At 70.9% G+C, this 56,223-nt stretch carries 49 protein-coding genes and 6 pseudogenes (2 of these 55 cut by a window edge); 27 read left to right on the forward strand and 28 right to left on the reverse strand.

Annotation, left to right across the window (positions count from 1 at the left end; genetic code table 11):
- The 3 genes from pcaC to ABZ192_RS17930 form a co-directional block, all read right to left on the reverse strand.
- Window positions 1-589 carry the start of a 4-carboxymuconolactone decarboxylase gene (gene pcaC, locus ABZ192_RS17920; RefSeq protein WP_356925429.1) on the reverse strand. 716 nt of this gene lie to the left of the window's left edge, so only the first 589 of its 1,305 coding nucleotides appear in the window; the start codon lies at window positions 587-589; the stop codon falls past the left edge of the window.
- Window positions 590-621: 32 nt separating this feature from the next.
- The gene (locus tag ABZ192_RS17925) at window positions 622-1,719 is read right to left on the reverse strand and encodes an IS110 family transposase (protein ID WP_356925430.1); all 1,098 of its coding nucleotides are present in this window, start codon (window positions 1,717-1,719) and stop codon (window positions 622-624) included.
- Between the two features lie 632 nt (window positions 1,720-2,351).
- Complete coding sequence (locus tag ABZ192_RS17930) at window positions 2,352-3,086, reverse strand: DUF3883 domain-containing protein (RefSeq protein ID WP_356925431.1); 735 nt, start codon at window positions 3,084-3,086, stop codon at window positions 2,352-2,354.
- 490 nt (window positions 3,087-3,576) lie between these two features.
- Here ABZ192_RS17930 and ABZ192_RS17935 point away from each other — a divergent pair, with 490 nt between their 5' ends.
- Window positions 3,577-3,756 carry a hypothetical protein gene (locus ABZ192_RS17935; RefSeq protein ID WP_356925432.1) on the forward strand — a complete coding sequence of 60 codons (180 nt, stop codon included), beginning with the start codon at window positions 3,577-3,579 and terminating at the stop codon, window positions 3,754-3,756.
- Window positions 3,757-3,820: 64 nt separating this feature from the next.
- On the opposite strand, the gene ABZ192_RS17940 is transcribed toward ABZ192_RS17935, so the two are convergent.
- Window positions 3,821-4,024, reverse strand: a complete 204-nt coding sequence (locus ABZ192_RS17940; protein WP_007379522.1) for a cold-shock protein — start codon at window positions 4,022-4,024, stop codon at window positions 3,821-3,823.
- Between the two features lie 500 nt (window positions 4,025-4,524).
- Here ABZ192_RS17940 and ABZ192_RS17945 point away from each other — a divergent pair, with 500 nt between their 5' ends.
- On the forward strand, window positions 4,525-5,700 hold the full coding sequence (locus ABZ192_RS17945; RefSeq protein ID WP_356925433.1) for a N(5)-(carboxyethyl)ornithine synthase: 1,176 nt from the start codon (window positions 4,525-4,527) through the stop codon (window positions 5,698-5,700).
- A gap of 318 nt (window positions 5,701-6,018) precedes the next feature.
- Here the strand turns inward: ABZ192_RS17945 and ABZ192_RS17950 are convergent, their stop codons facing one another.
- The 4 genes from ABZ192_RS17950 to ABZ192_RS17965 all read right to left on the reverse strand — a co-directional run bounded on the left by ABZ192_RS17950 (window position 6,019) and on the right by ABZ192_RS17965 (window position 9,804).
- Window positions 6,019-6,426, reverse strand: a complete 408-nt coding sequence (locus ABZ192_RS17950) for a four-helix bundle copper-binding protein (RefSeq protein ID WP_356925434.1) — start codon at window positions 6,424-6,426, stop codon at window positions 6,019-6,021.
- Between the two features lie 165 nt (window positions 6,427-6,591).
- The gene (locus tag ABZ192_RS17955; RefSeq protein WP_356925435.1) at window positions 6,592-7,125 is read right to left on the reverse strand and encodes a DUF4396 domain-containing protein; all 534 of its coding nucleotides are present in this window, start codon (window positions 7,123-7,125) and stop codon (window positions 6,592-6,594) included.
- Between the two features lie 259 nt (window positions 7,126-7,384).
- A complete protein-coding gene (locus ABZ192_RS17960) occupies window positions 7,385-8,683 on the reverse strand; it encodes an MFS transporter (RefSeq protein WP_356925436.1) in 1,299 nt (432 codons plus the stop codon).
- Window positions 8,680-9,804, reverse strand: a complete 1,125-nt coding sequence (locus ABZ192_RS17965) for a PLP-dependent cysteine synthase family protein (protein WP_356925437.1) — start codon at window positions 9,802-9,804, stop codon at window positions 8,680-8,682. The genes ABZ192_RS17960 and ABZ192_RS17965 overlap by 4 nt, the downstream gene beginning before the upstream one ends.
- A gap of 1,833 nt (window positions 9,805-11,637) precedes the next feature.
- On the opposite strand from ABZ192_RS17965, the gene ABZ192_RS17970 reads away from it, so the two are divergent.
- From ABZ192_RS17970 to ABZ192_RS18020, 11 genes and pseudogenes are all read left to right on the forward strand, one after another.
- Window positions 11,638-12,552, forward strand: coding sequence for a DUF5134 domain-containing protein (locus ABZ192_RS17970; RefSeq protein WP_356925438.1), 915 nt, complete (start codon window positions 11,638-11,640; stop codon window positions 12,550-12,552).
- Window positions 12,553-12,939: 387 nt separating this feature from the next.
- Window positions 12,940-13,236, forward strand: coding sequence for a heavy-metal-associated domain-containing protein (locus tag ABZ192_RS17975; protein ID WP_356925439.1), 297 nt, complete (start codon window positions 12,940-12,942; stop codon window positions 13,234-13,236).
- A gap of 107 nt (window positions 13,237-13,343) precedes the next feature.
- Complete coding sequence (locus tag ABZ192_RS17980) at window positions 13,344-15,650, forward strand: heavy metal translocating P-type ATPase (RefSeq protein WP_356925440.1); 2,307 nt, start codon at window positions 13,344-13,346, stop codon at window positions 15,648-15,650.
- Between the two features lie 117 nt (window positions 15,651-15,767).
- Complete coding sequence (locus tag ABZ192_RS17985; protein WP_356925441.1) at window positions 15,768-16,913, forward strand: serine hydrolase domain-containing protein; 1,146 nt, start codon at window positions 15,768-15,770, stop codon at window positions 16,911-16,913.
- A 303-nt stretch (window positions 16,914-17,216) separates the two neighbouring features.
- On the forward strand, window positions 17,217-17,666 hold the full coding sequence (locus ABZ192_RS17990; RefSeq protein ID WP_356925442.1) for a MarR family transcriptional regulator: 450 nt from the start codon (window positions 17,217-17,219) through the stop codon (window positions 17,664-17,666).
- Window positions 17,653-18,180, forward strand: coding sequence for an aspartate carbamoyltransferase (locus ABZ192_RS17995; protein ID WP_356925443.1), 528 nt, complete (start codon window positions 17,653-17,655; stop codon window positions 18,178-18,180). The genes ABZ192_RS17990 and ABZ192_RS17995 overlap by 14 nt, the downstream gene beginning before the upstream one ends.
- Before the next feature lie 450 nt (window positions 18,181-18,630).
- A pseudogene (locus ABZ192_RS18000) lies at window positions 18,631-20,075 on the forward strand (MFS transporter).
- Between the two features lie 449 nt (window positions 20,076-20,524).
- A complete protein-coding gene (locus ABZ192_RS18005) occupies window positions 20,525-20,986 on the forward strand; it encodes a DUF6153 family protein (protein ID WP_356925444.1) in 462 nt (153 codons plus the stop codon).
- Between the two features lie 106 nt (window positions 20,987-21,092).
- Window positions 21,093-21,758, forward strand: a complete 666-nt coding sequence (locus tag ABZ192_RS18010; RefSeq protein WP_356925445.1) for a DUF305 domain-containing protein — start codon at window positions 21,093-21,095, stop codon at window positions 21,756-21,758.
- 142 nt (window positions 21,759-21,900) lie between these two features.
- Window positions 21,901-22,770 carry a F510_1955 family glycosylhydrolase gene (locus ABZ192_RS18015; RefSeq protein ID WP_356925446.1) on the forward strand — a complete coding sequence of 290 codons (870 nt, stop codon included), beginning with the start codon at window positions 21,901-21,903 and terminating at the stop codon, window positions 22,768-22,770.
- A gap of 12 nt (window positions 22,771-22,782) precedes the next feature.
- Window positions 22,783-23,047 (forward strand): annotated as a pseudogene (locus tag ABZ192_RS18020) (IS5/IS1182 family transposase); the annotation flags it as partial.
- Here ABZ192_RS18020 and ABZ192_RS18025 read toward each other — a convergent pair.
- The 3 genes from ABZ192_RS18025 to ABZ192_RS18035 all read right to left on the reverse strand — a co-directional run bounded on the left by ABZ192_RS18025 (window position 23,037) and on the right by ABZ192_RS18035 (window position 24,959).
- On the reverse strand, window positions 23,037-23,849 hold the full coding sequence (locus ABZ192_RS18025; protein WP_356925447.1) for an amidohydrolase family protein: 813 nt from the start codon (window positions 23,847-23,849) through the stop codon (window positions 23,037-23,039). The pseudogene ABZ192_RS18020 and the gene ABZ192_RS18025 sit on opposite strands and share 11 nt — an antisense overlap.
- Window positions 23,850-23,973: 124 nt before the next feature.
- Window positions 23,974-24,546: a DUF1772 domain-containing protein gene (locus tag ABZ192_RS18030; RefSeq protein WP_356925448.1), complete on the reverse strand. Its 573-nt coding sequence runs from the start codon at window positions 24,544-24,546 to the stop codon at window positions 23,974-23,976.
- A complete protein-coding gene (locus ABZ192_RS18035; protein WP_356925449.1) occupies window positions 24,546-24,959 on the reverse strand; it encodes a nuclear transport factor 2 family protein in 414 nt (137 codons plus the stop codon). The genes ABZ192_RS18030 and ABZ192_RS18035 overlap by 1 nt, the downstream gene beginning before the upstream one ends.
- 124 nt (window positions 24,960-25,083) lie before the next feature.
- On the opposite strand from ABZ192_RS18035, the gene ABZ192_RS18040 reads away from it, so the two are divergent.
- Window positions 25,084-25,686, forward strand: a complete 603-nt coding sequence (locus ABZ192_RS18040) for a TetR family transcriptional regulator (protein ID WP_356925450.1) — start codon at window positions 25,084-25,086, stop codon at window positions 25,684-25,686.
- 277 nt (window positions 25,687-25,963) lie between these two features.
- On the opposite strand, the gene ABZ192_RS18045 is transcribed toward ABZ192_RS18040, so the two are convergent.
- Together ABZ192_RS18045 and ABZ192_RS18050 are read right to left on the reverse strand one after the other, a co-directional pair.
- Complete coding sequence (locus tag ABZ192_RS18045; RefSeq protein ID WP_356925451.1) at window positions 25,964-26,599, reverse strand: DUF2218 domain-containing protein; 636 nt, start codon at window positions 26,597-26,599, stop codon at window positions 25,964-25,966.
- Between the two features lie 9 nt (window positions 26,600-26,608).
- Window positions 26,609-27,220, reverse strand: a complete 612-nt coding sequence (locus ABZ192_RS18050) for a class I SAM-dependent methyltransferase (protein ID WP_356925452.1) — start codon at window positions 27,218-27,220, stop codon at window positions 26,609-26,611.
- A gap of 118 nt (window positions 27,221-27,338) precedes the next feature.
- On the opposite strand from ABZ192_RS18050, the gene ABZ192_RS18055 reads away from it, so the two are divergent.
- Window positions 27,339-28,001, forward strand: coding sequence for a TetR/AcrR family transcriptional regulator (locus ABZ192_RS18055; RefSeq protein WP_356925453.1), 663 nt, complete (start codon window positions 27,339-27,341; stop codon window positions 27,999-28,001).
- Between the two features lie 56 nt (window positions 28,002-28,057).
- Here the strand turns inward: ABZ192_RS18055 and ABZ192_RS18060 are convergent, their stop codons facing one another.
- Both ABZ192_RS18060 and ABZ192_RS18065 read right to left on the reverse strand, forming a co-directional pair.
- A complete protein-coding gene (locus ABZ192_RS18060) occupies window positions 28,058-28,870 on the reverse strand; it encodes a hypothetical protein (protein ID WP_356925454.1) in 813 nt (270 codons plus the stop codon).
- 149 nt (window positions 28,871-29,019) lie between these two features.
- On the reverse strand, window positions 29,020-29,442 hold the full coding sequence (locus ABZ192_RS18065; RefSeq protein WP_356925455.1) for a hypothetical protein: 423 nt from the start codon (window positions 29,440-29,442) through the stop codon (window positions 29,020-29,022).
- Between the two features lie 214 nt (window positions 29,443-29,656).
- Between ABZ192_RS18065 and ABZ192_RS18070 the strand changes: the two genes are divergently transcribed.
- Both ABZ192_RS18070 and ABZ192_RS18075 read left to right on the forward strand, forming a co-directional pair.
- Window positions 29,657-29,839 (forward strand): hypothetical protein, encoded by a 183-nt coding sequence (locus ABZ192_RS18070; RefSeq protein ID WP_356925456.1) that lies wholly within the window; start codon window positions 29,657-29,659, stop codon window positions 29,837-29,839.
- Window positions 29,839-30,408, forward strand: a complete 570-nt coding sequence (locus tag ABZ192_RS18075; protein ID WP_356925457.1) for a hypothetical protein — start codon at window positions 29,839-29,841, stop codon at window positions 30,406-30,408. The genes ABZ192_RS18070 and ABZ192_RS18075 overlap by 1 nt, the downstream gene beginning before the upstream one ends.
- 9 nt (window positions 30,409-30,417) lie before the next feature.
- On the opposite strand, the gene ABZ192_RS18080 is transcribed toward ABZ192_RS18075, so the two are convergent.
- A complete protein-coding gene (locus tag ABZ192_RS18080) occupies window positions 30,418-31,080 on the reverse strand; it encodes a TetR/AcrR family transcriptional regulator (protein ID WP_356925458.1) in 663 nt (220 codons plus the stop codon).
- A gap of 115 nt (window positions 31,081-31,195) precedes the next feature.
- Here ABZ192_RS18080 and ABZ192_RS18085 point away from each other — a divergent pair, with 115 nt between their 5' ends.
- Together ABZ192_RS18085 and ABZ192_RS18090 are read left to right on the forward strand one after the other, a co-directional pair.
- The gene (locus ABZ192_RS18085) at window positions 31,196-32,773 is read left to right on the forward strand and encodes a DHA2 family efflux MFS transporter permease subunit (protein WP_356925459.1); all 1,578 of its coding nucleotides are present in this window, start codon (window positions 31,196-31,198) and stop codon (window positions 32,771-32,773) included.
- Complete coding sequence (locus ABZ192_RS18090) at window positions 32,770-34,203, forward strand: MFS transporter (RefSeq protein ID WP_356925460.1); 1,434 nt, start codon at window positions 32,770-32,772, stop codon at window positions 34,201-34,203. Before ABZ192_RS18085 ends, ABZ192_RS18090 begins: the two co-directional genes overlap by 4 nt.
- A 61-nt stretch (window positions 34,204-34,264) precedes the next feature.
- Here ABZ192_RS18090 and ABZ192_RS18095 read toward each other — a convergent pair whose 3' ends face one another.
- Window positions 34,265-36,169, reverse strand: coding sequence for a copper resistance protein CopC (locus ABZ192_RS18095; RefSeq protein WP_356925461.1), 1,905 nt, complete (start codon window positions 36,167-36,169; stop codon window positions 34,265-34,267).
- Window positions 36,170-36,334: 165 nt separating this feature from the next.
- Here ABZ192_RS18095 and ABZ192_RS18100 point away from each other — a divergent pair, with 165 nt between their 5' ends.
- Both ABZ192_RS18100 and ABZ192_RS18105 read left to right on the forward strand, forming a co-directional pair.
- The gene (locus tag ABZ192_RS18100; RefSeq protein WP_356925462.1) at window positions 36,335-36,802 is read left to right on the forward strand and encodes a hypothetical protein; all 468 of its coding nucleotides are present in this window, start codon (window positions 36,335-36,337) and stop codon (window positions 36,800-36,802) included.
- 90 nt (window positions 36,803-36,892) lie between these two features.
- On the forward strand, window positions 36,893-38,500 hold the full coding sequence (locus ABZ192_RS18105; RefSeq protein ID WP_356925463.1) for a multicopper oxidase family protein: 1,608 nt from the start codon (window positions 36,893-36,895) through the stop codon (window positions 38,498-38,500).
- A 311-nt stretch (window positions 38,501-38,811) separates the two neighbouring features.
- Here ABZ192_RS18105 and ABZ192_RS18110 read toward each other — a convergent pair whose 3' ends face one another.
- The 3 genes and pseudogenes from ABZ192_RS18110 to ABZ192_RS18120 form a co-directional block, all read right to left on the reverse strand.
- Window positions 38,812-39,771, reverse strand: coding sequence for a hypothetical protein (locus ABZ192_RS18110; protein ID WP_356925464.1), 960 nt, complete (start codon window positions 39,769-39,771; stop codon window positions 38,812-38,814).
- A gap of 394 nt (window positions 39,772-40,165) precedes the next feature.
- On the reverse strand, window positions 40,166-40,900 hold the full coding sequence (locus tag ABZ192_RS18115) for a hypothetical protein (protein ID WP_356925465.1): 735 nt from the start codon (window positions 40,898-40,900) through the stop codon (window positions 40,166-40,168).
- 586 nt (window positions 40,901-41,486) lie between these two features.
- A pseudogene (locus ABZ192_RS18120) lies at window positions 41,487-41,594 on the reverse strand (3-oxoadipate enol-lactone hydrolase); the annotation flags it as partial.
- A gap of 291 nt (window positions 41,595-41,885) precedes the next feature.
- Here ABZ192_RS18120 and ABZ192_RS18125 point away from each other — a divergent pair.
- Both ABZ192_RS18125 and ABZ192_RS18130 read left to right on the forward strand, forming a co-directional pair.
- Window positions 41,886-42,905, forward strand: coding sequence for a DNA-directed RNA polymerase subunit alpha (locus ABZ192_RS18125; RefSeq protein ID WP_356925466.1), 1,020 nt, complete (start codon window positions 41,886-41,888; stop codon window positions 42,903-42,905).
- Window positions 42,906-42,998: 93 nt separating this feature from the next.
- Window positions 42,999-43,760: a ZIP family zinc transporter gene (locus ABZ192_RS18130; RefSeq protein WP_356925467.1), complete on the forward strand. Its 762-nt coding sequence runs from the start codon at window positions 42,999-43,001 to the stop codon at window positions 43,758-43,760.
- Between the two features lie 25 nt (window positions 43,761-43,785).
- On the opposite strand, the gene ABZ192_RS18135 is transcribed toward ABZ192_RS18130, so the two are convergent.
- The gene (locus ABZ192_RS18135; protein WP_356925468.1) at window positions 43,786-44,331 is read right to left on the reverse strand and encodes a phosphatase PAP2 family protein; all 546 of its coding nucleotides are present in this window, start codon (window positions 44,329-44,331) and stop codon (window positions 43,786-43,788) included.
- A gap of 193 nt (window positions 44,332-44,524) precedes the next feature.
- Between ABZ192_RS18135 and ABZ192_RS18140 the strand changes: the two genes are divergently transcribed.
- On the forward strand, window positions 44,525-45,859 hold the full coding sequence (locus ABZ192_RS18140; RefSeq protein WP_356925469.1) for a cytochrome P450: 1,335 nt from the start codon (window positions 44,525-44,527) through the stop codon (window positions 45,857-45,859).
- A gap of 10 nt (window positions 45,860-45,869) precedes the next feature.
- Here the strand turns inward: ABZ192_RS18140 and ABZ192_RS18145 are convergent, their stop codons facing one another.
- The 3 genes and pseudogenes from ABZ192_RS18145 to ABZ192_RS18155 all read right to left on the reverse strand — a co-directional run bounded on the left by ABZ192_RS18145 (window position 45,870) and on the right by ABZ192_RS18155 (window position 47,899).
- Window positions 45,870-46,904: a DNA topoisomerase IB gene (locus ABZ192_RS18145; protein WP_356925470.1), complete on the reverse strand. Its 1,035-nt coding sequence runs from the start codon at window positions 46,902-46,904 to the stop codon at window positions 45,870-45,872.
- Between the two features lie 84 nt (window positions 46,905-46,988).
- Window positions 46,989-47,198: pseudogene (locus tag ABZ192_RS18150) on the reverse strand (DUF6766 family protein); the annotation flags it as partial.
- Between the two features lie 137 nt (window positions 47,199-47,335).
- Window positions 47,336-47,899 (reverse strand): hemerythrin domain-containing protein, encoded by a 564-nt coding sequence (locus ABZ192_RS18155; protein ID WP_356925471.1) that lies wholly within the window; start codon window positions 47,897-47,899, stop codon window positions 47,336-47,338.
- 297 nt (window positions 47,900-48,196) lie between these two features.
- Here ABZ192_RS18155 and ABZ192_RS18160 point away from each other — a divergent pair, with 297 nt between their 5' ends.
- From ABZ192_RS18160 to ABZ192_RS18170, 3 genes and pseudogenes are all read left to right on the forward strand, one after another.
- A complete protein-coding gene (locus tag ABZ192_RS18160; protein WP_356925472.1) occupies window positions 48,197-48,457 on the forward strand; it encodes a GlsB/YeaQ/YmgE family stress response membrane protein in 261 nt (86 codons plus the stop codon).
- A 173-nt stretch (window positions 48,458-48,630) separates the two neighbouring features.
- A pseudogene (locus ABZ192_RS18165) lies at window positions 48,631-49,026 on the forward strand (DEAD/DEAH box helicase); the annotation flags it as partial.
- Window positions 49,027-49,028: 2 nt separating this feature from the next.
- Window positions 49,029-49,265, forward strand: a pseudogene (locus tag ABZ192_RS18170) (hemerythrin domain-containing protein); the annotation flags it as partial.
- A 207-nt stretch (window positions 49,266-49,472) separates the two neighbouring features.
- Here the strand turns inward: ABZ192_RS18170 and ABZ192_RS18175 are convergent.
- The 4 genes from ABZ192_RS18175 to ABZ192_RS18190 form a co-directional block, all read right to left on the reverse strand.
- Complete coding sequence (locus tag ABZ192_RS18175; RefSeq protein ID WP_356925473.1) at window positions 49,473-51,590, reverse strand: SWIM zinc finger family protein; 2,118 nt, start codon at window positions 51,588-51,590, stop codon at window positions 49,473-49,475.
- Entirely contained in the window at window positions 51,587-54,424 is a 2,838-nt protein-coding gene (locus ABZ192_RS18180; protein WP_356925474.1) for a DEAD/DEAH box helicase, read from the reverse strand. Before ABZ192_RS18180 ends, ABZ192_RS18175 begins: the two co-directional genes overlap by 4 nt.
- 105 nt (window positions 54,425-54,529) lie before the next feature.
- The gene (locus ABZ192_RS18185) at window positions 54,530-55,111 is read right to left on the reverse strand and encodes a sugar kinase (protein WP_356925475.1); all 582 of its coding nucleotides are present in this window, start codon (window positions 55,109-55,111) and stop codon (window positions 54,530-54,532) included.
- Window positions 55,108-56,223 carry the 3' portion of an ROK family glucokinase gene (locus tag ABZ192_RS18190; RefSeq protein WP_356925476.1) on the reverse strand. Its footprint extends 33 nt past the window's final position, so the window shows 1,116 of its 1,149 coding nt (coding positions 34-1,149); its start codon lies beyond the right edge, outside the window — the gene reads right to left on this strand; its stop codon occupies window positions 55,108-55,110. Before ABZ192_RS18190 ends, ABZ192_RS18185 begins: the two co-directional genes overlap by 4 nt.

The following is a 56,223-nucleotide window of genomic DNA, read 5'->3' on the forward strand; positions in this document are numbered from 1 at the left end:
CCCGCCCGAGCTCCGGGCGGACGTCGAACGAGGCGAGGGCCTCACAGGCGGCGATGTAGCAGCCGGGGTCGGTGGTGCGCACCATCTGCACGGCCCACTCGGTGATCGCGGGCTGCGCGGCGGCGAACCCGCCGGTGAACCAGCGCTCGGGCGCGGTACGGGCGATCGGGTCCAGGCCGTTCGTACGGACGATCACGCCTCTCTGCCGGAACTCGTCGGCCGTGCCGAAGCGCGGTGAGGCGGCGATCAGCGCGAGGGAGGCGAGCCGCTCGGGGTGGCGCAGGGCCAGCTCGATGCCGACCGCGCCGCCGAGCGCGCAGCCCGCGTAGCCGAAGCGCTGCACGCCGAGCCCTTCGAGGGTGGCCAGCAGCCGGGTGGTGAGATCGGTGACCGAGCCCGCCGGGTACGCGGGAGCGCCGCCGTGCCCGGGCAGATCGAACCGGAAGACGCGCCACTGCTTGATCAGCTCGGGGATCTGGCGGTCCCACATGTGCCAGGTGGTACCCAGAGAGGGACCCAGGATCAGGACCGGAGCCTCTTCTGGCCCGTCAAAGCGGTATTGCAGGGTGTTCGACGGTGTCTCACTCACGCCCCAGACCCTCTCACGTCTCACGGACGCCCCTATAACGCGGGGGTGCTGGACACTGGTCTGACCAGGTTGAAGACCTCGCGGGCGGCATATCGCTTGAGGCATCGGATGATCTCACGGCGGGTCTTGCCCTCCTGGGTGCGGCGTTCGTAGTACGCCTGGGTGCGCGGGTCGTGGCGCAGCCGGGTGAACACGATCCGGTGCAGGGCGGCGTTCGCCTGGCGGTCGCCGCCGTAGCTGAGCCGACGCGTGCGCCGCCGCCCCGACGAGTACTCGACGGGGCTGACTCCGCAAAGGGCAGCAAAGGACGCCTCGGTGTTCAGCCGCTCGGGGTTGTCTCCCACGGCGATCAGGAGAGTGACGGCGCTGTCCGGACCGATGCCCACCGGTTCGAGCAGCTGCGGGACGTGGTGTTCGACGAGCCGGGTCAGGCGTTGGGTGAGCTCATTGATCTGAGCCGTGAGCTGCTCGATGCGCTCGGCGAGCATACGTAACGTCATGTGGGTGGCCTGGGCCACCGCGTCCTCGTCTCCCCCACCGTCGAGTGGGCCGAGGCGCGCGCAGGTGCGGAACAGCTCGGCGTTGCCGAGGCTCGACATTCGTTCCCGCAGGGCGGGGTCGGCGATGACCAGGACGGCCTTGAGCTGGTTGATCGCCTGGGTGCGGGCCTTGACCGCGGAGTCCTTGGCGACCTTGTAGATCCGGGCGCTGTGCACCGGACCGTCGCCGGACTTGGCCCGGGCCCGGGCGCGGCCGCTGAGCACAGCTCGTGCTGCGGCCTGCGCGTCGAGCGGGTCCGACTTGCCGAGCAGACGGCGGGCCGATCGGTCGGGACGGTTCACTTCAAACACCTGGACGTGCTGAGCCAGCAGGTAGCGGGACAGGCCCGCGCCGAAGGTGCCGGTGCCCTCCACGCCGGCCCGGCGCACCGCCCCCCGCTTGTGGGCCCAGACAAGCAGCTGTCGGTAGCCTGCCGCCGTGGCCGGAAAGGACTCGGTGCCCAGGATTTTCCCGAGCGGGGAGATCACGGCGGCGACATGAACCTCGCCGTGCGTGTCCACACCCAGAACGTCCTCGCGCCGAACGGGAGGATCCGTGCTGGAGGAGGTGCTGCTCTGTCGGGTCGTCATAATGGTTCGCCTCCCACGTGGTGACGTGCTGGCTGGGTGGATGGCACCGGCCTGCTGGGGCGGTCTGAACTGTGAGGGCGCCTGATCGTCGGCAAGGCCCCTATGGGGACACGCCCTGTGGCTCGGTGGCAGGCAGCATCCCGCGACGACAGTCGACAAGCCCGTGACTGGACACTTCGGTCATAGATCTCATGAGTCAGACCCCGTCCGGGATGGCGCTGCACAACCGTCCCATCGAACCCGGTGCAGCGGCATGACTCGATCATTGCCGGATGGCTTCGCCCGAACCGATGCTCAATCTGATTAGGCGGATTGACAAGGCGTTGCCTTTCATCCACTCCTGACCGGTGTTGACGGGGAGGCGTCACGCAAGGAGGTGGTGACCTCACCGGCTACGGCAGCGGCCCCACCCCGTGATCAGCACCCCGATGGGGCCCATTCACCGCAAGAGGGCTCCTGGTTCTGGATCGACGGCGGACCGACCCGCAAAGGCGTCTGTACCTTCTGCGATCGGGCCGCCGCCCTCGTCTCGAATATGGGCATGTGCAGCGACTGCTACCAGATCCGCCTCGCAAAGTTTTGACCTTGACGTACAGCCCCGACTCATCTCGCGCTGGCGTCGGACGTCAGGGTCACAGCGGGTACGAGAAACGCAGTGCCCCGCCCTCCTCACGGTAGCGGCCCTGGCCGCGCTTTCCGTAGGGGTTGGGGAGCATCTGGATGGCAACCCTGTGCGAGGTGAGGGCGTGGGTGACCACCAGGAGGCGCCAGCGGTCGTTGCCCGCGTGCTGGCGGGCCGCGCGGACCTCGCTCTCTCCCAGCTCGAAGCGGCCGCCTTCGCCCGCGGTCGCCTTCACCTCGTACAGGTAGGGCTGGCTGCCGGAGCCGACCCGGAAGTCGAAGCCGAGACCGTCATCGCCGGATGGTCCGGGGAAGGCTTTCCGACGGTTGCCCGACACCCAGCAAGTCTCGTCCATGCGGTCCGGGTAGCGAGCACACAGCCACTGGTACGCGTACCACTCGCCCACGTACCCGATGGCCTCCCGCTGGGCTGTGGTCAGCCCGCTGTCCGTGCCGCCCCCGTACCGCCATCCACGCGTGCGACCGGTGGTCTGGGTGCGCCCGGTCCATTCGCCCTCCGCCTCGTCCAGCAGGACGTGGACCCGTCCGTCGCGGCGATCCCTCGGATGCGCGTCATAACCGCTCTGCAGCAACTCGAAGAGCGAGCGGCCGGCGTACTCCCGCGCGCTCGTGTACGACATGGCGTTCACCTGCCGTGCCATGCGCAGGACTTGGTCTGACCGGGCCCCCTCCAGCACGGACCGGCCGTACTTCCGCAGCTGCTCCGCCCGGGCGCTCCTCGCCATGGTTCTCCCCCCACCTCAGCGTGCAGAGGACGGTATCCGCCGCACCGACATCGCGGGGCGCGAGGGGCCACTGCGTGTAGCGCGCCTCGAAGCTCACGAGCTGGTGCAAGGTTGGCGGTGAGACGTTGAGCCCTTGATGGTCGATCATGATCGTGTGGTGGGGAACTCGACTCGCACAGTGGTCATCAGCAACCGGCGGATCACGGGTCTGACGGCGGGAGCGATTGCCGAACTCATCGGCGAAGCCGATTCGTTGTGGAGTGCGCGTCACCGGGCCAAGCGCGGAAGCGGGCCGTAGGCGCCAGCACGCAGCACAGGCTGGTGTTCGTCGACCGGTTCCTGGCCACGCTGGTCCCCCTTCGGCATGGGGTCACGGCCACTACGGTCCCCGTCGCAGGGCCTGCTCGGACTCGGCCAGTTCGGCCAGGCGCGTCTGCCAGAAGCTGTCCAGGGTGCGGGCGACCAGGCGTTTTTCTGGCTCATAGACATCATGAGCCTGCTCGGCGCGCTCGGCCTGAGAGCGGGGGCGCCCGACGGCCAGTTCGGCGGCGCGCAGGGAACCTGGGTGAGGCGGGCGACTTCGTCGGCCGCGGCCAGGGGGCGCGTGGTCTCGACGACGGGGCACACCACGCTGCTTGCGCGCAATCCGCGCATCATTCACAGCCTGTAGGTGAGCCTCGACTGATGCCCGGCGTTCCGCAGTCGGGACGCCGGGCATCATCAGGACGGCGCGATCAGGCGGGGCGAATGTTCTCCGCCTGCGGGCCCTTCTGGCCCTGGGTGACGTCGAACTCGACCTTCTGGCCCTCCTGCAGCTCGCGGAAACCCTGGGCAGCGATGTTGGAGTAGTGGGCGAAGACGTCGGGGCCGCCGCCCTCCTGCTCGATGAAGCCGAAGCCCTTCTCGCTGTTGAACCACTTGACAGTGCCCTTGGCCATGACCGTCTCCTTCGAGGGAAAACCGGACCCGCACCCTGCGCGCCCGGAGGTGATCGCCCTGGTCCGGAGAAACGCTGAAACGCAAGAACGCCCGTGATGGCGATCACGGGCGAACGGGACTTCGGAACCACGACTGCTGATCACAACGCTATATCGCCCTGACGGCAGCCGCTAGCGAAAACGCGCCAGGGCCAGCGTCCCGCATGTCGCCTCGCGAAGGATGCGGCCGGATACGCGACGCCGTGGGAGCCCGCGCTGTGCGGGGTACCAGCAGGCCCCCCAGCGGCATCCGCACAGGTGACAGCGTGCCCGGCACACCCGATGCCGGCACCGGACCTGCCGTACGGGAAGCCGGGGCAGCTTGCAGAATCGACCTCGGCAGGCACCGCCCGCGCGCCATGGCAGCCCAGGCCGCCGGAAACCCGCCCCTGGCCCCGCCCATCGCGACCGGCTGCCGTATTGCCCCGGTGTGCTAAACAGCAAGCAACCAAAGGGGCATTTTGCAGCAGCTCACGCTCGGAATCATGTCGCAGACCCGCAAGGAAAACGAGCATCGTCTGCCCGTTCACCCCGCTCATTTCGACCGCATCGACGTCGGTCTCCGCGAGCGCATCTATCTCCAGGAAAATTACGGAGAGCATTTCGGCGTCCCGGACAGCCGGCTCGCCCCGCTCGTCGCGGGCTTCCGCACGCGCGAGGAACTCATCGCCGACTGCGATGTCATCCTGCTGGCCAAACCGCTCCACGAAGACCTGGCGGAACTGCGCGAGGGTCAGGTCTTGTGGGGCTGGCCGCACTGCGTCCAGGACGAGAGGCTCACCCAGACCGCCATCGACCGGCGGCTTACCCTGATCGCCTTCGAAGCGATGAACCACTGGACCCGCAGCGGCGCCTTCAACCTGCACGTCTTCCACAAGAACAACGAGCTGGCCGGGTATTCCTCGGTCCTGCACGCCATGCAACTGACCGGCGTGACAGGCGACTACGGGCGGCGGCAGCGCGCCGTCGTCATCGGCTTCGGCGCGACCGCCCGCGGCGCAGTAACCGCGCTCAGCGCCCTGGGCGTGCACGATGTCGACGTGCTCACCGCGCGTGGCGTCACCGCCGTCAGCTCCCCCATCCACTCCGCGCGGATCGTCCACTTCGACCACGACAAAGCCGATACCCTCGACCCCCGACGCAGTGTCGCCCTCACCGAAAACGGCCCGCTGCCGCTGGCCGAGTTCCTCGCCGGGCACGACATCATCGTCAACTGCGTGCTGCAGGACACCGACGCGCCTCTGATGTTCCTCATAGAAGAGGACCTGCCGAAGCTGGCCCCCGGCACCCTGGTCATCGACGTCTCCTGCGACGAGGGCATGGGCTTCGACTGGGCCCGACCCACCACCTTCACCGACCCGATGTTCACCGTCGGCGACCACGTCAGGTACTACGCGGTGGACCACAGCCCCTCCTACCTGTGGAACTCCGCGACCTGGGAGAACAGCGAGGCCCTCCTGCCGTATCTGGACGTCGTGCTTCAAGGCCCCGACGGCTGGGACACCGACGACACGATCCGGCGCGCCATCGAGATCCGCCGTGGCGTCGTCCAAAACCCCAAGGTGCTCGCCTTCCAGCACCGCACCGCAAAATACCCGCACGCCCACGAGAAGACCCGGACGGCGTCGCGGCCGTAGCGGCGGGCATCCGGCATTCAGTCGTCCTCCGACCGCCGTCCCAAGCCGCCGCGCGGCGCCGCCGGGCACGGCGGCGACTTTTTCACCAGCCGCCACAACGCCGGCAGGTGGGCCGAGCAGCATGCCGACTACACCGGCACCGACATCGGTCCAGTCCGCGCCGAAGCGCTGGGCAGATCCGTCTTCGGCTCACTGCTGGCTGAACCGGGACCCGACTGAGCACCAAGAACTGCTCTGCAGGGCCTCACCTCCACGGCGGCCGATTTCCTGGGACGAGCGTCTGGCACCGGTACAGGGGCATGAGCCCGTCTGATGGGGTTAGCCGAGCGCCTGGAGGAGGTCGTTGCACGCCTGCTCGCACGAGCGGCAGGCTTCGGCGCACAGGCGGCAGTGCTCGTGCTGGTCGGCGTGTGCGGAGCATTCGTCGGCGCAGGCTGTGCATGCGGTGGCGCACGCCGTGAGTATCGCGCGGGTGATGTTGGCGTCGTAGCCGGTGTGGCGGGACAGGACGGACGCCGTGGCGTTGCAGATGTCGGCGCAGTCCATGTCGGTGCGGATGCATTTGGTGAGATCGCCGACCATGCCCTCGGACAGGCAGGCGTCCGCGCATGCCGTACACGCCTGGGCGCAGGCGATGCATTCCTCGATGCACCTGGTGAGCTTCTCGCGGTCGACGTCGCCGAGATCGGCCGGGTACGTGGCGAGCATGTCCTTGACCGTGGCCATCACAGATCGCCTCCTCTGGCTGCCGCAGGCCGACGAGCCGGGCGGCCTGACTTCTTCGACGTGCGGCGCTGCACTTCCCGGATAGCCACCAGGAGGCGTGACAAACGAGCCTGGGGCGCCCCCTGATCAAGCGGGGCGCCCCGCGTACGTGCCGGTTCGGGCAGGTCAGTGGTACGCGTGGACGACGGCGTGGCCCTTGCCGCGGCCGATCATCCACTTGTTGACCGGGGTGGTGATCAGGAAGGCGACACCGAAACCGCCCAGCAGGGCGGACCAGAACAGCCCGTCCGACAGATGGGCGTCCATCGCACCCGAGAGAGCGATGATCGCGTTGTCGACGAACTCCATCACCGCGATGGAGACGGTGTCGGCGGCCAGCGCGACCTTGATCGCGGACTTGAGGTCCAGGCCGACCCGGAGGACCGCGAACAGGGTGAAGGAGTAGCCGAAGAGGAACGCGAGTGTGATCGCCAGGACCATGGTGGGCACATTGCCCCACAGCAGGGCGGTGCCGATCACCATGCCGAGGATCTCGCCGATGGCGCAGCCGGTCAGGCAGTGCAGCGTCGCCTTTGCCGCTGTCCCCCAGGACGCCCCTGCGGGCCCGCCGTGGTGCGCCGCCTGATCGACGGGAGCGTGGTGGGCCCCGTGGGCGGCGTGGTCGTGCTCCGTGCCGGCGTGATGAGCACTGTGGTCCATGACCTTTCATCCCCAATCCCGTCCAGTGTGGCTCGTTTCCCGGGCTCCACACCACACACAATATACCCCCTGGGGGTATGCCTCAAGTGTTGCGCGGAACATCGGTCTGCGGGATCCGGGACTCTCACACCCCAGGACCGGGAGGCCGCGTAGCCGGTCCGCGGGCGCCGCCGGCTTGGCCGGTCGGAGCGGAGCGTGCTGCCCCGCGGGGGCGGGCGCTGTTCGGCGCCCGCCCCTGCTTCCCAGGACCGGTGATGGGTCAGGCCGCGACGGGCCGCGGCTCGGGTGTCGGGGTCGCCAGACGGCCGGTGCGGTGCAGGCCGTACAGGGCGGCCGCGCAGGCGAGGCCGAGCGCGACAAGGGAGATCCACGGCAGCGCGGGCATGCCCGCCTCGCGGGCGGCGTCGAGCGCGGCGCCGGTGAGCAGGTTGCCGAGCGTGATACCAACCCCGCAGATGGTGTTGTACAGCCCGTAGTGGGTGGCCACCAGGCGGTCACCGGCGAGGCGGACGATGGTGTCCATCTCGAAGGGGTAGGCGATCATTGTGCCGATCGCCAGCAGCAGCGCGGCGAGGGTCGGCGGGACCGCCGCGAGCAGCCACAGACCGACTCCGGCTCGCGGTACGGGTACGGCGGTGGCCAGCAGCAGGGGTACGAACGCCAGGCCCATGGCCGCGAGCCCTCGGGTCAGTGCCTGGCCGGGCTCGTAGCGGGCCTTGCACCAGGCGGTCACCTTGGTCTGGCCGAGGATCGTGCTGAGTCCGGAGACCGCGAAGAGCGTCGCGACCGCCGCCGTGCCGAACTCGCCGTCGCCGCCGAGCCGGCGCACCTCCAGCGGCAGGGATAGGTAGACCTGGAAAGTGAGGACGTACGAGCCGATCATGGCTCCGGAGTAGAGCAGGAACGGCCGGTTGGCGAGGATACCGCGCCACTGGGCGAGCACGCTCTCCCGGCCCTGATCGTCCTTCTTCCGGGTCTCCTCAGCCCGCCGTGCGGGCAGGGCGCGGATCTGCACGATGCTGAGCAGTGCGAAGATCGCGGCGGCGACCAGGCAGGTGATGCGGAAGTCCACCCCGGTCAGCACCATGCCCACCAGCGGGCCCAGCAGGATCCCTGCCTGGTAGAAGACGTTGAACAGCGCGAACGCCTCGACCCTGCGCTCCCCCGCGTCCGCGGCGAGATACGCCCTCACCGCCGGATTGAACAGCGCCCCGGCCAGCCCGGTCGCCGCGGAAGCGGCGATCAGCGCAGCGAGCGAGTCGACCAGCCCGAGCGTCGCGAAACCGACCGTGCGCAGCACACACCCGGCCACGATCATCGGCTTATAGCCGAACCGGTCGGCGAGCGTGCCGCCGACGAGGAACATGCCCTGCTGGCTGAAGTTCCGTACCCCCAGGACGAGCCCGACCAGCCAGCCGGCCAGTCCGAGCGTTCCGGACAGGTGGGCGGCCAGGTACGGCATCAGCATGTAGAAGCCGAGGTTGATGGTGAACTGGTTCACCATCAACAACTGGACACTGCGTTCGTACGTGCGTACCTGCCCAAGGGTGCCCTTCACCGGCCCTCCCCCTCCGCCGCGTCGGCCTCGGCGTCGTCCGACGGGTCGGTCAGGGCGAGCGGATCGACCACGGTGGTGCACCTTGTCCAGCGGGTGACCTCCTTCTCGTCCACGCGGCCGATCACCTCCGGTTCGGGCGCGGGCGGGGAGTCGAGCAGGCCGTGGGCAGCACAGTAGTCGTCGTCGAAGACCGTCCCGAGGTAGCGCTGCGGGCCATCGGGGAAGATCGCCGCGATCCGGGTGTTTGCGGGCATGGCGCGGGCCAGCCACCCGGCGACCAGGGCGACCGCGCCCACGCTCCACCCGCCGGTGGCGTAGTGCGAGGCGGCCAGCTGCCGGCAGATCCACACCGCCTCCGCCGGGGCCACCCAGTGCACCTCGGAGAAGTTCTCGTAGGCGACGTTGCGGGGGTAGATGCTCGAGCCGAGGCCCCGCATCAGCCGCGGCCGGGCCGGCTGGCCGAAGATCGTGGATCCGATGGTGTCGACCCCGACTACCTTCAGCTCGGGATACAGCTGCTTCAGCACCCGGGAGACACCGGCGGAGTGACCGCCGGTGCCCACGCTGCACACCAGGACGTCGATGTGGCCCAGCTCGGTCGCCAGTTCCAGGGCGAGCGGAGTGTAAGCGCTGGTGTTGTCCGGGTTGTTGTACTGGTCCGGGCACCACGAGCCGGGGTGCCGCTCCATCAGTAGCTGGACGCGTTCGCGGCGGGCCTGCTGCCAGCCCCCGGTGGGGTGCGGCTCGGAGACCACGTTGACCTGGGCGCCGTACGCGGTCAGCAGCCGGGTCATCGACATCTCCAGCCCCGGGTCGGTGACCAGGGTGACCGGGTGGCCGTAGACCATCCCGGCCAGGGCCAGGCCCAGGCCCAGGGTGCCGCTGGTGGACTCGATGATTCGGGCGCCGGGCAGCAGGTCGCCGCGGGCGCGGGCCCGCTCCACCATGTGCAGGCCGGGCCGGTCCTTGATCCCGCCGGGGTTGAAGCCCTCCAGCTTCGCCCAGAAGCCGCGGTCCGCGGGTGTCAGCGGCTCGGACACCCGCAGCAGCGGCGTGTTGCCCACCAGGCCCGACAGGGCGGATCGGTCCGGGGTGACGGTCGTGTTCGTCGGTGACTGCATCTTTTTCGCTCTCGCTCGATGAATGCGCGGTGCGTGCTCATCTCGCGCCACGGCTCCAAGGCGGACAGTCGGTCCGGGGCCTGTGGAGGACGTCGCGCGGCAGCCGGTTGGTGCAGACGGCTGCGGGCGGGAGGTCTAGATGCGCCACCGGGAGGTGCGGGCGAGGGCTATCCGTCCCGTGCGTGTCCTTCGCCGCTGGTACGGCTGAGGAGGCACGGACCGCAACCCGAGAACCGCCAAGGAGCCGGCGAGTGCCAGAGCCCCTGCATCGGCAGGCGGTTGCTCCGCCGCTGGCTGGGTCGTCGTTCGGACGACTCCGTCCGGCGCGCACTCCTCGCTCTCGTGGTGTCGATGAGGTCCGTGCGGCGCCGCATCGCCCACCGCTGACGCCGCCGATGCGGTGGCGGCGGAAACCGGCCGGTGATTCTCTTCGCTCGGCCCGTGCGCGAAGGCGCACAGGCCGACCACCAGGAGCAGGCCGCAACGGATCAGAAAGATGAGCTGTCGGAGCCGATATGAGGATCGGGCCCGCTGGGCATACGTGGGCGTACAGGAGTGTGTCAGCACAGGTCCTCCGTGCGTCCACCGCCTCTTTGCTCCACGGAGGCAGCCATGGCAAAGAAGGAGAACGGCAGGCATGGGTGGGGGTAGGACGGCGTCGACGAGCAGACCGGGGATCCACGTCGGCGGGGCACGGGATCCGGTCCATATCGCGCCGGGACTCCGGCGAACGCTCCCCTGACCCGTGGCGAACGGGCGGGGTGGAGCGACCGGACGGGAGGGAGGAGCCGAGTCCTAGACCTGCTGAACCACGGATGATCTGACGGCTGCTGACGGCGAGACAGTAACCACCGAGTCGCTGAGACCCCGCTGTACCGCGGCCCGCCCGGAAGCAGCCGATTCGCTAACCGATGCAGCAAAGCATGGCGGTGTGAGGATTTGACCCAGATACGGTTGAGCGGACTGGCAGTGCTCGCCCGGATGCGACGAGCCGTGGTCATCATGTCCGCCGCCCGCTGCGACAAGACGGGACGGCGCCTGTGCGTCTGTGTCGTCGTGGGCATCTTCGGGCGACATGGTGGCAGGCGCCACTGCGCTGGTCACCAGATGTCCTTGGACACTCTCGACGTTCACTGCGTGCGTGAACACGACGCCGAACAGCAGCACGGCCAAGCCCAGTACGCGCAGCGGACCCGCAGACGCACGGGCCCGCACGATGCGCGGGAGCGACCAAGCCGTAATCATGCCGTGATACTAGCGGCCTGGCGGGCTTGATCCACCAACTCCCCTGAAACGGCGTGTTAACGCGCCAGGCAAATGACCTGTTTGCTTCGGGGAGGGGGTGATGGCGGCCGACCGCGGCAGGCCGCTGATCCGCCCAAACCGGCAAGAACATCGAGATCACCCCCCTCAGTTACATGCCGTACTTCGCGGCCACGCGCCCTGAGCCCTCACGCCGGGGAGGGCAGCCAGCCTCACGGGGCCCCTGCGCACGGCCCTCTTGGAGCCAACGTGCGCAGCGGACCGGGCTGTTGGTCAGGATTGCACCTGCCCTTGCCGCCCCAACGGCGGGCGACTACGCACACCCTCCGCCGGCCTCCCCCAGGACAACGACGGCTTACTCCCCGGCGCGCCCGCCATCAGGCTCGGCGGGCGGCCTTGGCGCTCACAAACCAGGGGTCGTGAGAAGCGGCCGTAAGGGTCGCGCGAGCGAGAACGTCCCGCGCGAAACTCCGCGGAACCCGTGAGCACTCTCCCGCCCCGATACGTACTAAGGGTCCTAGCAGTTGAAGACCTTGAAGTGACGCGGCGGGGCGAACGGGAAGGGTGGAGATGGGAACTCTGGCTCTGAGCTGGTCCATTGCGACGGTCGCCGCCCTCGTCGCCGCCGTCAGCGCGGTCCGTGTGATGACCACCAGCGGCGAGGCCCAGTTCGCGGCGGGCGGTGACCTGCTGATGGGCCTGTCCATGGCCGCGATGGCCCTGCCCGCGACGATGGCCTGGTACGCGGAGTACGGCATGTGGTGGTCGGCGGCGTTCGCCCTCCTGGGGCTCGGCGCCGTCGTGCTGGCCACCATGCACACGCGCGAGCGCGGCTGGACATACGGCCGCCACTGGGTGCACCTCATTGTCGGCAGCGTGGGCATGGTGATCATGACGCTGGCGATGACGAGCACCTCCTCCGGTCCGGTACTCGCCCTCGGCCACGGTCACGGTCACGCCATGGCCGGAATGCCGGGGATGGACCACACAGAAGGCATGGAACACGCGGCAGACACGCAGCACACCGCCGGAACGGGGCACACCGCCGACATGGGGCACACGGGCGGCATGGAGTCCATGCCCGGGAAGAACATGCCGGGCAGTGCCCATGCCGCCACCGCCGGGGCCGACACCTCGTCCGCGATCTGGCGCTGGGTGATCGCCGCGCTCGCCGTCTACTTCCTGCTGTCGATCGCCGCGTCCGTGTGGCAGCGCGTCCGCGGCGCGAAGAGGAACAGCCTCGCCGATGGCCGCGAGAGCGGCCGGCGCCGCAGCTGGGCCCGCTGGCTGCTCACCATGCCGGACACGGTCGTCGTGCACCTGGCGTCACTGACGCTCTCCGCGTGGGACAGGACCCGCGCCGCGGAGGGGGGTCGCCACGGTGGCCGACGCCGCCGGATCGGCGCCGCGCCGGAGGCGGCCCTCGCCGCCCACATCGGCATGGGCGGAACCATGTCCGCCATGCTGCTGATGATGACCGTCTGACGGCAGGACACCCAGGACATCTGTGGCCCGTCCGCAGCACCCCCTGACCGCGCTCACCAGTTCACCAGGGCAGGGCCGCCCGCTTCACGGACCGCCACCAGCCCCTCCCCCATCCGCGCCCCCTCTCCCCAGCGGCAGACGGCAGCACGGCGACCTCATCGTCGTGCGCGAAACCCAGGGATTCCCGCCGGTCCGCATGACCGCCTCCCTCAGTTTGCACTCCTGAACCGCGCGGATCACAGCGAGATCCACGCCTGCATGCCCACCCGTGCGGGCAGCACCACACGACAGGAATACCCCCGGGGGGTATATTATTGACTCGCATGGGAGGGGCGGGCATCGAGCCTCTCCCTGAACGCCCACGCATCGACACCTGAGGAAGAAGTCATGACCGACCAGAAGACCTCCGGCTCCTGCTGCTCTACCGACGGTTCCTGCCACTCCGGTGCGGCATCCGACGTCCAGGGCGTCGGCGTCACCACCGTTTACAAGGTGTCCGGCATGACCTGCGGCCACTGCGAGGGCGCGGTCTCGCAGGAGATATCCGCGCTGGACGGCGTCACCGCGGTCACGGCCGTCGCCAAGACCGGTGAGGTGACCGTCGCCTCCTCGGCCCCGCTCGACGAGGAGGCCGTGCGCGCCGCCGTCGACGAGGCGGGCTACGAGCTCGTCGGCACCGCCTGAGCCCACCCCGGGGCCCAGCCCCAGGCACGCGATGTCCTCTCCGCCGGGACGTATCGCTCCGCTGATACGGACGCCGTACGTCCCGGCCCTGCCCAGGAGAATCCCCAATGACCAGCACGGCTCCCGAGACAACCGGCAGGGATCGGCAGAAGACCGTTCCCGGCCAGGCTTCCGCGCCCGCCGCCGAGGTCGAGCTCTCCATCGGCGGCATGACCTGCGCCTCGTGCGCGGCCCGCATCGAGAAGAAGCTCAACCGCATGGACGGCGTCACGGCGACCGTCAACTTCGCCACGGAGAAGGCGAAGATCTCCTATCCGGGCGGGATCGGGGTCGCCGACCTCATCGCCACCGTGGAGAAGATTGGCTACACGGCCGAACAGCCGCCTCCTCCCGTTCCCGCGGCCGGTGACGAAGGTGGAGCTCAGGCGGCTTCACCCGCCGCGGACGGGGAGTTGGTGTCCCTGCGGCAGCGTCTGTTCGTGTCGCTGGCGCTCTCGGTTCCGGTCGTGTTGATGGCGATGGTCCCGGCCCTGCAGTTCGACAACTGGCAGTGGCTGTCGCTGACGCTGGCCGCTCCGGTCGTGGTCTGGGGCGCCTTCCCGTTCCACAGGGCCGCCTGGACCAACGCCCGGCACGGTGCCGCGACCATGGACACGCTGGTGTCCCTCGGCACGCTTGCCGCGCTCGGCTGGTCGCTGTGGGCGCTGTTCTTCGGGCACGCCGGGATGCCGGGCATGCGACACGGCTTCGAATTCACCATCTCCCGCTCGGACGGCTCCTCCGCCATCTACCTGGAGGCCGCAGCCGGCGTGACCACGTTCATCCTCGCCGGGCGCTACCTGGAGGCACGCGCCAAGCGGAAGTCGGGCGCAGCTCTGCGGGCACTGCTGGAGCTCGGCGCCAAGGACGTCTCGGTACTGCGGGGCGGCAAAGAAGTCCGCATCCGGGTGGGCCAGTTGGCGGTCGGTGACCGCTTCGTCGTACGGCCCGGGGAGAAGGTCGCCACCGACGGGACCGTCGTCGAGGGCTCCTCCGCGGTCGACGCGTCCATGCTGACCGGTGAGTCCGTGCCGGTCGACGTCGCGGTCGGCGACGCCGTCACCGGCGCCACCGTGAACGCCGGCGGCCGGCTCGTCGTCGAGGCGACCCGGGTCGGCTCGGACACCCAGCTCGCCCGCATGGCGAAGCTGGTGGAGGACGCACAGAACGGCAAGGCCGAGGTGCAGCGCCTCGCCGACCGGATCTCCGGCGTCTTCGTCCCCGTGGTCCTGCTGATCGCCGCGGCCACCCTCGGCGGCTGGCTCGGCGTCACCGGGGATGCGACCGCCGCCTTCACCGCCGCCGTGGCCGTCCTGATCATCGCCTGCCCGTGCGCGCTGGGCCTGGCCACCCCGACCGCGCTGATGGTCGGCACCGGCCGCGGCGCCCAGCTCGGCATCCTCATCAAGGGCCCGGAGGTCCTGGAGTCCACCCGCCGGGTCGACACCGTCGTCCTCGACAAGACCGGCACCGTGACCACGGGGCGTATGCAGCTGCAGGACGTCTTCACCGCGCCGGGGGTCGACGAGGCGGAACTGCTGCGTCTGGCGGGCGCGTTGGAGAACGCCTCCGAGCATCCGATCGCCCAGGCCATCGCAGCTGGTGCGATTGAGCGGGTGGAGACCCTCCCCGTCCCGGAGAACTTCGAGAACGTCGCCGGACTCGGCGTGCAGGGCGTGGTCGATGGCCACGCGGTGCTCGTCGGCCGCGAGAAGCTCCTCGGTGAGTGGGTGATCGAGTTGCCCCGCGAGCTGGCCGAGGCCAAGGCCGCTGCGGAGGCCGAGGGACGTACGGCGGTCGCCGTCGCCTGGGACGGCGAGGCACGCGGTGTCCTCACCGTCGCCGACGCGGTCAAGGACACCAGCGCCGAAGCGGTCGCCGAACTGCGCCGGCTGGGCCTGAAGCCGGTCCTGCTGACCGGCGACAACCAGCTCGTCGCCGAGTCCGTGGCGCGGACGGTCGGCATCGACGAGGTGATCGCCGAAGTCCTGCCCCAGGACAAGGTGGACGTGGTCAAGCGGCTCCAGGCGGAAGGCCGTACGGTCGCGATGGTCGGTGACGGCGTCAACGACGCGGCCGCCCTCGCCACCGCCGACCTGGGCCTTGCCATGGGCACCGGCACGGACGCGGCGATCGAGGCGGGCGACCTGACCCTCGTACGCGGTGACCTGCGGGTGGCCGCCGACGCGATCCGCCTCTCCCGCAAGACGCTGGCCACCATCAAGGGCAACCTCTTCTGGGCCTTCGGCTACAACGTCGCCGCACTGCCGCTCGCCGCCGCCGGCATGCTCAACCCGATGATCGCCGGAGCCGCGATGGCGTTCTCCTCGGTCTTCGTCGTGACCAACAGCCTGCGCCTGCGGTCCTTCAAGTAGCCGGGACCCCGGGTGAGGATCCTCAAGCAGATGACCGCGCAAAACCGTTGACGAGAGGTGCCCGGCCGGCAGACCGGGCACCTCGCGTACCCGAGGGAGGTACGAAAGGTGAGCGAGATGTCCGAGTTACCCAGCGGGACGGAGCACGTCACCCACGAGGTGGACGGGGAGAACATCGAAGGTTTCGCCGCGGACGGGTACGACGCCGTACGTGAGGTCTTCCAGCAGCTGGTGGACGACGGACGGGAGACGGGGGCGGGCCTGTCGGTATGGCGCGACGGCCGCGAGGTCGTCCGGCTGAACGCGGGGTGGGCCGATGCCGCACGGAGCCGTCCGTGGCGCGGCGACACCCTGGTCATGCCGTACTCCCTGTCGAAGGCGTTCGTCACGATCGCCGCCCTTGTGGCGGTGCGTGAGGGCGCGCTGACGCTGGACGAGCCGATCGCCACGCATTGGAAGGAGTACGGGAGTCGGGGCAAAGAGCGGACCACCCTGCGTCAGGTGCTCACCAACCGGGCGGGCCAGCCGCGCTTCCCGGCAGAGGCCGCGGGTCTCGACCTGCTGGACGACGCCGGACTGCGGGACAGCCTGGCGCAGGTGGCACCGGAGTACGTTCCCGGAACGTCCCTCGGAGAGCACGCGCTGACCTACGGACACCTGGTCGACGGCATCCTGCGCGCAGCGGCCGGAACCACCTTGGGGGCGATGTTCAACGACGTCGTACGGCCCGCACTCGATCTCGAAGCCTTCTTCGGCGTGCCGGAGGACGCACTCGACCGCGTCGCCGACCTCGAGTACGCGAACCCCGACTGGCCGCAGCAGTTGCACGCCGCGCCCTGGCTGCGGATACCCGACGGCGCCCTCGACACGGCGCGGACGAACTCCCGGGCCTTTCGGCAGTCGGTGTTCGGCGCAGTCAACCTGCACACGACGGCCGCCGCGATGGCCCAGTTCTTCTCCTGCCTCCCCAGCGAGGACGGTCCGGTACGCCGCCTGCTGGGACCGCAGCTGCACACCGAACTCCTCGCCTCCCAGGTCACCGACTACGACGAGGTCTTCGGCACGCGGATCACCTGGACGCTGGGCTTCGTCCGCGACAGGGGAAAGATCGCCAAGGGCGGCATCGGTGGCTCCGCGGCTTGGTGGTCGCTGCGCCACCGCCACGCCTGCGCCTACCTGACGCGCCGCCTGGACGATCACTCCCGGGCCGCGCAGATGGCCGCCGCCCTGGGTGACGACCTGACCGTGGTCGGCGAGGACTGAGCAGAAGCCCGCGGCGCTGCCCGTCGGGGCAGCGCCGCCGTCCAGGGGCATGACCCAGCCGAGCCTCTTCCGGTCGCGCGGTGGGTGTCATCCACAGGTCATCACCTCGTGGCGAGAACGATGCGTGCGTCGCCGGCGACCAGCACCGCACGATCGACGGGCTCTCCTCACGCGGTCCGCGCGGCCACCAACGACTGAAACTGCCGATCAGCACGGCCCATCGGCTCGTCAACACGTTGCGGTGCTCGCTGCCCCATGGGCAAGTGGTTGTACGCTCGAACCTCTTGGTTGTATGGTCGAACCATGTCGAGGGATCGCAGGGCTGATGACCCGATCGTTCTCCAGAAGGCCCTGGGCAGTTTCATCCGCGCCTTCGGGCTGCACCAGCCGGAAACCACGCCCTGCGGCCAGCCGATCTCCGTCTCCGAGGCGCACGCCCTGGGCGAGCTGGCGGAGGAAGGCGAACTGCGGCAGGTCGAACTGACCCGTCGACTGCGGCTGGAGAAGAGCACCGTGAGCCGACTGGTCAGGCAGCTGTCCACTCGCGGCTGGGTCGAACGCGTCCCCGCCCCGGACGACGGACGGGGTGTCGTGCTGCGGCTCACCCCCTCGGGTCGGCGAGCCGCCGAGAACCTGGCCGAAGCACGACGGGAGCGCTTCTCCCGGCTCCTTGAATCGATACCGGCCCACGAACGGGAGGGCGTTCTGCACGCCCTCGACGTCATGAAGGAGGCACTGGATGAGGAACGTTAAACGCCGGGTCCTGGGGGCGGGTGCGGCCGTGGCCGTCACCGGCGCGGCGGTGGCTGCGGCCCTGGCGTTCGGCGGATCGCAGCAGGATCCGGGCGACCGGCAGACAGATCGGCAGAAGGTGGTGGCCCAGCGAGGACAGAGCGTGATGCCCTTCGATCTCGAACAGACCACACACCGCTTCACCCCCACAGCGACGGGCGGAACCCAGGACGTCGTGGCCGACCAGCGCGGCGACGCCGAGCAGGTGGACCTGATACGCGCGCACCTGCGAAAGGAAGCCCAGGCGTTCAGCCGGGGGGACTTCTCAGACCCGGCCCGGATCCACGGCGCGGACATGCCCGGCCTTGCCGAACTCCAGGACGACTACGACCGTTTCGACGTGCGGTACGGGGAGCGGGCGAACGGGGCCACCTTGACGTACACCACGGAAGACTCCGCGCTGGTCGACGCCCTGCACAGCTGGTTCGAGGCCCAGCTCGGCGACCACGGCGCACACGCCGAGCCCGGCCACTGAACTGGACACCACCCGAAGACGCTTGCACCACCCCGGAGGGCAGCCCCGCGACGCCTTCCCCTCTCGCAGTGCCTACACCGCCGCACGCCCGCCGTCACGGCCACAGCCACCACCCCTGCAGTCCTGGCCGCCTGCGACTTGAACGACCGCATCTCCGCCAATCGGGGCGGCCGCAGTAGCGGCGCGCCGCCGGCACACTCGCCAGCGCCCCCGCCAGGGAACCCCCACCCCGATCACCAGGGGCACCGCCGGTCACACCGACAGAACCGATACCCCGCCGCCTGGTCGCTGCCCTCTGGAGACAGCGACCAGGCGGCGTCCATTTTCCGGGCCGGAATGCGGCCCAGACCCGGCACTCTTCCATACCCCCCAGGGGTATGTTATCTTCCATCACAATGTACCCCCGTGGGGTATATAGAAGCTCTATTGGGACCCGGAAAGGGGAAGGTCATGTCAACCGTCAACCCGCGGCGTTGGTGGGCGCTCACCGTGCTCGCCACCGCCCAGTTCATGGTGATCATGGACACGTCGATCATCGGGGTAGCGCTCCCCGAGATGCAGAAAGACCTCGGCTTCTCGCAGGGCGAGCTGCAGTGGGTCTTCAACGCCTACGTCATCGCCTTCGGCGGCCTCCTGCTCCTCGGCGGGCGCCTGTCCGACCTGCTCGGCGCCCGCCGCGTCTTCACCGCGGGATGGACCGTGCTGATCGCCGGCTCGGTCGTCGCGGCGGCCGCGCAAACCGCGTGGGTGGAAGTCGCCGGCCGCGCGGTCCAGGGCGTCGGCGGCGCTCTGATCGCCCCGGCCGCGATGACCCTGCTGATGACGCTCTTCGCGCACGACCCGAGGGAGCTCGGCAAGGCCATGGCCCTCTACGGCGCCGCCGCCCCGGCGGGCGGAACCGCCGGCGTCTTCCTCGGCGGTGTCTTCACCGAGTGGCTGAGCTGGCCGTGGGTGTTCATCATCTCATCCCGATCGGCGTCGCCACCCTCGCCGCCACCAAGCTGCTCCCGGCCGTCGCGCCCCGACGCGGCGCGGTCGACGTGCTCGGCGCGGTGGCCGTCACCGCCGGTCTCGCGCTCGCCGTCTTCGCGGTCGTGCGGGCCCCGGAGGTCGGCTGGGGTGCGACGCAGACCGTGCTCGAACTCGTCGGCGCCGCTGTCCTGCTGGCGGTCTTCTTCGTGATCCAGCGGACCGTGCGCGAGCCGCTGATGCCGCTCGGCATCTGGCGCGTGCCGCGGCTGGGCTCGGCGAACCTGGCGATGACGCTGCTGGGTGCCGCGTGGATCCCGATGTGGTACTTCCTCAACCTCTACCTGCAGCAGGTCCTCGGCTACGGGGCGTTCGCCTCGGGTGCCGCGCTGCTGCCGATGACCGTGCTGCTGATGGTCTTCATGACCGCGATCAGCGCCCGGCTGCTGGCCCGGTTCGGCGCCAAGCCGCTGATCGGCGGCGGACTGCTGGTCCTGGCGCTCGGCCTGGCGTGGTTGTCGGCGGTGGAGCCGACCGGGTCCTTCGTCGTCGATGTGCTGCCCGCCTCGCTGGTGGCCGCGCTCGGCATGTCGCTGGCGTACATTCCGGCGATGATGGCGGCCATGTCCGGCGCCCCGGCGGAGCAGGCGGGCCTGGCCTCCGGCATCGTCAACACCACCTACCAGGTCGGCTCCGCGCTCGGCCTGGCCGCGCTCACCGCCCTGGCCACCTCGCAGGGCGCGGGCCGGCTCGGTGACCTGCCCGCCCTCACCGACGGCTTCAGCGCCGCCTTCACCGCGGCCGCGGTCATCGCCGCGCTCGGCGGACTGATCACACTGCTGGTGATGCGCACCGAGAGGTCCGCGGCGTCCGCCCCGGCGGAGCAGCCAGAGCGGACGAAGCCGGGCAAGCAGGCCGGCGTCTGAGCCATGGACTGCCGCACAGCACAGGATCGATGTCACGGCCGATGGTCCGCCAGATCCCGGAGGAGTCTGACGGACCATCGGCGTCTTTCCGGCGGATCAGCGAATCGAGCAGACCGACAGGACGAGAGAGGTCCACTGGTGGACAAGCCGTCACAGACAGGCGCTTTCCGACGGGCAGCCGGGCATCCGGTGGTGAGGATGACGGCCGCCACGCTGCTTCAGGCCCTGGCAGCCCATCTCATACAGAAGGGCGAAGGCGCTTCGTCATGTCCAGGAGCGTGTGCACACCCCAGCAGTCGGCCCGCCGACCACCGGGCGCCGTGATCGCCGCTTTGGGACGAGCCCGACCGAAGCGGATGAGCGGATGGCTGTGCCACGACGGCAGTGTCCGCGCGCGTTGGGTACTGTCGGAGGGACAGATCAGCAAGGGCCAGGGACGGGACTTCAAAATGCAGGCGAGCCGGTACGTACGCGCGGGAGGCGCCCTCGGGCACCTGCTGCTCGTCGTCGTGCTCGCGTTCGGCGTCTTCGCCATGCACACCCTGGGGCATCCCGACCACTCCTCCGGCTCCGCCATGAGCGCCGATTCCCACTCGGCGCCGATGGATGCGGCCGCCGCGGTCCACGACCCGATGAACGCTCCAGCCGTCACGGGCGCGGGGGCGGCCAGCCATGCGGCAGATCCGACGGACTCGTCGTCGACGCACGAGTCCGGCATGGCGATGGACATGCTCTCGCTGTGCCTGGCGGTCCTGTTCGGCGCGTGGGTGCTCGCCACGCTCTTGAAGTCGGCATTCGCCCGGCACCAGGAGTGGCTTGCGCGACTCCTCGCCCAGGTCGCCGCCGTACTGCGGCCCAATCCCCCGCCACGCGGGCCCGATCTCACCCAGTTGTCGGTGCTGCGGCTGTAGGCCGAACCGCACTCGCGGGCGCGCACACGCGCGATCCCGCGACTTCGCGTACGCCCAAGCAGCCAGCAGAACAGCAACAGAACCGACATACGAGGTGACATCCACCATGACTGCCTTCACGCGCGCCCTGCGCCGCAAGCCCGCCCGCCGCCTCGCCGCCGTGGGCCTCGTCAGCGCCGGCGCCCTGTTCCTCGCCGCCTGCGGTGGCGACGACATGAGCGGCATGGACCACGGCAGCGACAGCAGCTCGGCATCCGCGACGGCGACCGACCAGGCCGGGGAGGCCGGCAAGTCCGGGGACTTCAACGACGCGGACGTCGCCTTCGCGCAGATGATGACTCCCCACCACGAGCAGGCCCTGGAGATGGCGAAGCTGGCCGACGGCCGCGCCTCCGACGCGGAGATCAAGGATCTCGCCACCAAGATCGAGAAGGCCCAGGCCCCTGAGATCAAGACCATGAAGGGCTGGCTGGAGTCCTGGAAGCAGCCGACCGCCGCGGAGTCCATGCCCGGGATGGACCACGGGGGCCACGGCAGCGGCGACGGCATGATGTCCGAGGAGGACATGAACGAGCTCAAGGCCATGAAGGGCACCGAGTTCGACAAGGCGTTCGCCGAGATGATGATCGAGCACCACAACGGCGCGATCACCATGGCCAAGGACGAGCAGAAGAACGGCAAGAACGCCGACGCCAAGAAGATGGCCGGCGACATCATCAAGGGCCAGTCCGCCGAGGTGAAGCAGCTCCAGAGCATCCTCGACCGGCTCTGAGCCCCATCGACGCGCCGCACCGTCCATCCGCGTCGCACACCGACCGCCCGGGCCCGAGGGCCCGGGCGGTCGCCCCACCTTCCCTCACCCACGCGCCGGGTGCTCTCCCTGAGGCGCCCGCACGACTTCCCTCCGAGGACCCATGAAGCCGCGCCCTACCACCGCAGCAGCCACCATCACTGCCGCACTCACCCTCGCCCTGACCGCCTGCTCCAGCAGCGACACCGACACAGACACCTCAGCATCCGGTCCCGGATCCGGCGTCACCGTCAGCCACATCCACGGACTCGCCCTGGACCCTGCCGACCAGCGCCTGTACATCGCGACACACGAGGGCATCTACACCCCCGACGCCCAGCGCAAGCCCACCCTGGTCGGCGACAGCAAGGACGACTTCATGGGCTTCACCGTGGCCGGCGCCAAGACGTTCTACGCCAGCGGCCACCCCACCACCGGCGGCAACAAGGGACTGATCAAGAGCACGGACGCGGGCACGACCTGGACGTCGCTCTCGCTGTCCGGAGAGTCCGACTTCCACGCCCTGGACCACGCCCACGGCACCGTCTACGGATACGACTCCACCAGCGGCCTGCTCCGCACCAGCAAGGACGGCAGGACCTGGAAGGACGGGGCGAAGCTCCAAGCACTCGACATCGCGGTCAGCCCCGAGAACCCCGACCTCCTCCTGGCTACCACCAGCGAGGGCATCGCCCGCAGCACCGACGGCGGCAAGACCTTCGCGAGCGGCAAGCAGCCTGTGATGGCCTTCCTCTCCTGGCCGGCGAAGGACGCGCTCTACGGCATCGACACCGATGGCGCGCTGCACCGCAGCACGGACGGCGGGACCACGTGGAAGCGCGCGGGCACCGTCCCGGGCGGTCAGCCCCAGGCGCTCACGGCCGTAGGGGCCGACCACGTCCTGGCCGCCACACAAACCGGCGTGTACGAGTCGAAGGACGGCGGCAAGACCTTCACCAAGCGCCTCGACGTCAGGGCGAGCGCCGGGCACTGATCTGTGTCGGGCATGGACAGGATCCGGGTTCCGCCAAGCGGACTGGGGAGGCCGAGAAACCGACCGGCGGTCATCCCGTCGCCCGCCGACCGGATCAGAGACCGGCTCCGGCGCGGCCGCGCAGGAGGCCGCCCGCCCAGCTTCGACGCCGAGGTCTACCAGCGGCGCGCCCTGGCCATGCGCACCGACAAACTCGCGCCTCGGCGACCAGGCCGCACTCCGTCTTGCGGCGATCCTCATCTGGGCCCGGCGCCGGCCCGGCGCGATCAAAGACTGAAGACCCGTCGGGCGTTGCCGGACAAGAACAGCTCGGTGGCCTCCTCGTCCAGGCCCAGTTCACCGAGGTGTTCCAGCGCCTGGACAGGGGTGATCATGGGGTAGTTCGTGCCGAACAGCACCTTCCTGCGACCCCGGCCGCGCAGGTAGTCGACCAGTTCGCGCGGGTAGCGGCGGGCGGTGTAGGCGCTGGTATCGATGTACACATTGGCGTGCTTGTCGGCCACCGCGATCATCTCCGTGGTCCACGGATAACCGATGTGCCCACACACGATGGTCAACTCGGGGAAGTCCAGCGCGACCTGATCGATGTAGGGGATGGGACGGCCGGTCTCGGACGGGTGCAGCGGGCCGGTGTGCCCAACCTGGGTGCAAAACGGGATGCCGAGGTCGACACAGGCGGCATACAGCGGGTAGTACAGCCGGTCGGTGGGCGGGAGCTGCCACAGCCAGGGCACGATCCGCAGAGCCACAAAACCTAGTTCCTCCACAGCACGGCGCAGTTCACGCACAGCCTGGACCGGCCGGGTGAGGTCCGCACCAGCCACCCCGCGCAGCCGTCCACCTGACTGGGCAACGAACCCTGCCACCTCATCGTTGCTGATCAGCGGCCCCTGAGGTCCATACCATGCCGCCGACAATCCGATCTCGACATCGGCCGCGGCCATCGCAGCCACCGTGGCCTTGACCGGCAACGGCTCCTGGAGCAGTTCCCGCCCCGTCCACCGGCGCAACGACTCGAACATCTCGTGGTTGGAGTGACGGAGTGTGGGGTGCTGCATCCACGCATCGATGACCGGCACGGGCTCCCTACCTCTCTCCCGGCGCTGCCGGCCGTGCTGCACCGGAAGCGGCTAAGCGATCGCTTACCGCGACCCTAGCCGGTACGTGTCGTCCTACCACCCTCGATCGGCGCCACTCCATCCATCAAGGAGACCAGCCCCAGACGCGTACGCCCTGGCTCTGCGGCAGTGAGACCGGGGCGGTCCGGCGCAGGGCGAGGAACGTGAGGAGGGCGAAGGCGGCCAGGGCAGTGAGGGTGCGGGCGTAGTTGAACAGCTCCCAGCGGCGCAGGATCTCCGCGTGGTCGGGCGGCGGCGCGGTGGCGGCCCACTGCTTGATGCGGCCGTTGATCGGGACGTTCCCGAATCGGGTGATCAGGAAGGACGCCAAGGTCAGGATCCCCGCCACGCTCGCGAGGAGACGGTCCCGGCCGCGGGTCAGTGCGGCGAGGGCGAGGGAGCTGAGGGTCGAGACCGCCATCGCGCCCTGCACGGTAATCCCGTTCGCCTTCATCAACTCGGTGTGGAAGTCGAGCCGTAGACCGACCGGCACGGCGTTGAAGGTGGGGACGAGATTGGCGGCGCCGTAGGCGAAGGCTCCGGCGAGCAGGCCGGTGGACAGCAGGGAGAGTCCCTGGAGGAGCCGGACCCGCGTGGTCCGTGCCGCAGCCGTGGACGGGTTCGTGCGGGGGCGGGCCCCGGGCGGGCGGGTGCGCATCAGGTCTGCTCGGTGGCGTCGGCCCGCTCGGGGGGAAGGGGCCGGGTGAGCAGGTGCGCCCGGTGCATACGTCCGCTGTCGGTGAACGCACCGAAGAGGTGCACCTCGGTCGCGGTCGCGCCGCCTTTGCGGGTGCGGGCGTGGATGGTGAGCCGGGCGGCGATCCGGCCGCCGTCCGCGACGGCCTCGTGTACGTCGAATCGCCAGTCGACCACGTTCTTGCGCACCGGGCGCAGATGAGCGAGGAGCCGGTCGCGGTCGAGCCGGATCCCGTCGCTGATCTGGACGATGTCCGGCGTGTAGTGGCGGTCCATCACCGATTCCGGTGGGTCGCCCCGGACCGTGGACTCGGTGAGGGAGGTGAAGAAGCGGGCGATGAATCGCTCGGGCGTGGTGTCGTTGAGTGGCTTCATGACGCTCAGCTCCGATCCGGCGTGGGCCGGGCAGCGGGCATGACGGAGAGGCCGCAGCACAGCTACGATCTCTTACATCTCTGTAAGATATGCACCCTCGACAACTTAGACAAGGCTGTAAGAGATGACTTCCTCCGGAGGGCCGCGCCGTCGGCGCCGCGCCGACGCCGAGCGCAGTCGGACCGCCATCCTCGACGCGGCGGTCCGACTGCTGCGACAGCGCCCGGATGCGGGCATGGAGGCCATCGCCATGGCGGCGGGAGTGACCCGGCAGACGGTCTACGCCCATTTCTCGTCGCGTGACGAACTCCTCGCGGCCACCGTCGACCGGATCACCGCCGATGCCGTCGCCGCCATGGACGCCGCCGCGCTCGACGATGGGCCGGCCACGGCCGCACTGCTGAGGTTCCTCGACGCCTCCTGGCAAGCGTTTGAGGACAACGCTCCACTACTCCTGGCCGCCGCGGACGCCACCCCCACAGAGAGCGACCGGACGCGCCACGAACCGGTTGCCGACCGGCTGGCCCGTCTTATCGAACGGGGTCAGCGGACCGGCGAGTTCGCCCCCGGACTGTCTCCGCATTGGCTGGTGACCGTGACGGTCGCCCTCGGCCACGCCGCCGGTGACGAGGTCGGCGCCGGCCGCATGACGAGCACCGAGGCCCAGGCCGCGCTCCGCATCACAACCCTCCAGGCGCTCGGCGCCACAGAACGACCGTCCGCCTAGGAACCGATACGAGGCCGGGCGGACCCGGCTCCACGCTCACGGCAGCCGATGCCCGACACCTCCCGTCCACCACCCAGACCGGGAGGTACGAGCCGAAGGACGGCGGCAAGGCACTTCACTGAATCCTCTCCGCCGTGGCGCACAGCGGGCAGGAATCTGGCCGGCGGACGTGGACGCCACCAGGCCGTTCGAACTGTCCGTCACAGCGCCGCTTCGAGAAGCGGACCGAGGTGGGGGCAGGCCCTTCCTCGGCTTGCATCCGTTTCGGTTCGGCTTTTCAGCGGTTCTTCGAGGTGCGGTTGCGGTGGAAGGCGAACCCGCCCAGGACGGTGGCCTTCACCAGGACGACCGTCAGGAGGCCGCCGACAGCCCAGCCCGTCCACCGCCAGTTCGCCAGAAGCATCCCGCCGAGCCCCAGGTGCACGATGAGTACGAGCGCGATGACGGCCACCAGCGCTGCCAGCCTGAGGTACCTGCGGCGCGGCACGCCTCCTCCGCCGGACACCTCGGCCATATGCGCGACTTCAGCGGAATCGGCAGCGGTCTCCGATCGCTGCCAGCTCACCCGCAGCCCCTCGCGTCGGCCGAACCTCTCGACATGCCCGGCAACAAGGCCCTGAAGGCGCCTCAGGTCCTCTTCGTCGGCGGCTTCGGCACGCAGCGTCAGGGCGCCCGGGACGGTTCCCAGAGTGATCCGGCCCCAGGGCAGGCCGACTTCCCCGGCCGTGTCGGACCATTCGACCTGCGCCTGCTCCGCCACGGACCGCATGTCGCGCAGCGCCTGCGCGTCACCGCCCTGGTGAGCGTGTGGGCGGTGGCCGAGGTGGCGGCCCTTGTTGGAGAAGTGCTTGCAGAGCTGGACGAGGTAGCGGCTGGGGCGCTCGGTCTCGACACGGGCTTCGGCGATCGGCATGGCGTTCCTTCAGATGCGGGTGAGAGCCACCAGCCACGCCCGGATGCCGTCAGGGTCGGCGGTGATGTCGATGGTGGAGGGTTCGATGGAGTCGACGCGCCATCCGTCGGCGAAGGCGGCTTCGATCTCGGCCCGGGTCAGTTTGTGCACGCGCCCCCATTCACCCGGCTGCCGGTCGCTGAAGCCGAGCATGAAGTAACGGCCGCCCGGCGGCACGACGGACCTCAGGGCATCGGCGTAGGCGACGCGGTCGGCGCCGTTGAAGAGGTGGAAGAGCCCACAGTCGAGCACGGTGTCGAACACCTCGCCGAGCTCGGCCAGTTGCCGGGCGTCTTGCCGGAGGAAGCGCACCGTACGACCTCGGGTGCGCGCCTTGTCCTCGGCCGTGCGCAGGGCGTTCGCGGCCAGGTCCACCCCGGTGGCGTCGAGACCGAACCCGGCCGCCATGATCGCGTGCTCGCCGGTTCCGCAGCCGGCGTCCAGGACCCGGCCCCGCAGGGCACCGGCCTCGGCGAGGGCCAGGAACGCCGGCTGGGGGCGGCCGATGTCCCATGGCGGCCGGGTGGCATACAGGTCTTCGGGGTCTGCCCCGGCACGGGGGTGACGAGTTGGGTCAGCCATGGTCGCCCCTCCCGTCGAGCGCGATCGTCCTGGCCTCTGCGAGACTCCAGCTTTATCGAGACACATTGTCGCTGTCAATCCATGATGTCGAAGCATGGCCGGACCGTATGCTTGGGCCGTGCCCAAGCTGTGGACCGAGACGATCGACGCGCACCGCGCCGCCGTACGCGACGCGGTCCTGAAGACCACCGCGGCGTTGGTCGCCGAACACGGGCTGACGTCGGTGACGATGTCGCGCATCGCCAAGGACTCCGGGATCGGCCGCGCGACGCTGTACAAGTACTTTCCGGACGTGGAGTCGATCCTGCTCGCCTGGCACGAGCGCCAGATCGGCCATCACCTCGACCACCTGGTCGAGGTCCGGGACCGGACGGAGGGCGCCGGTGAGCGGCTCGAGGCCGTCCTGCGGGCGTTCGCCCTCATCTCCCACGAGTCCCGCAGGCACCACGACGGCGGCCTCGCGGCGTTCCTGCACCGCGACCAGCAGGTCACCGAGGCCCAGCGGCGACTCCACGGCATGATCAAGGACCTGCTGGCCGAGGCCGTACCAACCGGCGACGTCCGGGACGACATCGCACCCGACGAGCTCGCCGGCTACTGCCTTCACGCCCTGACCGCGGCCGGCGGCCTGCCGGCAACGGCCGCCGTCCACCGACTCGTCACAGTCACCCTGGCCGGGCTGCGGCCCGACCCCACCGGGCCTGCGCTACAGGACTCCACGCACCCGCCGCACCACCAGGGGCACCACTCCGCCCACGGCCATCACCCGGCCGGTTCCTGAACAGGGTCGGGGCAGGGGGCTGACGCCACCGGAAACCGGACCGGCCTCGCGCACGATCAGTGGCCGTGGCCGTCGTCCGCGTGCCCGGCCTCCTCGGACGCGGGCGGGACGCTGGGCTGCGATGCACCGGACGTCGGCGTCCGGCCCCCGGACTCCTCGCCATGCCCCGTCCCGGCTTCCTCCGGCGTTTCCGCCTCCCCGGTCCTCTCCTCGCCGTGGCTGTGTCCGCCACCGCCCGACTCGGCGGCCATGCCGTCGGCGATACCGCGCAGGCCGACGAAGGCGAGGGCGGCGGTCACCAGGACCAGCACGCCCACCGGGCCGACGATGCTGCGCCACCGCGCCGACTGGTACCGCAGAACGTACGCGATGAAGGACAGGGCCAGCCCGAAGGGGATCAGCATCGCGGCACGTTCGGGAAAGTCCTCGAAGTGCTGCAGCCCGCCGCTGAGCATGCCGATGCCGAACGACAGCGCCAGTGAGGCGGCCACGATGCCCAGCACCCTGGCTACACCGGGGCGCTGCTTGCTGAGCACGAACTCGTTCAGGACGGTGGCGAAGAGGAAAACCGCCGCGCCGGCGACAGCGATGAGGGTGTAGCGGGCGGGGTCCAGGGGGTGGTGGACGATGGCGCCGCTGATCAGTCCGGCCCCGACGAAGGTGGCCGCGTAGCCGAGGTAGTCACCGAGCAGGGGTGTGCGCTTGGGGGCGCGGCGGCGGCCTCGCCGCCGGTCCGCGCGGCGCGCTGACACATCCGGCTCGGCCGGCAGCGGCGGGCGTCGCGTGGGCGCGGGGTGCGGCTCGTGGGACTGCGGGGCCCGTCGGGGCGCGGGCCTGGCGGTGCGGTCGGCGAGGTGATGCTGGGACACGGAGGGACGCCTTTCAGCGCAGGCCGGTGCGCTGATGCGTGGCGCCGGCCCGTGGGAGCGTGGACGGTGACTGGGAAGAGAGCGCCGGGCAAACCGCTCGGCACACCATGGCGCGACCGGTTGGGTGCGCGCGTCAGTTCACCGTCGGCCTAGATCCGCAGCACCGACAGCCGCGCCCGCGCCGGACCTCCGCCGGGATCCTGTGCCGCGTCGACCCCGCCCGCGAGGTCCGCCATACCGGCCCACGTCGATGTGCACGACGGCGGGAGCAGCCACAAGCCGCTCGGGATCAGCGCGAGGCAGTCGGACGCAGGCGTCCCCTCGGTATGGGCACGGTGCTGCGCATCGTCGTGCTCCAGGGCCGCGGCTGAGGCGTCCGGGTTCTGCGGGAGGCCGACATTGCCGGCGAGGGCGGCGTGGACCTGAGGGGAGTGCGCCACCGCGTCGGACGCCGATACGCCGCCGTGCGCCCCGGCGTGGCTCAGGGTGTGCAGTACGCCGACGCCGAGCAGCAGCAGGGTGAGCAGTACGAGTCGCAGGGCGACGCCGCCCGCCTTCATACCGCCGCTCACCCGACCCCCAAGCCTGTCCGGCGCCTGTGCAGGCGCTGATCGTCACTCTTGGCGGCATCACCCTACCCATGGCACGGCGCTCCGGGATGCCGGGGCCCGTGCACGCAGACGCGACAGCACCATCGATACAGCATGGATTGACAGAGACGCCCTGTATCGATAAATCTGGCCGCCTCAGCAGCACCCGACATGCACGAGATAGGACATCACCGGCATGACCGACTCACCGTCCGACCCGGGCACCGGCACGACACCCGACCAGGGGCCCGCTCCCGCCACTCCCCGCTGGGTGAAGGTGTCCAGTGCTGTCGCGGTAGGTCTGATCGTCCTGTTTATCGTGCTGCACCTCACCGGCAGCGGGTTCGGCCCGGGCATGCACGCGGGCAGCGGTCACTGATGGCGATGCCGCCCCGCCTGCGCAAACTCGCGCTCACCGCACACATCGCGGCCTCGGTGGGCTGGCTCGGCTCGGTCGCGGCCTTCCTGGCGCTCGCCGTGGCCGGCCTCTCCGCCGCCCCGGATTCCCACAGGGCACAGGGTGCCTATGTAGCCATGGAGATCACCGGCTGGTATGTGATCGTCCCGCTGGCGTTCGCGTCGCTGCTGACGGGGCTGGTCCAGTCCCTGGGCACCACGTGGGGGCTGTTCCGCCACTACTGGGTGCTGGCGAAGCTGGCCCTGACCGTGCTCGCCACCTTCCTTCTGCTGCTGCACATGCAGGTGGCCGGCCATATGGCGGACGCGGTCACGGCGACGGATGCGACCGGTACCGGCCTGGACGGGATGCGGATCCAGCTCGTGGCCGATGCCGGTGCCGCCGTGCTCGTCCTGCTGGTGACCACGGGACTGTCGGTGTACAAGCCCCGGGGCGTGACGCGGTACGGGTGGCGTCGGCAGCAGGAGCATCGGGCCGGCACCGCGACGACGGGCACACCGGCCCAGGGTCAGGCCGACGCCCGGGTCTGACGCGTCGCCTCAGATGTCGGCGTCCGCCACCCCTCGCGGGCTGTAGTGCCCCAGGAACATGTCTACACCGTTGACGATGAGGCGGCCGGTGAGGTCGTCGTCGATGCGGGTTCCGTAGGTGCTGAAGACCATGTGAGGGAAGACCAGCAGCGCGTACAGCTGGATGATCGCGGCTTCCAGGTCAGGGATCACGAGCCGCCCCTGGTCGGCGAGCGCGCGCAGTGCGCCGGCGACGGCCGGGTGATGGCCCTCCGGGCCGTGCCCCTGCCAGGCCCGGCCGAGCTCGGGGAAGCGGTGCTGCTCGGCGGCGACGAGGTTGCGCAGGGCGATGACGTCCTCGTTGGTCCTGACGGAATGGACCCAGGCACGGGCAGCTTCGATGAGTGCCGTGCGCAGGTCGTCGGCCTCAGCCAGCCCTTCGAGTGCGGCCGATGAGGCGTGGCCGAGGGGTTCGTCGAGTGCACTCGTGATGACCGCGGTGAACAGCGCTTCCTTGCTGCCGAAGTGGTTGTAGACGGTCACCTTGGACACGCCCGCCTCGGCGGCGATGGCATCCATGCCGACACCGAAACCGTCCCGGAGGAACAGCTCGCGCGCTGCCCGGACGATCGCCTGCCGCTTCTGTTCGGCGCGGGGGCCGCTGGGGGGTGTCTTCACGCTGTCCACGCTCATGAGTCGATCCTAGCAATTGACTGAACTGAACAGTTGAGTTCATATGTACTGAGCCGTACAGTTCAGTTGCGGGCGGAAGCAGGCTGCATCCGCCCCTGCCCCGGGAGAAGATCTCGTGCCCTCCACCGCGCATCTGGCCACCACCCCACCGGCTTCCGGCGCCCCGCCCGGCACCGGCAGGCGATGGCTCACCCTCGCCGTGCTCAGCGTGAGCCTGCTGCTGGTGGGCCTCGACACCACCGTGCTGAACGTCGCCCTGCCCACCCTGGTGAGCGAACTAGGCGCATCCACAAGCCAGTTGCAATGGATCGTCGACAGCTATCTGCTGATGTCCGGCAGCCTGGTGCTGTTCTGCGGGAGCCTTGCCGACCGGCTGGGCCGCAAGTGGGTGTTCCTGACCGGCCTGGCCCTGTTCACCGCCGCCTCCGTCGCCGCCGCGTACGCGGACTCGGTGACAGCGCTGATCGTGGCGCGCGGAGCGATGGGCGTCGGTGAGGCACTGATCATGCCAGCCACGCTCGCGATCATCGGGCACGTCTTCCCGCGCGGCGCCGAGCGCACCAAGGCCATCGGAATCTGGTCGGCGGCGGTAGGCGTCGGCACCGTGATCGGGCCGATGGTCGGCGGCTGGCTGCTCAGCGACTTCTGGTGGGGCTCGGTCTTCCTGATCAACCTGCCCATCGGGATCGCCGGCCTGGCCGCGGCGGCCTTCCTCGTCCCGAACTCGCGGGCGCGGCAATCCCGGCGGCTGGACTGGGCCGGCGCCCTGCTGTCGGTGGTGACCGTCGCGAGCGTGCTGTGGGCGGTGATCGAGGGACCCGACCGCGGCTGGACCAGTCCTGCCGTGCTGTCCGCCTTCGCAGCGGGCGGGCTGCTGCTCGCCGCGTTCATCGCCTGGCAGCGCAGGAGCACCGCCCCGATGCTGCCACTGCGGATCTTCCGGCACAGGGCCCTGGCAATCGGTGATGCGCTGATCCTGGCGGGCGCGTTCGCACTCATCGGCACGCTCTTCGTCGTCGTGCAGTACCTGCAGTTCGTCCTCGGCTACAGCGCCGGGCAGACCGGGCTGCGGCTCGGCCCGGCAGCGCTCGCCCTGCTGGTCGCCGGGCCGCTGGCGGGCGTACTGGTGCCGCGTATCGGGCTGCGGACGGTGTCGTCGGCCGGGCTCGCGCTGCTGCTTGCCTCGGCCGCCGTTCTCGCCACCACCGGGGCGGGTGACGGATACGGGCGGGTGCTGGTGGCGATGCTGCTGCTCGGCGCGGGGGCCGGGTTCGTCATCACCTCCACCAGCGACGCGATCGTCGGTTCCCTGCCGGAAGCGGATCTCGGCGTCGGCTCGGCCACCAACACCGCCGCGCTCCAGCTCGGCGCGGCGGCCGGCGTCGCGGTCAGCGGCAGCCTGCTCTCCGGCCGCTACCGCAGCGAACTCGCCGCAGCTCCGCACAGCCATGCCGTGCCGCCCGACGCGATCGCCTCCGCCCAGGAGTCCCTCGGCACGGCGCTCGCGGTCGCCCGGCACCTGCCCGGTGACGCAGGGTCCGCCTTCGCCGACGCCGCCCGCCGGGCGTTCGCCGACGGCCTGGGCCCGGCGATGGCCACCGGGGTCGGCGTCACCGCCCTCGGAATCGTCGTCGCCCTCGTCTTCGCCCCTTCCCGAACCGCCTCCACCCCTCGCGACAAGGACTCGTCATGACCCATTCCGCCACCGGCGCGCACCACGCGCCGGAACACCCCCGGGCGCAAGCCGATCCGCGCCGCTGGGCGGCACTCGCCCTCATCTGCGTCGCGCAGTTCATGCTGATCCTCGACGTCACGGTCGTGAACGTCGCCCTGCCCGACATGGCCGCCGACCTTGCCCTCGACCGGGCGACGCTGACCTGGGCCGTCACCGCGTACACCCTGTGCTTCGGCGGTCTCATGCTGCTCGGCGGCCGCCTCGCCGACGCCCTCGGCGCCCGCCGCACACTCCTGGCCGGGCTCGCGGTCTTCACCGCCGCATCGCTGGTCACCGGACTCGCCGAGAACGCGCCCATGCTGCTCGGCGGCCGGGTGGCGCAGGGCATCGGCGCCGCCCTGCTCTCCCCCGCCGCGCTCTCCATCGTCACCACCACCTTCCACGGCACCGAACGCAACAAGGCGCTCGGCGTGTGGGCCGCGATCGGCGGCACCGGCGCGGCCGCCGGAGTGCTCATCGGCGGCGCGCTGACCGACGGTCCGGGCTGGCAGTGGGTCTTCTACGTCAACGTGCCGATCGGCCTCGCCGTCCTGGCCGCCCTGCCCGCGCTCGTCCCCGCCCGCGCCCCGCGGCCGGCCCGGCTCGACGTGCCCGGTGCGCTCCTGGTCACCGCGGGCACCGGCTCGCTCATCTACGGCCTGGTGAAAGCGGGCGACACCGGTTGGGGAGCGGCCGCCACACTGCTGCCACTGGCTGCCGCGCTGGTCCTGTACGCCGTGTTCACCGCGGTCGAACGCGCCAGCGGGGCCCCGCTGATGGACCTGCGGATGTTCACCCGCCGACCCGTCCTCGCGGGCGCGTTCCTGATGCTCATCGCCACCGCGCTGCTGATCGCGTTCTTCTTCCTCGGTTCCGTCTATCTGCAGCGCGTGCGGGGGTTCAGCCCGCTGAGGACGGGTCTGCTGTTCCTCCCGTCGGCCGTGGCGACCGGTCTCGGCGCCCATCTCGCCTCCCGCCTCGTCGGGCGGATCGGCAGCCGCGCTGTCGCCGTGGGCGGCATGGTGATCGCCGCTGCCGGAACCGTGCCGCTGACCCGGCTCTCCACCGACGCCAGCGTGTACGCCGGCCTGCTGCCCGGTCTTGCCGTCGCCTCCCTCGGCCTCGGCGCGGTCTTCGTCACCGCCACCACCACCGCGCTGGGCATGGTGGACCACCATGAGGCCGGCCTCGCGTCCGGAGTGGTCAACACCTTCCACGAGGTCGGCGGTTCGATCGGCGTTGCGGTCGTCTCCACGATCGCCGCCGCGGGTATTGAGCGCGGCTCCGTCGGCGGTTTCACGGACGCCTTCACCGTCTGCGGCCTTACGGCTGCGGCGAGCGCGGCCTTGGCCCTGGGCCTCGTACCGCGCGGGAAGCCCCAGATGACTGGCGGCCCGCACGTGCACTGACGCCTCCGGCGGACTGCGGGCGCTGCGCGTGCCCCGTGCGGCACGGCCATCTCGTCCCCTCCTACCCGTTGCCGCGCTCGGGGTAGCGGAAGGTGCGCTGGATCAGGTGGTTGGGGGCGACGAGGGTCTCGCGGACGACTCGGGCATGGTCGTCCAGGGTCAGCTCCAGCGCGAGACGCTCGCCGGGGAAGCCAAGGGCGAGGACCGTATTGCCGTCGGCGTCCGTGAACCGTGCGCTCTGGGGTGCGGTGCCCTGGGCGTAGGGCTCGGAGGCGATGAACGTCTTGCCGTCGGTGGTGAGAGTGGTGGGCTCGGTGCGCAGCCGGTCGGCGTCGCTGGCCACCAGTTCGTGCAGCGTGAAGCGGCCGACCTTGTTCATGGCCTTGACGGTGCGGGTGAGCTGGTCTGCGTCCGGCTGCAGGGGCCACATCACGCGCAGCGTGTCCTGGCCGCCCCGCCAGCCCTCGGCTTCCGCGCGTACGGTCAGGAGGTTGAGGCCCGTCCGCCAGGTCACTGGCGCGACGAAGCAGCCGTTCCCACACGCCCTCGACTTCACCGTCCGGGTGTGACCGCTGGGGTAGGTGATGTTGAGGGCGGCTTTGTACGACGTTGAAGGGCCGCGTTCGAGGTCGGTGTCCGGCGCGGTCAGCCGGAGCACGACCTGCCCGGCGCTCGCGGTCGCCGCGATTCCGATCTCATCGGCGCGTCCGCCCACGGTGATCGCGTTTCCGCTCGGTGGCGGCGCGAACGGCAGCGCCGCGTTCGCGTCCCTGGGCGGCTGGGTGACGCTGAGCAAAGCGGTGACGCCCAGTACGGCGGCCAGTGCCGAGACTTCGACGCGGATGGCCAGGCGGGGTGCCCGTTCGGCCATCCGGAGCCGGGCGTACAGGGCGAGGGCGCACACGGAGGCGACGAGGGCGAGCTTGACGGCGAGGACGCGGCCGAAGTCCGTGTCGAACAGTTCCGTGGGAGAGACCAGCAGCAGCCCGGACAGCGTGCCGGTAACCAGGACGGCGACGACCAGGGCGAGGGCGAGGCGGGCGTAATCAGCGAGCAGCCGCCGGGCGGCTTGGTTCCAGTGCCAGGCGGCGCCGGTCCGTATGACCTGTACGAGCGCGCCGATCCACACCGCGGCAGCGGTCAGGTGGACGCCGGTGAGGACCGGCCCCCACACGGCGGACTCGCCGGCCGGGTGAGCCCTCAACCCCTCCACGACCAGCCCCGCGGCCAGCGACACGAGGGCAGCGCGCCGCCGCCCGGCCCGCAGGGTAACCAACGCCCCAGCCCACGCGGCGACTTCGACGACCGCCAGCACACCGGGGCGTCCCTCGAACAACGCCGACCAGGACGGCGAGGTCAGCCCCTCCCCCAGGCTTCCGCCGCCCGCGATCAAGACTGCGAGCCCCAGGGCGGCCACGCTCCCGGCGAGCGTGCCTGGCAGCGTCCACGAGCGGGGCGCGGCCCCGTTCTCCGGCTCGCGGCGCCGTGCCACCAGCCGTTCGCCCACCAGCCCACCCACGGCCAGGGCGAAGGAGCCGAACAGCACCCAGCGCAGTACCGCGGTCGCGGTCGCCCCGCTGGTCTGCTGCTGCCCGGCTGCGCCTGACGTGCCGGTCAGGCCGGCGACCGCGGAACCGACGGCGAAGCGGTAGCCGCCGCTCATCACGTCACCATCCGCAGCGACGGCCTGCCACGTCACCGCGTACACGCCGGCCCTCATGCTCGTACGGACCGGCGCCGTCAGCTGCTTGCCGCCCGCGCCGCGCTCCGCCCTGCCGAGCGAAACAGACCGCCCGTCCCCCGCCTTGACCGTCAGCCACTTCGCCCCCGACGGCTGCACGGGCTCGTCGAAGACCAAAGAGATCTCCTTCGGGGCCGTAGCCACCGCGCCCTCGATGGCCGGCGCGGCGAACAGCAGCACGGCATGCGCCTGTGCCCCGGGCGCACCCAACAGCAGCGCCGCCACAGCGAGCACCACAGCCGCGGCCAGGCGTATGACCCGGCGGGCCCGATCGCCCCACACCCTCAACACGTCTCAACGAGCCCTTCGCCCAATGCGGACTTCACCACGACTGGATACCCTATCGGGGTATAGTGCGACCCCCACTCACAGGGATGTACGGAGCACGCGATGACGGTACGGGAGTTCCCGTGGTTGCCGCCCGGCGGAGTCGTCCGCTGGGTACGCGGCATGTTCGTCACGCTGTGCGCCGTACTCGCCCTGCTCGTGCACCATGAGCTGTCCCACATCCCGGTCGTCTCGGCCTCCGCCACGGCCGGGGCCGCTCCAGTGGCTACGGCGACCGGCATGGCAGAGCACGCGATGCACCACGCGGCGCCGATGTCCGCCCCGCACACCCCGGCGGACTCGGCCGGGCAGAACACGCTGACCGGCAGCCCGGACGGTATGGCCTGCTCGTCGATGGTCATGCAGCACTGCTCCTCGGCGAACGTCACCGCCGTACAGATCGCGGCGCCGTCCGAGTCGCCGATCCCGGCTGTCCCCATCCAGTACGCCACGGTGGCAGGCGTGGACATCGCACGGTCCGTGAGTCGTGCGCCACCAGACCTGTCCGTCCTCTCCCAGCTGCGCATTTAGGCCGTGCCCAACGGCTTCCCGCGTCCGCTCGACGCGAGCCGTGCCCGGACACCGCCCGAACATAACGTGCACTGAGAAGAGGACCGTCTCGTGAACAGCCTCAACCGTCGCTCCGTCCTGCTCGCCGGACTGGGCGCCGCAGGTACCGGCGTACTCGCCGCCTGCAGCAGCAACAGCTCCAGCAGCCCCTCCCTGGTCAGCCCTTCTGGTTCCCAGGTCGCTCGTACAGAGAAGAAGCGGGGCGGCACCGGCAAGACCCACCGCCTCAACCTGACCGCCGCGCCCGCCATGCTCGATCTGGGCAGCGGCACCATGGCCAAGTCCTGGGCCTTCAGCGGCCAGGTCCCCGGCAAGGAGATCCGGATCTCTGCCGGCGACACCCTCGCCGCCGAACTGACCAACCAGCTGCCGGACAACACCCCGACCTCCATCCACTGGCACGGCCTCGCGCTGCGCAGCGACATGGACGGCGTGCCGCCGGTCACCCAGACTGCGGTGCGGGCAGGAGCCAGCTTCCTCTACCGGTTCATTGCCGACGCGCCCGGCACGCACTTCTTCCACCCGCATGTCGGCGTCCAGCTCGACCGCGGCCTGTATGCCCCGCTGATCGTCGAGGACCCCAAGGAGCCGCTGTCGTACGACGACGAGTGGGTCGTTGTCCTCGACGACTGGCTGGACGGGGTGACCGGCACGCCCGACGAGGCGTTCGCCGAACTCCGGCAGGGCATGGGCGGCATGGACATGAGTGGTTCCGACAGTTCCTCCGACTCGTCCGGCCACGACATGCACGGTATGGGAGACATGGCCGGCACGAGTGCCTCGCCGTCCGCGTCTGCCTCCTCCGGCGACGACATGTCGATGAAGTTCATGCTCATGGGCGCCGAGAGCGACCTGCTCGGCGGCGACGCCGGAGACGTGAAGTACCCGTACCACCTGGTCAACGGACGGGTTCCGACAGACCCGGCCGTCTACACCGGCAAGCCGGGCAGGCGCGTGCGCCTGCGCATCATCAACGCGGGCGGCGACACCGCCTACCGGGTTGCCCTCGGTGGCCACAAGCTGACCATCACCCACACCGACGGCTTCCCCGTCGAGCATCAGCAGGTCGATGCGCTGCTGATCGGCATGGGAGAGCGGTACGACGCCCTGGTCACCCTCGACGACGGCGTCTTCCCGCTCGTCGCCCTCGCCGAAGGCAAGAACACGAGCGGCATGGCCCTGGTGCGCACCGGCTCGGGCAGCGCACCGAAGCCGACCGTACGGCCGAAGGAACTCGGCGGCCTGATCATGACTGCCGCCCAGCTACGCGCGAGCGACGACGTGCGGTTCGACTCGAAGAAGGCCGACCGAGTCCACCGCATCGAACTGACCGGTGGCATGGACAAGTACAACTGGGCCATCAACGGCAAGCGGTACGACATGGACGACCCGACCGCGAACCCGCTCCTGGTCGAGGAGGGCCAGCGCGTCCACCTCGACTTCGTCAACACCACCGACATGTGGCACCCCATGCACCTGCACGGCCACACCTACCAACTCGGCAGCACCGGTCCGCGCAAGGACACCACGATCGTGCTGCCCAAGAAAACGGTGTCCGTCGCCTTCGACGCGGACAACCCCGGCCAGTGGATGCTGCACTGCCACAACGCCTACCACGGCGAGGTCGGGATGATGGCCCTCGTGGCCTACAGGGACTGAGTTTTCTTCATCGGCTGCGTAGCCGGGGCGGGGCCGCCTTGTCCTGCCCCGGCGTCGGCCAAAGTGACCTGTCCGGCGGCTGCCGGGAAACGTGCTCAGCAGGTACTCCAGCGTCCGCGGCGAAACACCCGCGTCCGGGCGGCCGCGAAGAGCATGACGCCTGCGACGAAGCCGGGCAGTAACGGCAGTGCGGACACGTGTCGTCCGTGATCACCTCATGGACCGCGGACACGGGCGTGCCCTCGGCATCCCGCCGACGACAATGCGTGCTGCGAGTCGGCACCACGCGACATGATCATGGTGACCGTGGGTCAGTGCTGGTGATCGCCGCTTTCCGTCTCGCCCGCGGCCGCAGTCGGTTCCTCGCCGCTCTCTGCGGCGTGGACGGTGAAGGCCGCGGTGCGCACGGTGCCCTCGTGTTGGAAGTCCAGGAAGAGTCGGTACGCACCGGCGCTGGGGGCGGTCGCGGTGAAGGAGATGTCCGGGCCCGGCCTGGTGGTGCCGTCGCCGGGTGCGCCGTGGGGGTGGACGTGCAGATAGGCCAGGTCGCCGGAGCGCAGCGCCACGAGGTGGCCGTAGGCGCCGAGATAGGGCTGCACGTCGGTGACGGCACGGCCCTGCTTGGAGACCGTCAGCGTCAGCTCCTGGGCAGAGCCGGGGCGCAGCCGGCCGTCGAGTGTGACGGTGTAGCCGCCGACTTCGGCGGTCCGGGACGATGCGGGCAGGGCCTTGGGCCGGTAGGTGCCGGAGGCCTCGAGGTCGGCGCCGAGGGTGAGGTTCTTGCTGGCCTCGGCAGCCGGGGTGAAGTCGGCAATGGCCCGGTAGTCGCCTGCCTCGGGCAGCGTGACCGGCGTGCTCCACGTGCCGTCCGCAGTGTGGGTGGGGTGCAGGTGCAGATAGGTGGACAGGTCACGGGAGGCGACGATGAGGTGCAGCTCCTTGTCGTGCACTGTGCGGTATTCAGTGAGAGGCCGGCCGTCGCTGTCTCGGATGGCGAAACGCAGCTCAACGCGTCGGTCCACGTCCAGGCGCGGGGTCTTCAGGTCGAGGGTGTAGCCGCCGTCGGATGTCTGAAGCCCACCGGCTGGAGGGCCTTCATGGGCGCCTGCCTGGTGACCGTGCGCATGTCCTTCGGACGGCTTGTGCGTGGGGTGGCCAGCAGGGTCGACCTCAGCCGCGACCGGCCCGATGACGGCGCCCAGGGCGTAAGCGGCGCCGAAGACGACAGCAAAGGAAGCCGCGAACGTGGTGATCTTCGTTGCGGTGTTCATGGCATCTCCTGGGATACGTCCCTACTTGGCAGTGTCGTGCGCGGCGACGGCTGTGTCGCGTCGACGGCTCCCAAGCCCATCGCTGGGGCACCGATCTCCGACCGCGGGTTATCCGTTCGGCTTCAGCGCGGACTCCGCCTGGTAGGTGGTGTGACGATGCCGGCGGCCACACCGACCAGTTCCGGCGGCAAGCACCCGGGAGCTCATCCACATCAGGGTCCGGTTTCGGTCCAAGGTGAATCGGGCCCCCCGCAGCCCTCGCTCGCCGTCATGACGTTCTCGCTTCAAGCCAGGGAAGAGACCCAGTCGCTCGCCCCCGGTCATTCGCAGAACCGACGGGGCACCGATTCATCGATGGATAAGGCACTGCGACCGCTAGCGCGCCTGCCTTCGTTCAGCTGTGGCGCCGACCGCGCTCGCGCACTCCCGTGACGAGCACTCCAATGGCGAAGACCAGGACAAAAACGAAAACGGCGATACCAAGGACGTCCTGAACCCCACTGGCCAGGCCGCTGTAGCCCACATCGACGCCGAAGATCACAGAGCACACGCCTGCGACAAGGGCCGTCCAGCCCAGCCAACCAGGCACCCGGCGACCAACGAGAATCGCAGCCCCGAAGAGCGCGAGGGTCAGCCCCAGCAGGATACGGAAGTAACTCTGGAACCCCCATTCCAGCCAGCGCACGGTCTCGGCGTTGGCGAAACGGATCGCTTTCTCACTGCCCGAGGCGCTGACCCATGAGTCGACGGCCTGCTTCAGGCCCACGCCGTCCAGCCCCTGCAGAACAGCCCAGATCGCGGCAGTCGCAACAGCTGCTGCTGCCCCCAGCTGCGCTACCAGGGAAGGCCCATCGGCACCGCGCAGGGCGCGGTAGAGCACGAGCAGGCCGCTCAACGTCACCAGTACGCCGATGAACTGGAGGAGATGAACAGCGATCCAGGGGTCGCTGTCCGCGTACTTGGTGAAGATCGCCGGATGGTCGTCTTCCTCCCCCGACGGATGAAAGCCAGCGGTCATGATCACATTGAGAAGGAAACCCCCGACCATAAGCCCGCCGGCGATCGTCAGCCTGCGGCCTCGCGAATCGGCTGTATCCGCCCCTGCGCCAACACGCACATCCGGACTCATGAGCAGTCCCCAGTCCTCTCGATGCCACCGGCCGACGTACCTGAGGATCACCAGTTGCAGCCGCTGTCCCAGAACACGCAGCGCCGCTTCACCCGAACGAGGTCTGATCGCGACCGATTGCGCCAGTGCCGGAGCAGCTCAGCTAGACGGTATGTAGGTGCCGGTCGTGAGCCCGGGCCTCGCTCGCAAGGTGTCGTGGGTTGCCAGCCGGGCGCAGCCTGGCCGGCAGTGCCTCCATGTTGGATGTGCACGCCCGCAGCGTGGTGGCGTGCGCAATCGACACAGTGGCGGGTGAGTTGATCCGCTGTCGGCTCACGCCGCAGCATGGTGACGTCCTCGGATGGATCAATTGCCTGCCCGGCGGTCCGGCCGCGGTGGCCTAGGAAGCCGGGCCGACCGGGTCCGACCTGGCCCGGGCGCTTTCGGTGGCGGGGATACGCTTCGAGGTGCTCGCGCCCTCGAGGCTGCAGCGTCCGGCCGGTGAGCGGGTAAAACCGATGCACGCGACGCTCTGCACCTGGCGAAGCTGCTGCGCCTGGACGAGTTCACCCTGGACCAGCTGGACGCCCAGAGACGGTTTCTACGACATGTGCCATGTGGTACCCAGTGAGGGACCCAGGATCAGGACTGGGGCCTCTTCCGGCCCGTCAAAGCGGTATTGCAGGGTGTTCGGTGTGTCTCGCTCACCCGTCAGACCCTCTCATCTCTCACGGGATCTCACATGGCCGGTCCCAACCTAACGGCTCTCGTCCCTCTCGCGGCATCGAGCGTGGTGGGATCCTCGTGGCTCGCCGCGACTCGCCTGAACGCTTCCGGAATCTCCCCGATCGGCAGCCGGAACTCCACACGGTGAACGAGTCGTGTCCTCCCTGGCAGGAGACGGAGGCCGTGGCTGCGGAGACGGCATCGCCGGTCGCACCCGTACCCTTCTTGGTGTCAACGGCGTCACATAGCGGGCGCCGAACCCCCCTGGAGGCCACACCCCGTGCTGATCGCTCAGCGTCCGTCCCTGACCGAAGAGGTCGTCGACGAGTTCCGCTCCCGGTTCGTGATCGAGCCGCTGGAGCCGGGCTTCGGTTACACCCTCGGCAACTCCCTGCGCCGCACGCTCCTGTCCTCGATCCCGGGTGCGGCGGTCACGTCCGTCCGCATCGACGGTGTCCTGCACGAGTTCACCACCGTGCCGGGCGTCAAGGAGGACGTCACCGACCTGATCCTCAACATCAAGCAGCTGGTCGTCTCCTCGGAGCACGACGAGCCGGTCGTGATGTACCTGCGCAAGCAGGGCCCGGGTCTGGTCACCGCCGCCGACATCGCGCCGCCGGCCGGTGTCGAGGTGCACAACCCCGACCTCGTCCTCGCCACGCTCAACGGCAAGGGCAAGCTGGAGATGGAGCTGACGGTCGAGCGCGGCCGCGGTTACGTCTCCGCCGTGCAGAACAAGCAGGTCGGCCAGGAGATCGGCCGGATCCCGGTCGACTCGATCTACTCGCCGGTGCTCAAGGTCACGTACAAGGTCGAGGCCACGCGTGTCGAGCAGCGCACCGACTTCGACAAGCTGATCGTCGACGTCGAGACCAAGCAGGCCATGCGTCCGCGTGACGCCATGGCGTCGGCCGGCAAGACCCTGGTCGAGCTGTTCGGTCTGGCCCGCGAGCTCAACATCGACGCCGAGGGCATCGACATGGGCCCGTCCCCGACGGACGCCGCCCTTGCCGCCGACCTGGTCCTGCCGATCGAGGATCTCGACCTCACCGTCCGGTCGTACAACTGCCTCAAGCGCGAGGGTGTGCACTCCGTGGGTGAACTCGTCGCCCGCTCCGAGGCCGACCTGCTGGACATCCGCAACTTCGGCGCGAAGTCCATCGACGAGGTCAAGGAGAAGCTCGCCGGCATGGGCCTGAACCTCAAGGACAGCCCGCCCGGATTCGATCCGACCTCCGCCGACGTCCTCGGCGCGCCCAACGACGGGGACCCGGGGTTCGTGGAGACCGAGCAGTACTGACCGCTGCGGCGCGCCGGCAGGGGAGGAGACCGCTGCCCGGACTTGCGGGCGCAGCCAGGTGGGTCGTCGTCCTCGGCGGGTAGACGGGGCGGCATGGCTGAAGCCGTACAGGCTGGATTGTGGGGGCTGTTGGCGGGCTCGGCGCTGCTGGTCGGCGCCGCGCTCGGGTACGGGCTGCGGGTGCCGCAGAAGGTGATCGCGACCGTGATGGCCTTCGGGGCCGGGGTGCTGATCTCGGCGGTGTCCTTCGAACTGGTCGGGGAGGCGTACGAGCAGGCGGGGCTCGCTCCGGCGGCCGTCGGCACCCTCATCGGCGCCCTGGCCTACACCGGGGGCAACGTGTGGCTGGCGCGCCGGGGCGCGCGCCACCGCAAGCGCTCCGGTCACGAGCGGGCGCGGGCGCAGCCCTCGGAGGCCGAGCAGGGCGGGTCCGGGACGGCGCTCGCGCTCGGCGCCCTGCTCGACGGTGTACCGGAATCCGCGGTGATCGGCGTCAGCCTGCTCGACGGCGGCAGGGTCAGCCTCGTGACCGTGGCCGCGGTGTTCATCAGCAACGTTCCCGAGGGGCTGTCCAGTTCGGCGGGGATGAAGAAGGCCGGCCGCACCAAGGGGTACGTCTTCGGCGTCTGGGCGGCGATCGCCGCGGCCGGCACGGTGTCGGCCGTCCTCGGTTACACGGTGGTCGGTTCCTTCTCCCCCACCGTGATCGCCGCGATGACCGCGGTGGCGGCCGGGGCGATCCTCGCCATGATCGCCGACACGGCGATCCCCGAAGCGTTCGACGACGCCCATCTGGCCATCGGACTGATCACCGTCAGCGGCTTCCTCGTCTCCTTCGCCCTCTCCCACACCTGACCGCTGTGCCTCGACAGGCCCTAGGTCAGCGCAGCAGGCGCAGGGCGAGGCGGGGAGCCCTGCCGACCAAGGCGGCTGCGGTCACTCCGACCGCTGCGCCGACGGCGACGTCGGACGGGTAGTGCGCTCCCGTGTGCACGCGTTCGGCGGCCACCGCGACGGCGGGCACCGCACACACCGCGCCCGCCCAGGGCCACACCGACGCCACCGCGACGCTGAACGCCACCCCCGCGGCGGTGTGGCCGGAGGGGAAGGACGGCGAGTCGGGACGGTCGTCGACCTCCTCGTGCGAGATCCACTCCTTCGGCGGCCGACGCCGATTCCACACGTGCTTGAGGACACAGTTCGAGGCAAGTTCGGCCACGGCCATGCTCGAAAGGCCGGCGATCGCGGCCCTGCGTCCCCTCCACCCGGCGGCGGACAGAGCCACGGCCGCGCCCCACCACAGCTTGGTGTGCTCGGCGGTCTCCTCCACCGCCGGCAGGACCCGCCGGGCACAGTCCGACCGCCACGACGCCACCCACCGTGTCAGCCGGTGATCACCCTCATGAAGATCCGTCAGCACTCCCATGACCTGCGACTTCCCGGTCTGAACGGCACCTAACTCGTGCTGCACGAGCTGGTGACCGTGTACCGTCTCGCGACGGAGCCGGCGGGGTCCGACACCCCTGACCGTGCGGTACCGGGCCGCAGATGCCCTCCCGGCTCGGCGGCGGTCGCCGGGCCGGACGTGTCCGGGCCCCGAGCGTGGGCACCCAGTGGCCATGGACGCATGGAGTTCACCCCTGATCGATCGTTCTCTGCCGGCTCTCGTGCAGGGTTACTCCTGGTTGCCCGGTTTGCTGCGCGAGCGCCCCGACGGCGTGGCGAGTACCCGAGTGATGGGCAAGCCCGCGCTCGCCGTGCGGGGACCGGAGGCGGTGCGGTTCTTCTACGACGAGCACAACGTGCACCGCGGCGGCGCCCTCCCCGGGCCGGTGCTGAGCACGTTGTTCGGCCACGACGCCGTCCACACGCTCGACGGCGGCGCCCACCGCGCCCGCAAGGAGTTCTTCCTGCCGTTGCTGCAGGCCGACCGGATCGCCGGTCTCGTCGAACACGTCCTCCCCGTGTGGGACGACGCGGTGCGGGAGTGGAGCAGGGCCGAACAGGTCGTGCTGTTCGACGCGTCGAGTGTGGTGCTGACCCGTGGCGTGTGCCGCTGGGCCGGCGTCCCGCTCGACGAGGACGCCGGGGAGGCGGAGCATCTCGCCCGCGACCTGGTCGCCATGGTGGACGGTTTCGCCACCGCCGGGCCCCGGCACTGGCGGGCCCGGCGCGCCCGCAACCGGCAGGAGGAGCGCTTCACCCGGCTGGTCGAGGAGGTCCGCTCGGGCGAGGCCGCCGCCCCCGACGGATCGGTGCTCGCGGCTGTGTGCCGACACCGGGAGGCCACCGGCGAGCTGCTGCACCCGCACACGGCGGCCGTCGAACTCCTGAACGTCATCCGGCCCACCGTCGCCGTCTGCTGGTTCGTCGCCTATACGGCGCACGCGCTGCATCTGCATCTGCGGCCGGACCAGCGCGACCGCCTGCGCGGCGGCGACACCGCCTACACCGCCGCGTTCGTGCACGAGGTACGCCGCTTCTACCCGTTCGCGCCTTTCCTCGGCGGCCTCGCCGCGCGGGACCTGTCCTGGCGGGACGCCTCGGTCCCGGCCGGCGCGATGGTGCTGCTCGACGTCTTCGGGCAGAACCACGACGAGGAGCTGTGGGGCGACCCGTACGCCTTCCGCCCCGAGCGGTTCCTCGACCATGCGGTCGAGCGGGACGAACTCGTCCCGCAGGGTGGTGCCGAACCGCGCGCCGGCCACCGCTGCCCCGGCGAGGGCCTGACCATCGGGCTGCTCGAAGCCCTCGCGGTCCGCCTGGCCGGCCTCGACCACACCGTCCCCGACCAGGACCTGCGCATCTCGCTGCGGCGCATCCCGGCGCGGGTGCGCAGCGGCTTCGCCGTACGCGACGTGCGGGTACCGAGCGGCTCGCCCTCGGCCGAGGCGGCCTCCGGCACCGGTGTCGCCGCGCGACGGCCCCTGGCCGACGTGACCGAGAAGAGGTAGAGCCTCTCACTCACTCTCCCCCGGACGGGTCTCCGTTGCGGAGCATGCGCAGCACCGCCCGTTCGACGGGTCCGTGCGTGGCGGGGATGCCGTACGGGCCCTCGTCGCCGAGATGAGACAGCGCGGGGGCGACCGTCACGCCCTCCTCGTACAACTCGATCACCCGCGGGTTGATGTAGGAGGCGCGGCAGACCGCGGGCGTGTTGCCGAGGTACCCGGCGACCTCGCGCGCCGCCCGGGCGATGGCACGGCGCCAGGCGGTCTCGCTGCGTGCCGCGGGTTGTGAGACGGCCAGTGCCACGGCCGCCATGACGGTGGCGTGCCAGGTACGGAAGTCCTTGGCGGTGATCTCCAGGCCGGCGAGTTCCCTGAGGTACGCGTTGACGTCGTCGCCGGTCACGTCGTGCCAGGCGCGACCCTCCCAGTAGGCCAGGAGCCGGTCACCGCCGCCCCGGCGCCGCAGCAACGCGGTGAGGCTGCGGCAGGCGGCAGGGTCCGCGATGGTCTGGATGATCTCCTTGCCGTGCTTGCCGGTGTAGGTGAACAGGACCGCGCCGGCGCGGCAGCGGGAGTGCTCGCGCAGCAGCGTGGTGAGGCCGTAGCTGTTGTTCTGTTCGGTGTAGCGGTCGCTGCCGATGCGGAAGAAGCCGAGGTCGAGCAGGCGCACGGCCGTCGCCAGGACCCGCTGCCGGGTCAAGCCCCGGTCGCTCAGGTGCCCTTCGACGGCCTCGCGCACCGCGGGCAGGGTCTCGGCGACGTCGAGCACGTGCTCGTGCTTGGCCTGCTCTTGTTCGGCGCGGAACTGCGGATGGTACAGGTACTGGCGGCGCCCGGCGGCATCGGTGCCGACGGCCTGCAGATGCCCGTTGGCCCGGGTGCAGATCCACACGTCCCGCCAAGCGGGCGGTATGACCAGTGCCCGGATCCGGGCCAGCTCCCCGAGATCGCGCAGCGGTTCCCCGTGGGTGTCCAGGTAGCGGAAGCCGCGTCCGTGGCGCAGGCGGCGGTACCCGCGGTCGGTGGGGCGGCTGTGGAAAAGACGCATCCCGACCTCCAGCCATTCAAGCTCTGTCGTGTCGGTACCCGCCCACTCCCCCGCACACCGGGCTCGCCGCCTCCACCGAAGTGCTCAGCCCTCCACGCCGGTGGCGGAGTCGGACGCGCCGACGGGCTTGGACTCCGGTGATCCGCGCTGCCTCAGGTAGATGGAGAGGACGGTCATGGAGGCGACGGCCAGCAGTTCGGACTGCCAGTTCTGCAGGGTGCGGCTCCAGAAGTCCGCGGCCGACAGGTACTCCACCCAGCTGACGGGGGCTTGCAGCCGGCGCAGTTGCTGCTCCGCCGCTCCGACGGCGTTCCGCAGGCGCCGGTCAGGCCGAGGGCCATCACCACCGCCACCGTGCCGGTGCGGTACCACCGTCCTGACATCCCGCCTCCCAGTGCGGCCCCGGGCCCTGTCCGTCCGAGCCGCTCCTGTCAGTCCTGCTTTCCTCGTCCGGTGAGCATGTCGCGCAGGCGGTCGACCATGCCGGCACCGGGCGCGAGGAGTTTGTTCGCGGGCGGGGTGTCCGGCGCGGACGGGTGCGGACGGGTCGGAGCGTGCTCCTTGGCCGAGCGGACCTTCTCACCGAGCTTCTCCAGGGCATCGGCGGAGCAGACGTCGGCCAGCATGGGGAAGAGCCGGTTCTCCTCGTCGCTGACGTGTGCCGTGACGGAGTTCTTCAACCGCAGGATCAGCGTGTCGAAACGCCCGTCCCCGGGTTGGCAGTCCTCGAGTTCCTTGAGCATGCGCTCGACTTCGGCGTGGTCGGCGATCTCCTTGTCGGCGAGGTCGTCTCCCCCGTCGACGTACCGGCGCACCGCCGGGTACAGGTACTCCTCCTCGGCCACCGAGTGCCGGATCAGCTCCATGGTGAGCCGGTCCGCCAGTGCGCGCCGCTGCTCGTCGGCCCCGGGCAGTGCTTCGATCCGCGCGAAGAGGTCGTCCACCTCGCGGTGATCCGCCGTCAGTTCCTGGATGACGTTTCCACCGTGTCCCATGGGTTCTCCAGTCCTTTGTCGTTCTGAGGCCGGTGTCGTTCCGAGGCCGGGTGTCCACCGGCTCCGTCCAGCACTCCGCCGGCTCGCCGCCCAGCACGGATACCTGCCACGCCCCCGCACCCGGGACCTCACGGTGTTTCAGCACTTCACTCCCGTGGCCGAAACGATCGGACCGCGGCTCCTCGCGTCGCAGCCCTTGACCGGCGTGCAGAGCCGTGTGACGGACAAGGCTTATGGCGGCTTTCGGCGGGAACACGGAGTCGTGCCCGAAAAGGGCAACGAACGGAAGGAGTTGTCGTGTCGTTCCTGTGGGCGATCATCGCTGGGCTCATCATCGGCCTGCTGGCCAAGCTCGTAGTTCCCGGACGTCAGCCCATCCCCCTGTGGCTGACGGTCCTCATGGGTATCGTCGGCGCCGTCGCCGGAAACGCACTCGCCACCGCGTTCGGGGTGCGCGACACCGGCGGTATCGACTGGATCCGCCACGTCTTCCAGGTCGGCATCGCGGCCGTCCTCATCGCCTTCGTCACCCCACTGTGGGCCCGGCGACGCGCCTGACGGCTCAGTTCATGGGGCGGGCTCCCGTGAACGCCCGGAGTCCCTGGCGGTGGGCGGCCGCGACCGCACGAGGCCGGGCGGCGGGGCCCCTCTCGCAGCATCCCGGCAGCCGGGCGGGGTACCCGGACCGGGCCAGCGAGAGGGTCTCGGGGCCGTGAAGGAGGCTTCGTGCCATGACCCGGCCACGCGGAGTTCCGAAGGTCCGGGCGGGCGCGGGCGAGCACGACCGAACCGGGGAGCTGCGCCGCGTCGCGCGGGAGCGCTTCGGGTGGAGCGAGCCGAGGCCCGAGCAGACGGAGGCGATGCGGGCCCTGCTCGACGGCCGTGACGTGCTGGTCGTCATGCCCACCGGTTCCGGCGAGTCGGCGATCTACCAGGTGCCGACCGTCGTGCTCGGCGGCCCGGCCGTCGTGGTGTCGCCGCTGATCGCCTTGCAGCGCGATCAGGTCACCGGACTGCGGGAGAGCGCGGCACCGGACGCCGTGGCCGTGAACTCCGCGCAGCCCGAGTCGGCCACCGCCGAGGGCTGGCGGGCCGTCCGGGAGGGCGATGCCGACTACCTGTTCCTGCCGACGTCCAGGAGCACGCCCGCGCGGAGGAACGCTACGAGTTCATCCACATCCGGCGCAGCGCCGACGCCGCGACGCTCGCCTCCCTGGCCAAGGGGGTGAAGGCAGCCGAGGCCATGGCCCCCACCCGGCCCCACCCGGGCGTGGAGTCCGCCCCGGCCACCATGGCGCTCGGCCCCGTCACCGCGCTGATGGACCGCACGCGCGACGCCGTCCGCGCGGTCATGGGCCGCGACTGATCGCATGCGTCCGGCACATCAGTGACGTGCCCCCTGCTACGGCAGGGGGCGGTGTGCCCTGTTACGGCAGGGGCCGTGGCCTCGGCCCCTCTCGCCGGGCGGGGCCGGCCGCCGAGGCGGTCGGGTGCGGTATGGTCCCGATCGGCTGATCCTCCACCTGCGGGGTCCTCCGGTGACCTGTCGCGGAGCGGAGCGGACCGCACCGGCTCAGAGGTCGCTCGGTATGCCCAGGCCCGTCAGGGCACCGACCGGGTCCAGGTCGGGGGTCCCCCGGGGCCACCAGTCCTCCTGGCCCGGCTCGGACTCGTAGGCGTACCACAGGCCGTCGCGGCCCAGGCGGAGCTGGACATGGCCCTGGGGGTGGGTCAGGTGGTTGCGCCAGGGGCGGAAGGCGGGCAGGTCGGCGGCGAGGAGCAGCGGGCGGGCCCGGTCGAACCGGCCGGCCGGCGGATCCCACGGCTCCTCCAGGACGGCGAGGCCCTCCGGTCCGCCCTGGCGCCAGGCGGCGACCGCGCGGGCCAGCTCGGACGGGGTGCGGCCCGCCGCGGCGGCGAGGGAGGAGTAGAGCGCCCGGGTGCCCGCGGTGAGCCCGGAGCCGGGGCGGGCCGCGGCCAGGCGGACCGCGTCCTCCCAGAGCGTCAGCTGCCCGACCGGGTCACGGCCCGTGGTGAGCAGCGCGTGGGCCCGCGCGGCGGCGTCCGTGGCCAACTGGTCCAGTGCGAACGGGTCCGGGCCGCCCGGGGCCGCCGGGTAGGCCGGGGGCTGCTCGGGGTGCGAGGGCGGGGGCAGCGGCGCCGGCAGGGGCGGGAGGGCGCGCGGCGTGACGACGTCACTGGCCCGTACCCCTGGGAGCGGCGCCGGCCCCTTGTCCTGGGCGGCGCGCGCGGCACGGGTGGCGCTCAGCCGGGACAGCGCGTCCAGCAGCTCGCGTTCGCCCCGGCCGCGCAGCAGGAGCAGGACGAAGGGGTCGGCGTCGAGCAGCCGCGCGGTCTGGTAGCAGAGGGCGGCGGCGTGCTTGCAGGGGTGGCCCCGGTCGGGGCAGCTGCACCGCGGTTCCAGATCACCCGGGCCCGGCAGCAGGGGCACGCCGCAGTCCGCGAGAGACTGGGGCATCTCCTTGTCGAGAAGCGCCGCGATGTGACCGGGCCGGTCGGCGGCGGCGTCCAGGAACCGCTCCCAGTCGGCGTCGTCGAGCGTGCGCAGCCGCACCTGCACGCGGTACGGGCGCGGACGGCTGCCCCGCACGTACGCCAGCACCAGGCCGGGCGTCACGGTGATCGCGTCGACATGCCCCTGCCCGGCGTAACCCCGCCCGCGCTCCAGCCGCTTGGCGTCCAGCGCGCCCTGCTCCAGCGCGGCGACCCACGCGTTCCCCCACCAGCTCTCGGCGAAGCCCTTGCCGTCCGGGTCGCGGGGCGGGAAGGCGGGGAAGGTGCGGCGGAGTTCGTTGTCGCGGTTGGGAGCGGCCATGGAGTGGGAGGCCAGGGGGCTGTGGAGGGTGCCAGGAGTCCGGGGGGTCGGGGGCGGGGTGGTGGAGGGGGCGGGGGCATGGGGCGGCGCGGTGTCCGTGGCTGCGTCGGGGGTGCCGGGGCCGGGTGAGGGCGAGTCCTCATGGCCGGTCTCGTCCGGGCCCTCGGGCGTCCCGCCGGGGTCCGCCGCGGGCATCCGGAAGGCGTCGGACAGCACCTGCCGTACGTCACGCGCTTCCCCGCCGACGGCGTCTCCGCGCGCCCGGCGGAGGGCCGCCGCCCGCTCGTCCACACGGCTCTGCCGTGTCCCGCGCCGGCGCCGGGCCCCTTCGCTCTCCGTCTCCTCCCGTGCCCGCCGCGCGTCCTCCCGAGCGGCGCGCAGCGCCTCGCGTGCGATGTCCGCAGCGCGGCGGGCCGGCTGGTCCGTGCCGCCTGAGGGAGCGGTCGCCGTGCTCTCGGGCGGGGCGGCGGGCTGGTCCCCCTCGCCGGCGGGAGTGCCGGCCGAGTCCGTCGGGGTGGGGGCCTCCCCGGTCTCGCCCCGGGGGTCGGAGCCGTCCGGCTCCGTGGGTCCCGGCGTGTGCCGCGGGGTGTCGTCCGGCTGATCGGCGAGCACCTCGGCGTCCGCGTCCCGCAGCGCGCCCATGTCCCTCGCCTGGCCTGCGCCCCGGTGCTCGGACACGGCCCTTCGCAGTGCCTCACGGGCGACGTCCGCCGGCTGGGGGGCCTCCTGCCCGACGGGTGCCGGGGCCGGAGCGGGCGCGGGACGGGAAGCCGGTGCCGGGTGCGGGTCGGACGCCGCCCGCTCGCGTGCCGCCCGCAGGGCCCGGCGGGCCTCGTCGGCCGGGCTGGGCGTCATGGTGTCCTCCGCAGGGAGACCAGGTCGGACAGCTCACGGTCCGTCAGTTCCGTGAGGGCCGACTCGCCGGAGCCGAGGATCGCGTCGGCGAGAGCGCGCTTGGCCTGGAGCATCTCGGCGATGCGGTCCTCGATGGTGCCCTCCGTGATCAGACGGTGGACCTGGACGGGCTGGGTCTGGCCGATGCGGTAGGCACGGTCGGTGGCCTGTTCCTCGACGGCCGGGTTCCACCAGCGGTCGAAGTGGACGACGTGGCCCGCGCGGGTGAGGTTGAGGCCGGTGCCCGCCGCTTTGAGGGACAGCACCAGGACCGGGGTCGAGCCGGCCTGGAAGCGGTCCACCATGCGCTCCCGCTCCGGTACCGGCGTGCCGCCGTGGAGGAGGTCGACCGGGACCGCCCGGGTGGCCAGGTGGGAGGTGATCAGGCGGGCCATCCCCACGTACTGGGTGAAGACCAGGGCGGATCCGTCTTCGGCGAGCAGGGTGTCCAACAGCTCGTCCAGCAGGGCGAGTTTGCCCGAGCGGGCGGCGAGCCGGTCGCCGGCGGCCCGGGGCTCCTCCTTCAGGTACAGCGCCGGGTGGTTGCAGATCTGCTTCAGCGACGTCAGGAGCTTCAGCACCAGGCCCCGGCGCGCCATGCCCTCGGCGGTCTCGATGGCGAGCATCGACTCGCGGACCACGGCCTCGTACAGCGCGCCCTGTTCGCGGGTGAGCGGCACCGGGTGGTCGGTCTCCGTCTTGGGCGGCAGCTCGGGGACGATGCCCGGGTCGGACTTCTTCCGGCGCAGCAGGAACGGCCGGACCAGGCGGGCCAGGCGCTCCACCGCCTCCTCGTCCTCACCGTTCTCCACGGCCCGGGCGTGCCGGGCGCGGAAGGACTTCAGCGGGCCGAGGAGGCCCGGGGTGGTCCAGTCGAGCAGCGCCCACAGCTCGGAGAGGTTGTTCTCGACGGGTGTGCCGGTCAGGGCCACGCGCGCCGGCGACGGGATCGTGCGCAGCGCCTTCGCCGTGGCCGAGTAGGGGTTCTTGACGTGCTGCGCCTCGTCGGCGACGACCATGCCCCACGCCTGCCCGGCCAGAGCGGGGGCCGCGGAGCGCATCGTGCCGTAGGTGGTGAGGACGAAGCCGCCGTCCAGGTCGTCCAGGCTGCGGTCCGGGCCGTGGAAGCGGCGGACGGGGACGCCGGGGGCGAAGCGGGTGATCTCCCGCTGCCAGTTGCCGAGCAGCGAGGCCGGGCAGACCACCAGGGTCGGCTCGCGGCGGGCCCGCTTCAGGTGCAGGGCGATGAGGGTGACGGTCTTGCCGAGGCCCATGTCGTCGGCGAGGCAGCCGCCGAGGCCGAGGGAGGTCATCAGGTCGAGCCAGGCCAGGCCCCGCAGCTGGTAGTCGCGGAGGGTGGCGTGCAGGCCGGGCGGCGGTGCGGCCGGGCGTACTCCAGCGGTGAGGCGGTCGCGCAGGGTGGCCAGCGCGCCGGCGGGTACGGCCTCGACCGTCTCGCCGTCCACGTCGGCGGTGCCGGTGAGGGCGACGGACAGCGCGTCGACCGGGTCGAGCAGGCCCAGGTCCCGCTTGCGTGCCTTGCGGACGAGGGCCGGGTCGACCAGCACCCACTGGTCGCGCAGCCGGACGACCGGGCGGTGGGCCTCGGCCAGGGCGTCCATCTCGCTCTCGGTGAGCGGGTCGCCGCCGAGCGCCAGCTGCCAGCGGAACTGGAGGAGATCCTCGCTCTCGAAGAAGCCGGTGCCGTCGGTCGCCGAGCCGGGGGCCGGCCGGACCACCGCGGCGGCCGAGAGGTCCTGGGCCAGGTCCCTGGGCCAGTGCACGGCGACGCCGGCCGCGGCGAGCCGGGTGGCGGCGACACCGAGCAGGTCGCTCAGCTCCTCCTCGGTCAGCGCCAGCACGTCGGGCACGTCCTGGTCGCCGAGCCGGTCGAGCGGGGGCCAGACCCGGGCCGCGCGGCGGACGGCGAGGGCCGCGTCCACCCGTGCGCGCGGGCCGAAGGCGTCGTCCGCCTCCCCCGCCCACAGCGCCGCCGCGTCGGCGACGAGGGTGGGGTCGGCGAGGCTGTGCACCTGGACGACCGCGGCGCCGGCGCTGCGTGCGCCGCCGTCGAGGGCTTCGTCGAACAGGTCGTACGCCGAGAGGTCCAGCCGGAGCGAGATCCGCACGCCGGCGTCCATGCCGGCGGCGACCTCGGCGGCCCAGTCGTGGGCCTTCGGCAGGTACTGGGCGTCGCGGGCCGCGAAGGGCCTGCCGGTGGCGTGGGGCGCGGCCGGGGTGCGCGGCAGGGTGTCGGCGACCGCGTCGAGGAAGGCGCGGACCAACGCTTCCGGTTCGGGGAGGCGGATCGGGCCCGGGCCGGGCAACGGGACGGCGTGTCCCTCGTAGGGCAGGGCGGCGGCGACCGCGCGCAGGTGCGCGATGTCGTCCGGGTCCAGGGGGCCGGCGCGCCAGGCGTCGTGGCCCGTGGGGGTCAGGCCGGGCAGCAGCCGGCCGCGCGCGGTGAGCCGCAGGGCGTGCAGGGCGGCGGCTCCCCAGCAGGCGGTGGCGGGGTGGGCCGCGGGGTCGTGCCGGGCGCGCACCAGGAGCGGCAGGGCCTCGTCCAGCGGGAGGGACAGCGCCGGGGCGGTCCGCCGCCGGACCGCGGCGCCGTGCCGTCGCACGACCGTGAGCTCGGTGTTCTCGGTGAGCTCTGCAGGCAGGGACTCCCCTTCGGGGTCCCAGAAGGCGATGCGCCCGCCGCGCGGGAGGGGGGCGGGCAGGAAGACGGCCGGGAGCCGGACCGGGACCGTCGCGTCCCCCGCCCGCTCGGCCACCGCGGCCGTGTCACCCATACGTCCTGTCACCTCCCGCCTGCGTGTCGGATCAGTTGTCTCCGACTCTACGGGCGGGGTCTGACAATCGGCCCCGGCGGCCGTGCCGCCCGGGCCGGGTTGCGGTCAGGGCACGGTCCGGGAGACGACGTACACCCAGGGATACGCGGCGTTGGAGAGGTCGACCACCACGTCGTGCGTGGGCGCGGGGTTCTTCTGGCGGTGGACGAAGCCGTACCACGCGTCGCCCTCGGGGAACTTCCAGCCGGTGACCTTGCGGTCCCGGGCGCCGATGGTGATGTGGCCCTTCTTCAGGTCCTTACGGGTCACGCCCAGGCCCGTCAGATAGGCGTCCAGACCGGCCGCGTTGGTCTCGAACTGGGCGTACAGGCGGCTGGTCTTCCAGTTGTTGGTCTCGTAGTACGCCACGTGCCAGGCCGGGTGCGGGACGGGCACCTGGTAGATCCGGCGCTGGAGCTTGGACGGCCAGCCCGCGGTCAGGCCGGTCGCCGAGTACTTGGCCTCCTTGTCCTTGCCGCTGTCGCGGCTCTGGTTCGCGGAGATCACCAGGTAGCCGGCCGGGATGCCGATGAGCAGCACGATGATCAGCAGGGTGAGCGCCCTGCGGCGGATCATGTGGCGGCGGTCCTCGGCCGGACGTTCCTCGCCGTCCGGCCAGGAGCCCTGATGCGGCAGGGATGCGGTCACAGCGTCTCCTGGGTACCGCGGAGCGACTGGGTGTACCGCTCGAAGCGCTCGTACCGCTCCACCCGGCGGCGCTTGGCGCGCCGGAAGCGGCGGGCGACCAGCCGGGCCAGGTCGGCGGCGCCGACCATGCCGGCCTCGGGGCCGAGCTGGGCCCGGGCGATACGGGCCTCGGGACGGTAGCCGCGGCCGGTCAGGTGCCTGCGGAACGCGTCCCGCGCGGGGCCGATCAGCAGGTCGTCGGCGGCCGAGACACCGCCGCCGATGACGAAGCAGGAGGGGTCGAGGGCGGCCGCGAGGTTGGCGATGCCGACGCCGAGCCACTGGCCGATGTCCTGCAGCAGCTCGATGCACATGGCGTCGCCCTCGCGGGCCAGCTCGGTGATCATCGGGCCGGTGATGTCGCCGATGTTGCCCTTGACGTGCTCGATGATCCCGTACGCCACCGGCGAGTCGGCGGCGGCCAGCTCGCGCGCCTCGCGGACCAGGGCGTTCCCGGAGCTGTACTGCTCCCAGCAGCCGCGGTTGCCGCACGGGCAGCGGTGGCCGCCGGGCACGACCTGCATGTGGCCGAACTCGCCGGCCACGCCGTACTTGCCGCGCTTGACCTGGCCATCTTCCAGGATCGCGCCGCCGATGCCGGTGCCGAGCGTGATCATCACGAGGTGGTCCTCGCCGCGGCCGGCGCCGAAGCGCCACTCGGCCCAGGCGGCGGTGTTGGCGTCGTTGTCCACGAGGACCGGTACGGAGAGCCGGCCCGAGAGGCGGTCGCGGAGCGGTTCGTTGCGCCAGGACAGGTGGGGGGCGAACAGCACGCGGTTGCGGTCGGCGTCGACCCAGCCGGCCGCGCCGATGCCGACGGCGTGCACGTCGTGCCGGTCCGAGAGGTCCAGGACCAGCTCGGCGATGGTGTCCTCGACGACCTTGGGGCTCTTGGACTTGTCCGGCGTCTCCGTGCGGACCTTCTCCAGGATGTTGCCGTCGGCGTCCACGACGCCCGCCATCACCTTCGTACCGCCGATGTCGATGCCCACCGTCGGCACGCGAGGTGCCGTCAGGTGTGAGCGGCGCTCCCGGGTGCCGACGGTGCGGAGCGCCGTGGCACGGCGGGAGCC

It is taken from the genome of Streptomyces sp. NPDC006235, assembly GCF_040613735.1.
Classification (GTDB): Bacteria; Actinomycetota; Actinomycetes; order Streptomycetales; family Streptomycetaceae; genus Streptomyces.

Coding starts and splice junctions, on each gene's coding strand:
- ABZ192_RS17925 (WP_356925430.1), bottom strand. CDS start 1,719: ATGACGACCCGACAGAGCAGCACCTCCTCCAGCACGGATCCTCCCGTT.
- ABZ192_RS17930 (WP_356925431.1), bottom strand. CDS start 3,086: ATGGCGAGGAGCGCCCGGGCGGAGCAGCTGCGGAAGTACGGCCGGTCC.
- ABZ192_RS17935 (WP_356925432.1), top strand. CDS start 3,577: ATGAGCCTGCTCGGCGCGCTCGGCCTGAGAGCGGGGGCGCCCGACGGC.
- ABZ192_RS17940 (WP_007379522.1), bottom strand. CDS start 4,024: ATGGCCAAGGGCACTGTCAAGTGGTTCAACAGCGAGAAGGGCTTCGGC.
- ABZ192_RS17950 (WP_356925434.1), bottom strand. CDS start 6,426: ATGGCCACGGTCAAGGACATGCTCGCCACGTACCCGGCCGATCTCGGC.
- ABZ192_RS17955 (WP_356925435.1), bottom strand. CDS start 7,125: ATGGACCACAGTGCTCATCACGCCGGCACGGAGCACGACCACGCCGCC.
- ABZ192_RS17965 (WP_356925437.1), bottom strand. CDS start 9,804: ATGCAGTCACCGACGAACACGACCGTCACCCCGGACCGATCCGCCCTG.
- ABZ192_RS17970 (WP_356925438.1), top strand. CDS start 11,638: ATGGGAACTCTGGCTCTGAGCTGGTCCATTGCGACGGTCGCCGCCCTC.
- ABZ192_RS17975 (WP_356925439.1), top strand. CDS start 12,940: ATGACCGACCAGAAGACCTCCGGCTCCTGCTGCTCTACCGACGGTTCC.
- ABZ192_RS17980 (WP_356925440.1), top strand. CDS start 13,344: ATGACCAGCACGGCTCCCGAGACAACCGGCAGGGATCGGCAGAAGACC.
- ABZ192_RS17985 (WP_356925441.1), top strand. CDS start 15,768: ATGTCCGAGTTACCCAGCGGGACGGAGCACGTCACCCACGAGGTGGAC.
- ABZ192_RS17990 (WP_356925442.1), top strand. CDS start 17,217: ATGTCGAGGGATCGCAGGGCTGATGACCCGATCGTTCTCCAGAAGGCC.
- ABZ192_RS17995 (WP_356925443.1), top strand. CDS start 17,653: ATGAGGAACGTTAAACGCCGGGTCCTGGGGGCGGGTGCGGCCGTGGCC.
- ABZ192_RS18005 (WP_356925444.1), top strand. CDS start 20,525: ATGCAGGCGAGCCGGTACGTACGCGCGGGAGGCGCCCTCGGGCACCTG.
- ABZ192_RS18010 (WP_356925445.1), top strand. CDS start 21,093: ATGACTGCCTTCACGCGCGCCCTGCGCCGCAAGCCCGCCCGCCGCCTC.
- ABZ192_RS18015 (WP_356925446.1), top strand. CDS start 21,901: ATGAAGCCGCGCCCTACCACCGCAGCAGCCACCATCACTGCCGCACTC.
- ABZ192_RS18030 (WP_356925448.1), bottom strand. CDS start 24,546: ATGCGCACCCGCCCGCCCGGGGCCCGCCCCCGCACGAACCCGTCCACG.
- ABZ192_RS18035 (WP_356925449.1), bottom strand. CDS start 24,959: ATGAAGCCACTCAACGACACCACGCCCGAGCGATTCATCGCCCGCTTC.
- ABZ192_RS18040 (WP_356925450.1), top strand. CDS start 25,084: ATGACTTCCTCCGGAGGGCCGCGCCGTCGGCGCCGCGCCGACGCCGAG.
- ABZ192_RS18045 (WP_356925451.1), bottom strand. CDS start 26,599: ATGCCGATCGCCGAAGCCCGTGTCGAGACCGAGCGCCCCAGCCGCTAC.
- ABZ192_RS18050 (WP_356925452.1), bottom strand. CDS start 27,220: ATGGCTGACCCAACTCGTCACCCCCGTGCCGGGGCAGACCCCGAAGAC.
- ABZ192_RS18070 (WP_356925456.1), top strand. CDS start 29,657: ATGACCGACTCACCGTCCGACCCGGGCACCGGCACGACACCCGACCAG.
- ABZ192_RS18075 (WP_356925457.1), top strand. CDS start 29,839: ATGGCGATGCCGCCCCGCCTGCGCAAACTCGCGCTCACCGCACACATC.
- ABZ192_RS18080 (WP_356925458.1), bottom strand. CDS start 31,080: ATGAGCGTGGACAGCGTGAAGACACCCCCCAGCGGCCCCCGCGCCGAA.
- ABZ192_RS18090 (WP_356925460.1), top strand. CDS start 32,770: ATGACCCATTCCGCCACCGGCGCGCACCACGCGCCGGAACACCCCCGG.
- ABZ192_RS18100 (WP_356925462.1), top strand. CDS start 36,335: ATGACGGTACGGGAGTTCCCGTGGTTGCCGCCCGGCGGAGTCGTCCGC.
- ABZ192_RS18110 (WP_356925464.1), bottom strand. CDS start 39,771: ATGAACACCGCAACGAAGATCACCACGTTCGCGGCTTCCTTTGCTGTC.
- ABZ192_RS18115 (WP_356925465.1), bottom strand. CDS start 40,900: ATGAGTCCGGATGTGCGTGTTGGCGCAGGGGCGGATACAGCCGATTCG.
- ABZ192_RS18130 (WP_356925467.1), top strand. CDS start 42,999: ATGGCTGAAGCCGTACAGGCTGGATTGTGGGGGCTGTTGGCGGGCTCG.
- ABZ192_RS18135 (WP_356925468.1), bottom strand. CDS start 44,331: ATGGGAGTGCTGACGGATCTTCATGAGGGTGATCACCGGCTGACACGG.
- ABZ192_RS18140 (WP_356925469.1), top strand. CDS start 44,525: ATGGACGCATGGAGTTCACCCCTGATCGATCGTTCTCTGCCGGCTCTC.
- ABZ192_RS18145 (WP_356925470.1), bottom strand. CDS start 46,904: ATGCGTCTTTTCCACAGCCGCCCCACCGACCGCGGGTACCGCCGCCTG.
- ABZ192_RS18155 (WP_356925471.1), bottom strand. CDS start 47,899: ATGGGACACGGTGGAAACGTCATCCAGGAACTGACGGCGGATCACCGC.
- ABZ192_RS18175 (WP_356925473.1), bottom strand. CDS start 51,590: ATGACGCCCAGCCCGGCCGACGAGGCCCGCCGGGCCCTGCGGGCGGCA.
- ABZ192_RS18180 (WP_356925474.1), bottom strand. CDS start 54,424: ATGGGTGACACGGCCGCGGTGGCCGAGCGGGCGGGGGACGCGACGGTC.